Origin of the sequence: Dokdonia sinensis (assembly GCF_003688895.1) — a bacterium.
Lineage (GTDB): Bacteria > Bacteroidota > Bacteroidia > Flavobacteriales > Flavobacteriaceae > Dokdonia > Dokdonia sinensis.
This window is the reverse complement of record NZ_REFV01000002.1, coordinates 1-57,671: the sequence shown is the minus strand read 5'-3', so window position 1 is coordinate 57,671 and position 57,671 is coordinate 1. Positions and strand designations below refer to the sequence as shown.

At 40.1% G+C, this 57,671-nt stretch carries 54 protein-coding genes and 2 tRNA genes (1 of these 56 running past the window's edge); 32 read left to right on the top strand and 24 right to left on the bottom strand.

The window, feature by feature from the left end:
- The 5 genes from EAX61_RS02295 to rnpA form a co-directional block, all read right to left on the bottom strand.
- On the bottom strand, window positions 1-527 hold the beginning of the coding sequence (locus EAX61_RS02295) for a S41 family peptidase (protein ID WP_121916047.1). It extends 1,096 nt beyond the left edge of the window; 527 of the gene's 1,623 nt are visible here — the first part of the coding sequence; its start codon is at window positions 525-527; its stop codon lies beyond the left edge, outside the window.
- A gap of 61 nt (window positions 528-588) precedes the next feature.
- A complete protein-coding gene (locus tag EAX61_RS16735; protein ID WP_121916046.1) occupies window positions 589-882 on the bottom strand; it encodes a type II toxin-antitoxin system RelE/ParE family toxin in 294 nt (97 codons plus the stop codon).
- Window positions 875-1,102, bottom strand: coding sequence for an addiction module protein (locus tag EAX61_RS02285; RefSeq protein ID WP_161555175.1), 228 nt, complete (start codon window positions 1,100-1,102; stop codon window positions 875-877). The genes EAX61_RS16735 and EAX61_RS02285 overlap by 8 nt, the downstream gene beginning before the upstream one ends.
- Window positions 1,099-1,917 (bottom strand): DUF4349 domain-containing protein, encoded by an 819-nt coding sequence (locus tag EAX61_RS02280; RefSeq protein ID WP_121916044.1) that lies wholly within the window; start codon window positions 1,915-1,917, stop codon window positions 1,099-1,101. The genes EAX61_RS02285 and EAX61_RS02280 overlap by 4 nt, the downstream gene beginning before the upstream one ends.
- Window positions 1,898-2,287: a ribonuclease P protein component gene (rnpA, locus tag EAX61_RS02275; RefSeq protein ID WP_121916043.1), complete on the bottom strand. Its 390-nt coding sequence runs from the start codon at window positions 2,285-2,287 to the stop codon at window positions 1,898-1,900. Before rnpA ends, EAX61_RS02280 begins: the two co-directional genes overlap by 20 nt.
- A 116-nt stretch (window positions 2,288-2,403) precedes the next feature.
- Here rnpA and EAX61_RS02270 point away from each other — a divergent pair, with 116 nt between their 5' ends.
- Window positions 2,404-2,769, top strand: a complete 366-nt coding sequence (locus EAX61_RS02270) for a S24 family peptidase (RefSeq protein ID WP_121916042.1) — start codon at window positions 2,404-2,406, stop codon at window positions 2,767-2,769.
- The gene (locus tag EAX61_RS02265; protein WP_121916041.1) at window positions 2,766-4,037 is read left to right on the top strand and encodes a Y-family DNA polymerase; all 1,272 of its coding nucleotides are present in this window, start codon (window positions 2,766-2,768) and stop codon (window positions 4,035-4,037) included. The genes EAX61_RS02270 and EAX61_RS02265 overlap by 4 nt, the downstream gene beginning before the upstream one ends.
- 73 nt (window positions 4,038-4,110) lie before the next feature.
- Here EAX61_RS02265 and EAX61_RS02260 read toward each other — a convergent pair whose 3' ends face one another.
- From EAX61_RS02260 to EAX61_RS02250, 3 genes are read right to left on the bottom strand one after another with little or no spacing between them, the layout of a single operon-like run.
- Entirely contained in the window at window positions 4,111-5,955 is a 1,845-nt protein-coding gene (locus EAX61_RS02260; RefSeq protein ID WP_121916040.1) for a M1 family metallopeptidase, read from the bottom strand.
- Window positions 5,956-5,958: 3 nt separating this feature from the next.
- A complete protein-coding gene (locus EAX61_RS02255; protein ID WP_121916039.1) occupies window positions 5,959-7,632 on the bottom strand; it encodes a S8 family peptidase in 1,674 nt (557 codons plus the stop codon).
- A 9-nt stretch (window positions 7,633-7,641) separates the two neighbouring features.
- Window positions 7,642-8,499, bottom strand: a complete 858-nt coding sequence (locus EAX61_RS02250) for an MBL fold metallo-hydrolase (RefSeq protein ID WP_121916038.1) — start codon at window positions 8,497-8,499, stop codon at window positions 7,642-7,644.
- 244 nt (window positions 8,500-8,743) lie between these two features.
- Between EAX61_RS02250 and EAX61_RS02245 the strand changes: the two genes are divergently transcribed.
- On the top strand, window positions 8,744-10,627 hold the full coding sequence (locus tag EAX61_RS02245; RefSeq protein ID WP_121916037.1) for a cation:proton antiporter: 1,884 nt from the start codon (window positions 8,744-8,746) through the stop codon (window positions 10,625-10,627).
- Window positions 10,628-10,701: 74 nt separating this feature from the next.
- A complete protein-coding gene (locus EAX61_RS02240) occupies window positions 10,702-11,064 on the top strand; it encodes a hypothetical protein (protein WP_147448318.1) in 363 nt (120 codons plus the stop codon).
- Between the two features lie 11 nt (window positions 11,065-11,075).
- Here EAX61_RS02240 and EAX61_RS02235 read toward each other — a convergent pair whose 3' ends face one another.
- Window positions 11,076-12,422 (bottom strand): MATE family efflux transporter, encoded by a 1,347-nt coding sequence (locus EAX61_RS02235; protein WP_121916035.1) that lies wholly within the window; start codon window positions 12,420-12,422, stop codon window positions 11,076-11,078.
- Between the two features lie 188 nt (window positions 12,423-12,610).
- Entirely contained in the window at window positions 12,611-13,114 is a 504-nt protein-coding gene (locus tag EAX61_RS02230) for a GNAT family N-acetyltransferase (RefSeq protein ID WP_121916034.1), read from the bottom strand.
- Between the two features lie 46 nt (window positions 13,115-13,160).
- Between EAX61_RS02230 and EAX61_RS02225 the strand changes: the two genes are divergently transcribed.
- From EAX61_RS02225 to EAX61_RS02215, 3 genes are all read left to right on the top strand, one after another.
- Window positions 13,161-13,955: a universal stress protein gene (locus EAX61_RS02225; RefSeq protein WP_121916033.1), complete on the top strand. Its 795-nt coding sequence runs from the start codon at window positions 13,161-13,163 to the stop codon at window positions 13,953-13,955.
- A gap of 37 nt (window positions 13,956-13,992) precedes the next feature.
- Window positions 13,993-14,066: transfer RNA gene (locus EAX61_RS02220), tRNA-Ala, on the top strand.
- A 205-nt stretch (window positions 14,067-14,271) separates the two neighbouring features.
- A complete protein-coding gene (locus EAX61_RS02215) occupies window positions 14,272-14,457 on the top strand; it encodes a CsbD family protein (protein ID WP_121916032.1) in 186 nt (61 codons plus the stop codon).
- Window positions 14,458-14,506: 49 nt separating this feature from the next.
- Here EAX61_RS02215 and EAX61_RS02210 read toward each other — a convergent pair whose 3' ends face one another.
- The 4 genes from EAX61_RS02210 to EAX61_RS02195 all read right to left on the bottom strand — a co-directional run bounded on the left by EAX61_RS02210 (window position 14,507) and on the right by EAX61_RS02195 (window position 19,084).
- Complete coding sequence (locus EAX61_RS02210) at window positions 14,507-15,019, bottom strand: acyl-CoA thioesterase (protein ID WP_121916031.1); 513 nt, start codon at window positions 15,017-15,019, stop codon at window positions 14,507-14,509.
- 210 nt (window positions 15,020-15,229) lie between these two features.
- Entirely contained in the window at window positions 15,230-17,014 is a 1,785-nt protein-coding gene (locus EAX61_RS02205) for a ribonucleoside-diphosphate reductase subunit alpha (protein ID WP_121916030.1), read from the bottom strand.
- A 3-nt stretch (window positions 17,015-17,017) separates the two neighbouring features.
- Window positions 17,018-18,292, bottom strand: coding sequence for a ribonucleotide-diphosphate reductase subunit beta (locus tag EAX61_RS02200; RefSeq protein ID WP_121916029.1), 1,275 nt, complete (start codon window positions 18,290-18,292; stop codon window positions 17,018-17,020).
- A 276-nt stretch (window positions 18,293-18,568) separates the two neighbouring features.
- On the bottom strand, window positions 18,569-19,084 hold the full coding sequence (locus tag EAX61_RS02195; protein WP_121916028.1) for a GNAT family N-acetyltransferase: 516 nt from the start codon (window positions 19,082-19,084) through the stop codon (window positions 18,569-18,571).
- Window positions 19,085-19,502: 418 nt separating this feature from the next.
- On the opposite strand from EAX61_RS02195, the gene EAX61_RS02190 reads away from it, so the two are divergent.
- Window positions 19,503-20,345 carry a sterol desaturase family protein gene (locus tag EAX61_RS02190; RefSeq protein ID WP_121916027.1) on the top strand — a complete coding sequence of 281 codons (843 nt, stop codon included), beginning with the start codon at window positions 19,503-19,505 and terminating at the stop codon, window positions 20,343-20,345.
- Here EAX61_RS02190 and EAX61_RS02185 read toward each other — a convergent pair.
- From EAX61_RS02185 to rpiB, 3 genes are all read right to left on the bottom strand, one after another.
- On the bottom strand, window positions 20,342-20,716 hold the full coding sequence (locus EAX61_RS02185; protein WP_121916026.1) for a hypothetical protein: 375 nt from the start codon (window positions 20,714-20,716) through the stop codon (window positions 20,342-20,344). The genes EAX61_RS02190 and EAX61_RS02185 overlap by 4 nt on opposite strands.
- Window positions 20,713-21,171: a GNAT family N-acetyltransferase gene (locus EAX61_RS02180; protein WP_121916025.1), complete on the bottom strand. Its 459-nt coding sequence runs from the start codon at window positions 21,169-21,171 to the stop codon at window positions 20,713-20,715. The genes EAX61_RS02185 and EAX61_RS02180 overlap by 4 nt, the downstream gene beginning before the upstream one ends.
- A 357-nt stretch (window positions 21,172-21,528) precedes the next feature.
- Entirely contained in the window at window positions 21,529-21,960 is a 432-nt protein-coding gene (gene rpiB / locus EAX61_RS02175) for a ribose 5-phosphate isomerase B (RefSeq protein ID WP_121916024.1), read from the bottom strand.
- A 1,112-nt stretch (window positions 21,961-23,072) separates the two neighbouring features.
- Between rpiB and rnr the strand changes: the two genes are divergently transcribed.
- The 12 genes from rnr (at window position 23,073) to EAX61_RS02120 (ending at window position 32,461) form a co-directional block, all read left to right on the top strand.
- On the top strand, window positions 23,073-25,292 hold the full coding sequence (gene rnr, locus EAX61_RS02170) for a ribonuclease R (protein WP_121916023.1): 2,220 nt from the start codon (window positions 23,073-23,075) through the stop codon (window positions 25,290-25,292).
- Window positions 25,293-25,423: 131 nt separating this feature from the next.
- Complete coding sequence (locus tag EAX61_RS02165) at window positions 25,424-26,956, top strand: carbon-nitrogen hydrolase family protein (protein ID WP_121916022.1); 1,533 nt, start codon at window positions 25,424-25,426, stop codon at window positions 26,954-26,956.
- A gap of 48 nt (window positions 26,957-27,004) precedes the next feature.
- A complete protein-coding gene (locus EAX61_RS02160) occupies window positions 27,005-27,484 on the top strand; it encodes a hypothetical protein (RefSeq protein ID WP_121916021.1) in 480 nt (159 codons plus the stop codon).
- A 6-nt stretch (window positions 27,485-27,490) separates the two neighbouring features.
- Window positions 27,491-27,658, top strand: coding sequence for a hypothetical protein (locus tag EAX61_RS16765; protein WP_161555171.1), 168 nt, complete (start codon window positions 27,491-27,493; stop codon window positions 27,656-27,658).
- A 2-nt stretch (window positions 27,659-27,660) separates the two neighbouring features.
- On the top strand, window positions 27,661-28,074 hold the full coding sequence (locus EAX61_RS02155) for a hypothetical protein (RefSeq protein WP_121916020.1): 414 nt from the start codon (window positions 27,661-27,663) through the stop codon (window positions 28,072-28,074).
- 131 nt (window positions 28,075-28,205) lie between these two features.
- A complete protein-coding gene (locus EAX61_RS02150) occupies window positions 28,206-28,877 on the top strand; it encodes a head GIN domain-containing protein (RefSeq protein WP_201739404.1) in 672 nt (223 codons plus the stop codon).
- A 105-nt stretch (window positions 28,878-28,982) separates the two neighbouring features.
- On the top strand, window positions 28,983-29,690 hold the full coding sequence (locus EAX61_RS02145; protein ID WP_121916019.1) for a LysE family translocator: 708 nt from the start codon (window positions 28,983-28,985) through the stop codon (window positions 29,688-29,690).
- Between the two features lie 301 nt (window positions 29,691-29,991).
- Window positions 29,992-30,546 (top strand): hypothetical protein, encoded by a 555-nt coding sequence (locus tag EAX61_RS02140; RefSeq protein ID WP_121916018.1) that lies wholly within the window; start codon window positions 29,992-29,994, stop codon window positions 30,544-30,546.
- Between the two features lie 408 nt (window positions 30,547-30,954).
- A complete protein-coding gene (locus EAX61_RS02135) occupies window positions 30,955-31,251 on the top strand; it encodes a type II toxin-antitoxin system HigB family toxin (protein WP_121916017.1) in 297 nt (98 codons plus the stop codon).
- Between the two features lie 8 nt (window positions 31,252-31,259).
- Window positions 31,260-31,631 (top strand): helix-turn-helix domain-containing protein, encoded by a 372-nt coding sequence (locus tag EAX61_RS02130; protein ID WP_121916016.1) that lies wholly within the window; start codon window positions 31,260-31,262, stop codon window positions 31,629-31,631.
- 291 nt (window positions 31,632-31,922) lie between these two features.
- Window positions 31,923-32,165, top strand: coding sequence for a hypothetical protein (locus tag EAX61_RS02125; RefSeq protein ID WP_121916015.1), 243 nt, complete (start codon window positions 31,923-31,925; stop codon window positions 32,163-32,165).
- Window positions 32,147-32,461, top strand: a complete 315-nt coding sequence (locus EAX61_RS02120) for a type II toxin-antitoxin system RelE/ParE family toxin (RefSeq protein ID WP_121916014.1) — start codon at window positions 32,147-32,149, stop codon at window positions 32,459-32,461. The genes EAX61_RS02125 and EAX61_RS02120 overlap by 19 nt, the downstream gene beginning before the upstream one ends.
- A gap of 46 nt (window positions 32,462-32,507) precedes the next feature.
- Here the strand turns inward: EAX61_RS02120 and EAX61_RS02115 are convergent.
- Both EAX61_RS02115 and folB read right to left on the bottom strand, forming a co-directional pair.
- Window positions 32,508-32,578 (bottom strand) — tRNA-Cys (locus EAX61_RS02115).
- 105 nt (window positions 32,579-32,683) lie between these two features.
- Window positions 32,684-33,043, bottom strand: coding sequence for a dihydroneopterin aldolase (gene folB / locus EAX61_RS02110; protein ID WP_121916013.1), 360 nt, complete (start codon window positions 33,041-33,043; stop codon window positions 32,684-32,686).
- 312 nt (window positions 33,044-33,355) lie between these two features.
- On the opposite strand from folB, the gene EAX61_RS02105 reads away from it, so the two are divergent.
- The 4 genes from EAX61_RS02105 to EAX61_RS02090 all read left to right on the top strand — a co-directional run bounded on the left by EAX61_RS02105 (window position 33,356) and on the right by EAX61_RS02090 (window position 36,628).
- The gene (locus EAX61_RS02105; RefSeq protein WP_121916329.1) at window positions 33,356-35,386 is read left to right on the top strand and encodes a glutamine--tRNA ligase/YqeY domain fusion protein; all 2,031 of its coding nucleotides are present in this window, start codon (window positions 33,356-33,358) and stop codon (window positions 35,384-35,386) included.
- Between the two features lie 181 nt (window positions 35,387-35,567).
- The gene (locus EAX61_RS02100; RefSeq protein WP_121916012.1) at window positions 35,568-35,942 is read left to right on the top strand and encodes a YtxH domain-containing protein; all 375 of its coding nucleotides are present in this window, start codon (window positions 35,568-35,570) and stop codon (window positions 35,940-35,942) included.
- Window positions 35,943-35,964: 22 nt separating this feature from the next.
- Window positions 35,965-36,384: a phage holin family protein gene (locus tag EAX61_RS02095; RefSeq protein WP_121916011.1), complete on the top strand. Its 420-nt coding sequence runs from the start codon at window positions 35,965-35,967 to the stop codon at window positions 36,382-36,384.
- A complete protein-coding gene (locus EAX61_RS02090; RefSeq protein WP_121916010.1) occupies window positions 36,368-36,628 on the top strand; it encodes a DUF6327 family protein in 261 nt (86 codons plus the stop codon). Before EAX61_RS02095 ends, EAX61_RS02090 begins: the two co-directional genes overlap by 17 nt.
- Before the next feature lie 74 nt (window positions 36,629-36,702).
- Here the strand turns inward: EAX61_RS02090 and EAX61_RS02085 are convergent, their stop codons facing one another.
- Window positions 36,703-37,659, bottom strand: coding sequence for an SPFH domain-containing protein (locus tag EAX61_RS02085; protein ID WP_121916009.1), 957 nt, complete (start codon window positions 37,657-37,659; stop codon window positions 36,703-36,705).
- A gap of 178 nt (window positions 37,660-37,837) precedes the next feature.
- On the opposite strand from EAX61_RS02085, the gene EAX61_RS02080 reads away from it, so the two are divergent.
- A complete protein-coding gene (locus EAX61_RS02080) occupies window positions 37,838-38,512 on the top strand; it encodes a hypothetical protein (protein ID WP_121916008.1) in 675 nt (224 codons plus the stop codon).
- A 96-nt stretch (window positions 38,513-38,608) separates the two neighbouring features.
- Here EAX61_RS02080 and gltX read toward each other — a convergent pair whose 3' ends face one another.
- Together gltX and EAX61_RS02070 are read right to left on the bottom strand one after the other, a co-directional pair.
- Complete coding sequence (gene gltX, locus EAX61_RS02075; RefSeq protein ID WP_121916007.1) at window positions 38,609-40,126, bottom strand: glutamate--tRNA ligase; 1,518 nt, start codon at window positions 40,124-40,126, stop codon at window positions 38,609-38,611.
- Between the two features lie 245 nt (window positions 40,127-40,371).
- The gene (locus EAX61_RS02070; protein ID WP_121916328.1) at window positions 40,372-41,415 is read right to left on the bottom strand and encodes an alkane 1-monooxygenase; all 1,044 of its coding nucleotides are present in this window, start codon (window positions 41,413-41,415) and stop codon (window positions 40,372-40,374) included.
- 90 nt (window positions 41,416-41,505) lie between these two features.
- Between EAX61_RS02070 and EAX61_RS16400 the strand changes: the two genes are divergently transcribed.
- The gene (locus EAX61_RS16400) at window positions 41,506-45,003 is read left to right on the top strand and encodes a DUF4175 family protein (protein WP_161555169.1); all 3,498 of its coding nucleotides are present in this window, start codon (window positions 41,506-41,508) and stop codon (window positions 45,001-45,003) included.
- On the top strand, window positions 44,996-45,406 hold the full coding sequence (ybeY, locus tag EAX61_RS02060) for an rRNA maturation RNase YbeY (protein WP_121916006.1): 411 nt from the start codon (window positions 44,996-44,998) through the stop codon (window positions 45,404-45,406). Before EAX61_RS16400 ends, ybeY begins: the two co-directional genes overlap by 8 nt.
- A gap of 86 nt (window positions 45,407-45,492) precedes the next feature.
- Here ybeY and EAX61_RS02055 read toward each other — a convergent pair whose 3' ends face one another.
- Window positions 45,493-48,459: a GEVED domain-containing protein gene (locus EAX61_RS02055; RefSeq protein ID WP_121916005.1), complete on the bottom strand. Its 2,967-nt coding sequence runs from the start codon at window positions 48,457-48,459 to the stop codon at window positions 45,493-45,495.
- Window positions 48,460-48,567: 108 nt separating this feature from the next.
- Here EAX61_RS02055 and mnmG point away from each other — a divergent pair, with 108 nt between their 5' ends.
- The 3 genes from mnmG (at window position 48,568) to EAX61_RS02040 (ending at window position 52,086) form a co-directional block, all read left to right on the top strand.
- Window positions 48,568-50,445: a tRNA uridine-5-carboxymethylaminomethyl(34) synthesis enzyme MnmG gene (mnmG, locus tag EAX61_RS02050; protein ID WP_121916004.1), complete on the top strand. Its 1,878-nt coding sequence runs from the start codon at window positions 48,568-48,570 to the stop codon at window positions 50,443-50,445.
- Between the two features lie 29 nt (window positions 50,446-50,474).
- Complete coding sequence (locus EAX61_RS02045) at window positions 50,475-51,311, top strand: class I SAM-dependent methyltransferase (RefSeq protein ID WP_121916327.1); 837 nt, start codon at window positions 50,475-50,477, stop codon at window positions 51,309-51,311.
- 232 nt (window positions 51,312-51,543) lie between these two features.
- Window positions 51,544-52,086, top strand: coding sequence for an OmpH/Skp family outer membrane protein (locus EAX61_RS02040; protein WP_121916003.1), 543 nt, complete (start codon window positions 51,544-51,546; stop codon window positions 52,084-52,086).
- A 362-nt stretch (window positions 52,087-52,448) separates the two neighbouring features.
- Here EAX61_RS02040 and EAX61_RS02035 read toward each other — a convergent pair whose 3' ends face one another.
- Window positions 52,449-53,600: a DNA polymerase III subunit gene (locus tag EAX61_RS02035; RefSeq protein ID WP_121916002.1), complete on the bottom strand. Its 1,152-nt coding sequence runs from the start codon at window positions 53,598-53,600 to the stop codon at window positions 52,449-52,451.
- Window positions 53,601-53,674: 74 nt separating this feature from the next.
- On the opposite strand from EAX61_RS02035, the gene EAX61_RS02030 reads away from it, so the two are divergent.
- Complete coding sequence (locus EAX61_RS02030) at window positions 53,675-54,865, top strand: phosphoglycerate kinase (RefSeq protein WP_121916001.1); 1,191 nt, start codon at window positions 53,675-53,677, stop codon at window positions 54,863-54,865.
- A 648-nt stretch (window positions 54,866-55,513) separates the two neighbouring features.
- Window positions 55,514-57,671: DUF8202 domain-containing protein (locus tag EAX61_RS02025; protein ID WP_201739403.1), on the top strand; the 2,158-nt coding region annotated here is incomplete at its 3' end.

The window sequence follows — 57,671 nt, the reverse complement described above, 5'->3', positions numbered from 1 at the left end:
TCTACCTCGACACCTGCTCTCTTTATAGTGGTTGTTGCCACTTTACCTTGTCGCTCATAAGCTACATCTACGGAGCTTCCAGAGCTTCCTTTGAGCAGATCTCCTGCGTCGCCCTCGTAACCTTCGACCGTGACGTCGCCTATTTTTACGATTTTGTCGCCAGCTTTGAGTCCGGCTTTATCTGCTGGATATCCTTTTCTGGGCTCGACTATGGTGAGGATGCCGTCTTTGTTGCGTACGGTAGCGCCTATACCGGAGTAATTCCCGCTTCGGTTGATTTTTGCATCCTCTACTTCCTGTTCGGTCCAGTATTTTGTGTACGGGTCTAGTCCTTCCAGCATTCCCTCGATGGCGTTGTCCATCAATTCGGCCGGATTTGTTTCGTCCACGTAATTCATATTGAGCTCCTTGAACAGCTCTGTGAAAATTTCGATTTGCTTTGCAATTTCAAAAAAATCGTTCTGGAAACTCACCGTTCCGAAGAACGTTGCAATGGCGAGAATGGGGATGATAATTTTCTTTTTCATTTGATTCTTTATTAAATATCTGCGAAGGCGGATATCTCATTTACTTTATAAACTTATTCTTTCATCTAGGTTTCTCGTCTGGATTCATCCTTGTTGCGAACACAGAAAAAACGATAACATCGCTAGCCTTAACTATATATATTATAACGTACGGGAATTTTTTTAGTACTGCTTGTCTGTAAGACTTATACCTCTTTTGATAGTGTAGAGGATACGCCTTTATATAGTGCAAATACTCATCTAGTTCTTCTAAAAAAGCATCCCCCAGACCAAATTTTCTGCCGTTTAACCAATCCACGTGGTCTTTAATTTCTAGCTTTGCTTCATCTCGAACAACAAGTTCATATTTAGGCATCTTTACTAATGCTTTTCTTTACATCTTCCCAAGAATGCGACATTCCTTCTCCTGCCTCGTAGCGCTCCATACGCTGGTCAAGTTCGCGCTTTTGTGCATCTGACAAATTATAAGGTTCCTGTTCTTCTCTGAGATGGTTCACAAAGTTGTCCAGCCCTTCGAGTAAAGAGTCATCTGCCTCTTGGACAATTCTCGATAGTTTTTCTTTTAACTTACTCATTTCTTCTTCTTTTTCTTCATCCAGCGTCTCGTAAAGAAAACGCCTAAGGCCACTAAGATAAGGAAAGGCCACACGTGTAGCAAACCAAGGAAAAAGGTAGAAATACCGTTCCATCCACTTTTGAGCGCGTTTACGATTTTTGAACCGTAGGACTGGCTGGTCTTGGTCTCCACGCTGTTCTTGTAAAACGCAATGTTTATCGTGCTCATCGAGACCTTATTCTGCAAATATTTTAATCTACCCTGTGCGCTTTCTATTTCCTCGCGTATTTGTGCGAGTTCGCGCTCTATCTCGAGCATTTCTTTTACGTTTTTGGCTTTCGCCAAAAGAGCCAAATACCGATCTTCAAGCGCATTCTTAGCCTTGAGCCTCGCCGTGACATCCACAAACTCTTCAGTAACATCTTGTTGTTTTATGGTCTTTTCGTCAAAATAATCTACCCCTTGCGCAATCGCATCTATCGTACGCTGAAAGTTTTCGGTTGGGACTCTTACGGTGATGTTCTGGTAGACTTGATTGTAGTTTTTTCCGCTTTGGTCATTCTGTACATAGCCGTTTGAGACTTGGATGGCCTGCATAATTCTTGCGTATGTCTTTTGTAAATCTTGGGTTTCAAAACGGAGGTTTCCCGTCTTGATGATTTTAAGGTTTTCTTGCTGGGGTCGCACCACTTCATTAACAGGAGGTGGTGGAGAATTGAGGTCGGAAGCAGATGCTTCGGCTGTCTCATAATCTTCGGAATATAATCTGGACTCGTTTGTGTTTTCGCACGAAAGTGCTAGGAATAGCAGGCAACTAAGAAGGAGTAATCGCATCGTTAAATCGTTTTAAGAGTTTTACCATCGCCTTAGAAACTTCGTGTTGTGTAAGTTCCTCACGGCCCGTATAGATAATAAGCATAACAAATGTCGTGCCTTTTGTGTCTATCACTCCTTTATTTAAACGATATGCCTCTCGCATCAAGCGTTTTATACGGTTTCGGTGCACAGCGAGTTTAAAATTGCGCTTAGATATGGAAACGCCCACTTGCGCCTGTAATCTCAAATCCTGAGTTTCTGGCGAAAGCTCCTCGGGCAAATACACCATCCTGAGCGGATACGATTTTACAGACCTTCCCTCTTCAAAAAGTCGCTCGATACGTTTTTTTGATTTTAATTTTTCTCGTTTTGGGTAGGTGTTGCGCATTAAGGGCAAAGATAGTTTTAAATCTTAAGGACGAGAATTGTTCTTATGAGTGAAAACAGCGCATCAAATGTTGGAAAAAACGCAATTATTCGGAATATTTCCTATAATTTTGAACTATGGAAGAACTCGAAATCGTTAAGATTAAACGCGCCAAAGCAAATTATGGCGGGAACATCTCTATGCAAACGGGTTTTCCCAGTCCTGCCACGCATTATCTGGAGCCCACCATAGACCTTAACCGCGCGCTGAGCAATTGTGCAGATGCTACGTTCTTTATTAGAGTCAAAGGGGAAGCTTGGAAAGATTTCAATATTCACAAAAACGATGTACTCATCGTAGACCGTTCTATAACCCCTACGGCAAATGCGCTCGTGCTGGCTATTATTGAAAAGGAATTTCAAGTGAAGCGATACAGCGAGCTCATTGACATTGAGTTTGAACTATGGGGTGTCATTAACTATATCATACACAAACCGCAATGATAGCAATGGTAGATTGTAATAGCTTTTATGCTTCTTGTGAGCAGGTCTTCCGGCCTGACCTCAAAGGGAGGCCTATTGCTGTTTTGAGCAACAATGACGGCTGTATCATTGCCAAAAATGCCGAGGCCAAAGCCCTAACCCACATCAATTATAAAGAACCACTTTTTAAGATTAAACATATTCTTAAGGCCAATGATGTGACAACCTTTTCTTCCAATTACACGCTGTATGGAGATTTGTCTAAACGTGTGATGAATGTCCTGCGGGAATTTTCGCCAGATGTAGAAGTCTATAGTATTGATGAATCTTTTCTTAATCTGGAAGGGTTCACACATCTGGACTTGGAAGACTATGGAAAGCAAATTAAAGAGCGCGTATATCGCCTCACGGGAATTCCTGTAGGTGTGGGTATTGCGCCGTCCAAAGTGCTGGCAAAATTGGCTAACAGAATGTCCAAAAAAATCCCTAGATACAATCACGTATGTGTCCTGCAAACCGAAGAAGACCGCATCGAGGCGTTGCAATGGGCAGAAGTGAAAGATATTTGGGGACTAGGTAAAAAACACCAACAGCGCCTTCAATCCATAGGGGTTTATAATGCTTATCAGTTTAGCAAGCTTCCGGTTACGTGGGTACGCAAGGAAATGACTGTGGTGGGAGAACGATTATGGCGCGAACTCAATGGAAAATCTTGTATTGCTTTTGAAACGCTTCCGCGAAAGAAAAAGGGGATAGGGACGGCAAAGTCCTTTGGTAAGAAACTATCCGACCTCAGCACCATAGAAGAAGCCTGCGCCTACTACATCGCCGAGGTCACCGAAGTCCTGCGTGCGCAACGTTGCGCCACTTCTTGCTTGCAAATATTTCTTACGACCAACTATCACAGCGCTTACGACAGCCAGTACGCAGATAAGGTCACCATAAACCTTCCCATTCCCACAAACAATACGTTTACTTTAATCAAAGAAGGGAAAAGCGCCTTAAAAAAGATATACAAGGAAGGATATCGCTATAAGAAAGTAGGTGTAAATCTGCTTGGCATCGTCCCCGAAGATGAGATTCAAGGTAATCTCTTTATGCCTTGTACTTCTAAAAGTGATGCGCTGGTCAAAACCGTAGATTCCATAAATAACCGCTACGGAAAAGCCACCATAAGCTCCGGCCGAAGTGGCACAAAAGTTAGTAAAAAGCAATGGGAGCTCATTAAAGAGGAGCGCAGTCCGAGGTTTACTACGCAGTGGGATGAATTGCTGGAAATTGGTGGTTAATTGAATTCAAATAAAAACCTCAGCACTTATGTACTGAGGTTTCTTAAAATTTCGCGAAAGCGTTATCCTAAAATTACTTCTTCCACATATTATTCTCGCGATTAATATCTGCCATTAATCCTGTAGGATCAATCATCAGGGCATCAATTTTGCTCAAAGGAGCGTCTATTGTAAAAGTGTACGTAGGATTTGTCCACGGCCAATCTTCCAGTTGTGTTCTCGGTACGTTTGGCGTAGGGTTTTCCTTTTCGGCGCGCATCATTCTTAATGGGATGTAATACGACTCGTCCTTGTTGCCCATTTTTACGTATAAATCTATAGGCATAGGCATAAGTCCAATACGCTCTAAGGTAATTTCGGTTTTTCCGTCTTTCTCCTCTACTCCTTTTATGGCGTAGTCTATGGTATTTGTAGTTTGCGTCCAATCTTGTAAGTACCAATCTAATTGCATTCCTGAAACTTTCTCAGCTGTACGTTTGATGTCGTTTGGCGTAGGATGTTTGAAAGCAAAATCATCAAAATATTTTTTCAAAGTCTTGTCCAGATTCTCCTTCCCGATAATGTATCCTAGTTGGCTCAAGAAAATTGATCCTTTGCTATATGCGGCTACGCCATAGGCAAAGTTGCGCTCGTAACGGTCTGCGTGAGTGGTTTGTGGTTGTTCAAAACCGCTGGCGACTAATCTATAATATCCGTTATAAGAACCTGCAACCGGATTATTTGCATTTTTATTCATTATCTCATCTTCGGCCATAGAGGATATGTATGAAGTAAATCCTTCGTCCATCCACTCGTGCTTTGCCTCGTTAGAGGCTAGCAAAAACTGAAACCAAGTATGCGCCATCTCGTGAGCAGTTACTCCAAAGAGGCTGTCAAAATTACGCTCGCCTGTTATCAGAGTACACATCGCATACTCCATACCGCCGTCTCCGCCCTGTATCACGGAGTATTGCTTGTACGGATATTCTCCTACGTGCTCATTAAAGTACGTTAAAAGCTCCGCCGTTTTGGGCTGAAGTTTTTTCCAATTTTCGGCAATTTCTGGATTACGCTTGTAGAGGAAATGCAATTCAACACCATTGTCTGCAGTAAGTCTATCGTGTATGTAATCTGGGTCTGCAGCCCACGTAAAATCGTGCACATTAGGCGCAAGAAAGTGCCAAGTGAGCTTTCCTTTTTTCATTTTTCCAGGTTTTACCCCTTCATTTTGATAGCCGTGACCTATTTCATTGTTATTCTGCAAGTATCCTGTCCCACCTATAGTATAATCCCCGTCAATGGTGATTTTTACGTCAAAATCTCCCCAAACGCTGTGAAACTCGCGAGCGATATAAGGATGTGCGTGCCAGCCTTCAAAATCATACTCGGCCATTTTAGGATACCACTGTGTCATTGAGAGCGCTACGCCTTCGGCATTGTTACGGCCACTGCGACGGATCTGCACAGGAACCTGTCCTTTGAAATCCATATCAAAAGTAACGCTCTGTCCAGGCGCAATAGGTGTCGCAAGTTTAACTTCAAGTACGGTTCCGGCAACTTCATATTGCAACGGTTTGCCGTCTTGCTTTAAACTGTTTACTCTCATAAAACCGATTTCATCTGGCTTGAGCTTGCTTATGCGATCCTTTACTCTTCCGTCAGGATCTGCAATGTTTCTAGAACGCACGTCCATCTCACTTCCAGGCTGAAAAGCGTTGAAGTAAAGGTGATAAAATACCTTGTCCAGCGTGTCCGGTGAGTTGTTTGTGTATACCAATTTCTGAATTCCGTCGTACTGGTAATTATTCACATCCATGTCGATTTCCATCTTGTAATCGACGTGTTGTTGCCAGTATGCGGTATTGTTTTGTGCGTATGAGTCCGCTTTCGCGAAAGCGAAAAAAACCACCACCGCAACTACTTTAATTAGATTATTCATTTTTTATTTCTGTAAAGATGCCAGTTTAAAGGCGTTATACATATTTACCATCGTTCCCGATTTAGACAACGCGCTGAACTTTGCGCTATTTGCAGGATCACCCCCTACAACAACCGAAGTTCCCGTTGTTAAACCACTCTTCATAATGATTTCTTTGATTCTATTTGCCTTGATGTTAGGGTAATAACTGCGCAACATTGCTGCCACACCAGCCGTGTTAGGTGACGCCATAGACGTTCCTTGTAAGAAAGAATAGGTATTATTAGGTGTCGTTGCCCAAATTTTTACTCCTGGTGCAAAAACGTCTACATTAGACTTCCCGTAGTTTGAAAAAGAGGCAACGACATCACTTCCGTATTTAGGCCCTATTGCACCTACCGTGAGGAACGTGTCTGCCATTTCGGTTACGTTATCAAGCTGATCGTTAGGATAAACTCTGTTTGTAGGATCGTCTAGTGAAAGCCCTTCATTACCTGCTGCGTTTACGATGAGTACATCATTTTTTGCAGCATACTCAATCGCTTCATAAACCCACTCCGGGTTTTGAGCATAGTATTTTCCGAACGAAGTGTTGATCACTTTTGCTCCATTATCCACTGCATATCGTATGGCGAGTGCAATATCCTTATCATACTCATCTCCGTCTGGCACAGCACGCAGTACCATCAAACGAATGTTATCATTTGCAACACCATTCATCCCGATACCGTTATCACGTTGTGCTCCAATGATACCAGCCACGTGCGTCCCGTGACGGGCGCCTTCAGGGTCTGGGCCTATGACATTGTTGTTTCCGTAACCGCGAGTGTTCCAATTGTAAGGATCGTCACCTAATACCGTTCTGTAATCCTTATCTAAGAAAAAGTTATTGCTTAGCTGATCGCTGAATTTATCTATCTCCTTTTGTAAAACATCAATAAATTTAGGAATGGTCTCCTCGTAGTTGAGCATTTGAGATAGAAAGCCTATGTGGTTTTGCATCTCAGCATCTGGGTTTTTGATTCCCTTAAGCTCCTCTGCGCTATAATCTTCTTTTCCTAGTTCTTTAACAACGGCAGGGTGTGACCTGTTAAGTTGCGCCATAATCTGATCATAACGCTGCTTTGTTTGTTGCACCTCCGTCACTTTTTCTTCGTGCTCTGCAAGTGCTTTTTTATACGTTTGGAAGATTTCTTTTTGATTTGCAGGAACATCTGCAATTGTCTTTCCTTTAAACTGCGCATCGTAGCGACGGATGATACGTCTAAATTCTAGGTGCTCTTCCTCGATATCTCCTAAGAAGTTCCAACCGTGGATGTCATCTACATATCCATTGTTATCATCATCTTTCCCGTTGCCCGCAATCTCTTTTGGGTTTGTCCAGATTTTATTTTTGAGATCTGGGTGGTTAATATCAACCCCACTGTCAATTACCGCAACAATTACTTTTGATCCAGATTTTCCTGGAAGTAACTCTGCGTAGGTCTTCTCTACACTCATTCCTGGAATGGTATCTGACACGAGATCTTTATAACTCCAGGCTTTTTCTTCGGCTTCGGAGAGTGATCCTATCTTAAGCGGATTTGTGTCCACATTTTCCACAGGAACTGTTACCAGAGGAGCTGCAGAGTCACAAGCGGTAAACAGCGCTGTGGCTGCCGCGAGTATCATCAATGATTTTGCTGTATGTAATTTCATAAGTTAAGTTTAAAATATTTCGTTTATAGTAAAAGTATCTTTAAGACGTACACCTTTTTCTGTTTGTTGTACGGTAATGATTTCATTGTGTGCGTCGTGTTCAAGCCAGAGATAGTAGCCTTGATCTGCCGCTGTATTTAGGAAAATCTCTTTTTCATCTAGTGTGAGCAGAGGTCTCGTATCATACCCCATCACAAATGGTAATGGTAAGTGTCCCGCTGTAGGCAGTAAATCTGCCATAAAAACGATAGTTTTATCTTGGTATGTGATATGCGGAATCATTTGCTTTTCGGTATGCCCATCGGCAAAAAAGATGCCGAAATCCAACTCCGATCTTTTTTGAAACTGACCCCCCTCTCTTGATATGAATTTAAGCTGCCCACTTTCTTCCATAGGCAACAGATTTTCTTTTAAGAAAGATGCTTTCTCGCGACGGTTAGGCTGTGTGGCCCATTTCCAGTGATTTTCATTTGTCCAGAACGTTGCATTTTTAAATGCTGGTTCATATCCCGTGTGGTCCTTATTCCATTGCACTGAACCACCACAATGATCAAAATGGAGGTGCGTCATAAACACATCTGTAATCTGATCGCGATGGAAACCGTACTTTTTTAAAGAAGCGTCTATGGAATGATTTCCCCACAGATGATAATATCCAAAAAACTTTTCAGATTGTTTGTTTCCCATCCCCGTATCAATTAGAATCAACCTGTCACCGTCCTCTATGAGCATACACCTTGCGGCGATATCGATCATATTATGAGCGTCTGCGGGATTCGTTCTGGTCCATAAAGATTTAGGCACCACGCCAAACATCGCGCCGCCATCAAGCTTAAAATTTCCTGCTTCTATCGGGTAAATCGTCATAGGCTTTATGGACTTAAAGGGAGCGTTTTTGAGCGTGTGGTTTTATTCTTTTTTAATACGCTTTCGCGAAAGCGTAAAAAACATCCAAAAAAAAGGCTTTGTTTTCTCCCGTAAAAATCCCTGCAAAATAACGAAAATGCGCTTTTTAGCAGGGCAGTGCGCTTCCTTTTTAACAAAGATTTGTAACTTCACGAATTACCGAAATAGCAGAAAAAGACTAATATCGCAACCAAACTAAAGACCAATGTTAGAACTCGCCGGAATTATCATCTTGGGAATTATTGCACAATGGGCCGCCTGGAGACTCAAGCTCCCTGCTATTTTGCCCCTCTTGCTCATCGGACTTTTTGTAGGGCCTATTTCAACGTTAATTTCTGAGGATGGTACGAAGTGGATACAGCCTATCTGGAATGGCGAGGAAGGTCTTTTTCCTGGTGAAAGTTTGTATTGGTTTGTGTCACTAGCGATTTCCATCATTCTTTTTGAGGGTGGACTTACGCTCAAACGTGATGAAATAAGAAATGTAGGTCCCGTAATCACAAAGCTTATCTCTATAGGGAGTCTTGTAACCTTTGTGGGAGCAGGTCTAGCCGCGTATTGGATTTTTGGATTAAGCCTTCAGATTTCTTTGTTATTTTCTGGACTTATAATTGTTACGGGGCCCACGGTAATCTCGCCTATTCTCAGGAATGTGCCGTTAAAAAAAGATATTTCTACGGTATTAAAATGGGAGGGGATTTTAATTGATCCCATAGGGGCGCTCGTTGCCGTATTAGTATACGAATTTATAAGCGTAGGAGAAGGTGCGGCCTTTACGAAGACTGCGCTTATTGAGTTTGGGAAGATTGTACTTTTCGGGAGTACTTTTGGGTTTACTTTTGCCCACGCGCTCGCTTTTATTGTTAAGAAAAAACTTGTTCCTCACTACCTGCTCAACGTATTTACTCTAGCCGCTGTGCTAGGCGTTTTTGTGATGTCAGACCAGTTTGCACACGAGTCAGGACTTCTTGCTGTTGTGGTAATGGGAATGGTGCTCGGTAACACAAACCTTCCTAACATCAAAGAGCTTCTCTACTTTAAAGAATCTCTTTCTGTGTTACTTATTTCAGTATTATTTATACTGCTGTCTGCAAATATGAATCTAGAAGATCTTGAACTGTTGTACCGCTGGGAAACGGCCGTTCTCTTTCTAGTGGTAGTATTTGTCATTAGACCCATCGGTGTGTTCTTAAGTACATACGGGTCTGACTTACAGCTCAACGCAAAGCTTTTTATAAGTTGGGTCGGGCCTCGTGGTATCGTGGCGGCAGGTATTGCCTCGCTTTTTGGGTCTAAGCTTCTTCTAAAAGGAGAACCTGGCGCAGAATATATTACGCCTCTTGTTTTTATGATTGTATTAGGCACCGTATTACTCAATGCAACCACGGCGCGGATTTTTGCCAAAATGGTAGGCGTATTCCTCACTAAATCTGAAGGCATCCTAATCATAGGCGCATCAGAAATGCCTCGTCTTATCGCAAAGTATTTACAAAAAAATGGACGTCACGTGGTACTGCTGGATAGTAACACAAATAATGTGAGTACTGCAAAAGAAGCTGGTCTTACCTCTATGGAAGCCAATATTTACTCCGACGATCTCACGGCAGATATAGAACTCAACGATATAGGCTATTTAATGTCTCTTACTGGAAATAGCGAAATCAACAAATACTCCATCAACCGATTTAGACAACAGTTTGGAGAAAACGGAGCATATCGCTTGATTTCAAAACGAGAAATGGATAATGCAGCACAGGTTCCTAAAGAAGGATTATTCTCTGCCACAGATGATTTTATCAGTATGACAGAAGTTACTCGTAATTATCCTTCAATTAATGAAATAGAGATCAACTCGGCAGACGATTATCGTAAGATCTCTGAGGTTATCGCCAAAGACGAGGATATGGTGCCTCTGTTTGTAAAGGAAAAAGATGGTACCATCGATATTATAAGCTCTTTTGTACAGGAACTTGAACTAAAGTCCTTTGAAAAGTGTAAAATTGTTTACCTGGGAAAAATCCTAGAAGATAAGCAATTACAGGAGCTTAGTTTAGGGGAGGAAAAGGTTGTTGAAAAGATGGAGGAGTAATTTGTTTCAATTTTATGAGTTTTAAAATCAAGTATCTTTTATCCTCTCTAATGCTTATTTGGTGCTTTTCATGTGTGCCGGATCTGACTTGCAAAGATTTTAAAACAGGAGAGTTTTACATTCCGAGCCTTGAACCTAATGTTGAGCAATACATTGTTTATCGCGAGTTAGGAAGTCAAACAGAGTGGAAAAACAAAGCCAATAATGGTAATGCTATCTACGAAAATATCTCTTGGATAGACGAATGTTCATATAATCTGACTTTTGATACGACTCGAATGAAATTAAACGAAACCCAGCAAATCATTAATAATGCTGGTGGCATCGTTGTTGAAAATAAAAGTATAAATGGAAACTGTATGCTTTATGTTGCTAGGATGACCGTAAAGGACAATAAGGATATTATACAAGAGGGAACTATTTGTAAAAAGAAATAAAAACCATTCCTTCAACTATCTGAGCAATTCATCGCCAGCCTATAATACTTCTTACGATAGAAGTATATAAGCGCCAGTGCTCTAAAAAGCATCCAGACCACAAAGGCAATCCAAATCCCTATAATTCCCCAACTAAAATAATCTCCTAAGTATAAGGTGGGGACAAAACCTATAAAAGTTGCAATGAGCAACGTATTTCTAAGCCATCCCATTTCTCCTAATCCCTTAAAAATAGCATCCAGTGTAAAAGCAAGTGCGTTTATAGGTTGCATCAAGATGACTACAAAGAAAACGCTGTAAAACACGTGCAAAACTTCTTGCTCGTTGCTAAAAATTCTCCCCAGGGGATAATATAACAGCCCACAGATTATCATTAATCCTAGTGCCACAATAAAGTTGTAACCCACCACTTTTTTTGTGAGTTCCCAGAGCGTTGTATAATCCCTTGCGCCTAAGAGGCGACCGCTTAATAGGTTTCCGGCGGCACCATAGCCGTCCAGAAAGAATGCGGTAAATAACCAAATGTTAGCCGCAATGGTGTGTGCGGCAACCGTTGCGTTTCCTATGTCAGTAGCTTCTCTTACAGCGAGAACTAGCGCAACATTAAGTGCAAAGGAGCGCACAAAAAGGTTTGCGCTCATAGAAACTAATCGTTTTATCTCTGGATGCAACGGAAAGCGTAAATGTAGTGAAATATCAGTTTTCACAAGCAGGAGTATCATCGCTAGCAAAGCCATAACGCCCTGAGAAATTAAACTCGCCCAGGCAGCACCTTTTACGGCCATTGCTGGTACAAACCCTTCCACTCCATAGACGAGCAGGAAGTCCAGTCCGATGTTTAGACCAGCCCCTATGATGGCAACGATCATAGGCCAAAACGTATTTTGTAACCCTCTAAATATCCCAAATACGGCAAATGTGAACAAGGTGAGTGGAAATCCCCAAACTCGAATGTTGTAGTAGTCTATGCTCAGATCTAAGACCATTCCTGAGGCATTGAGCAAAATAAAGATTTCCTCAACAACAAAGTAAGTTCCGCCCAACACAATAAGACTCAAGAGAATATTAAAGTAAATTGCCTGTGCTGGGAGGACTTTAATGTCTTCTATTTTTCCCGCACCTAGATTCTGAGATACGATTGCCGAAATCGCACTACGTGTCTGTCCTAAAATCCAAATAAGCATCGAAAGAAACGATCCCACAATCCCTACTGCTGCCAAAGATTCTGTACTAAAGTTTTCCATATTCCCGACCACCGCGGCATCTGTACTCGACAAGATAGGCTCTGCTATTCCTGCAATTATTGCTGGTATCGCCAGTTGCTGGATACGTTTAAAGGAAATATCTATTTTAGACAAAGGTTGTGGTTTTTTAGAAGGTGCAAAGGTAGGGTTTTAAGGGACGTAGGAACGACCTGCGCTGCGCTAGGTTGACATAGGACGTAGGACTAAGCTCAATGCAAAAATCAAAGCTTTTCATTATTTCCTTAGTCTTATGTCATACGTCAGATTGCGCTAGGAATCAAGATCTACATCATACCCGCAAACTAACTCAAGACGTGCTCATAACAATAAAATGGATGCTCACTCTGCTTAGGAAAATAGATGTTTCCCAGCTTTTGGAAGCCTAACCCTTCATAAAATTTTTGGTTGCGTTTGTTCTGGGAGAAAGTGTCCAGACGTATGGAGGTTGCTTTTTTTGCTTTCGCGAAAGCGTAAACATACTCCATTAATATATGTGCGTTTCCCTGTCCCTGATGCTGGGGATGTACCGCTAGCCTGTGAATGTAGAGGTTTTTTCCATCTGGAGTGAGCCACTGGATATCATCATACTCGGCATCCTTAAATGTTGAGATTACGAGTGTTCCTATGATACTTTCTTGTTCTTTAAGCACATAGAGTTCTTTGCGTGCGATATCATTTTCAAAGGCCTCTTGGGTGGGGTAATGCTCGTTCCATTGATAAATGTTGCGGGCTATCATTTCTCTTGCGCACGCTCTTGTAAGAGATAGAATTTCAGGGATTTCAGACATTTGTGCGGGTACAATCACAGATATAAAGTATTTTTGCTGTCGAAAGTAACATAATCTTTTCCAGATGAAAAATATTCTCGTTCCTATAGGTTCTTCAAAAGGTGCTGTAAACACACTACAATATGCTATAGATCTCGCACAGCTAGTAGATGCAAATGTGTATGTCATTTCTGTTTTCCAAGAATTCTCAAAAGCGGGTAGTGCCACAAAACTCAACACTATCCTAAAGGAAGACTCAGAAAACCGATTAGACGAGGTGGTAAGCAAAGTAGACCACAAAGGCGTTTCTGTAGTCGCACACCCCATAAAAGGCGGTGTTGTAGATGGTGTAGAGCGTTTTAATAAGCACGTTCCTGTGGACCTGATGGTGTTGTCGCCACGCAGTAATTCTATACGAGAGGAAGTTTACTTGGGAAATACAACAGGAAAACTTGTAAAAGGAACTAATATTCCCGTGCTTATAGTCCCTGACAACGAGGCGTTTTCCGAGCCCTCTCAAATCCTAATGGCTTTTAAGAACGGAAATTTTGATAAGAAAAAACAGCTGGAGCCTTTGCGCAAAATCCAAAAACATTTTGGTACAGAGGTACATCTCCTTCACGTAGATACTCCAGAGAGTACTGAAGAGATGCAAGGTTTAAGTGAAGATCTAAAAGCGATGAGTAGTTCTTATACAACGACCTCTAATGCAACCACCTATCAGGGTGTTCTTGAGCATTTTCAGAACATCAATCCTGATATGGTTTGTGTGGTGCGAAGAAAACGTGGTTTTTTCAAAAAGCTTTGGGAAAAAAATGTAGTTTTGAAAAAGGAATTCTTTACTTCAAAACCGCTTTTAATATTGAGAGTTCAAGAATAGGTTTTTTCGCTTTCGCGAAAGCGAAATTACTTTAAATGGGGGATTAGCTCAGTTGGCTAGAGCGTTTGACTGGCAGTCAAGAGGCCACCGGTTCGAATCCGGTATTCTCCACAATCACTCACAGCTGTGAGATGGATTGAAGCTTTAAAAATTCGTTGAGGTTTCTTAACGGATTTTTTTTGTTTTATGAAGTGAGTGAAACTCTAAATTCTTTATTGTGAAAATTATAACATCAAACTCAGATTCTTTAATATTTCTTTAAACCATTTCAATAGTTCTTTATGGTATCTTTAGATATAACTAAAAAACAGATATTATGAACAGCACAGAGCTAGAAGGAAAATGGAATCAGATTAAAGGAGATTTCAAACAGAAATATGGAAAAGTAACTGATGATGACACCAAATTTGCAGACGGAAAATTTGACGAAATGCTAGGTCGTCTTCAAGAGAAAACAGGAAAAGCCAAAGAAGATCTCAAGAATGAGATCGAAAAATGGTAAAACCTTTATACACTTAACATTAAAATGCCGACATTTCTGTCGGCATTTTTTATTCTGTAAATAGAGCTTTGAGCTCTGTAGCATCTGCTGGCTTCATTTTTCCTGCAATCACGAGACTCAGTTGCTTTCTTCTTAGTGCTCCTTCAAATCGTTCTTTTTCCAAATCTGTTTCTGGAACTACTTGAGGTACTGGTACAGGTAGTCCTTGCTCATCTACCGCAACAAAAGTATATATTGCTTCATTTGCTTGTGATTTTAAGCCGCTTTCACGGTCCTCTATCCAAACGTCTATAACTACCTCCATAGATGTTTTAAAAGCTCTAGAAATCTTAGCCTCTACAGTGACTACACTTCCTAAAGCAATCATCCTATTAAAGGCTACGTGATTTACAGAAGCAGTTACGACTATGCGTCTAGAATGCCGTCTTGCAGCAATACTAGCCGCTCGATCCATACGAGCTAGTAATTCTCCTCCAAAAAGGTTTCCCAATGGGTTTGTCTCACTAGGTAGCACAAGGTCAGTAAGTATCGTTTTTGAATCGCTTGGTACGCGAGGTTCCATAAGTTTTATTTTTGCTGCAAAGGTATGGAAAAGGGCGTGTTTTTTTCTTTATGAAACACTTTGCCTAAGCAATTCTATCTTAATAGGTGAATCTGTTTGCGATTGTTTGGGGGTCAACTTGAATTGTCAAACCATCCAATATAGCTTAAAAAAGAACCCCATTAAATCATAAAAATCTAACGGGGTTACCTTAACACTTAAAAAAACTTTTTATGCCTCACAGCTCGCGCAATCTTTCTTTTGCTTGAACTTCTGAGCGGCGTTCATACTGTGTTGATAGTACAGTGATTTTAATCCCAGTTTCCAGGCGGTAACGTGAAGCTTGTTCACCTCTTTTGTAGGCATATCTGGATGGACAATGATATTTACAGACTGCCCTTGGTCAATGTGGTTTTGACGGTTTGCAGCTTGATAGATAATATCCATCTGATCAATCTCTGAGTACGTTTTAAACACTGCTTTTTCTTCTTCTGTTAAGAAGTCTACGTGCTGTACTGAACCATCGCGGTCACGTATATCGCGCCACACATCTGGTGTATCCATTCCTTTTTCTTGCAACAACTCTACAAGATATGGATTCTTTATTGTGGTCTTGATTTTTGCAATATCCTTTACGTAAATGTTAGACCAGATAGGTTCAATTCCTTGCGAAACCTGACCCAAAATAAATGCAGATGACGTTGTAGGAGCAACTGCGTTAAGCGTTGTATTTCTTCTTCCGTAACCCTTGAGCACTTCTGGTTCTCCAAACATTCCTGCAAGCTCCTCAGAAGCTTTATAAGAGCGTTCTTTAATCTCTCTAAAGATTTCACTATTCAAGTCATAAGACTGCTGACTGTTGAAAGCAAGTTTTTTAGATTGTAAAAGAGAATGCCATCCCAAAGCACCTAATCCTAAGGCTCTATTTTCTTTAGCAAAGTTATAAGCACGCTCCATAAAGAGGAACGTCTGGCGGTCTTCTCTACTTTCTGATTCTTTATATGATTCTAGTTTTTCCAAAAACTCAGTAATTACCGCGTCTAAAAAGAAGATCATCGTCTCCACGGCATCTGTATCCTTCCACTTATCATAGTGAAGTACATTTATACTAGAAAGTACACAAACAAATGACCAATCATCATTAGACGGAAGCATAATCTCTGTACAGAGGTTACTTGCGTATATAGGGTGATTTTTGTCTTGATATACATCTGCAGCGCCATTGTTTGCATTGTCCGTAAAGAATACATACGGGTATCCCATCTCACCACGAGACTGGAGTACTTTTGCCCAAACGGTTCTTTTTTGCACATCGCCAGCAATCATTTCATCCATCCACGCATTTGTCACGGTAACTCCGTGTGTGAGCTCTTGGATAGGGTTTCCTTCGCTTCCTATTTCTAAGAATTCCATAATATCCGGGTGATCTATAGGTAAATATGGTGAGAAACGACCACGACGTACAGATCCTTGACTCACGACATCTACCATAGATTCAAAAAGGCGCATTACGTGTACTGCACCAGAAGCTTCTCCATTATTACGGATAGGCGCTCCCCTGTGGCGTATTTTACCAAAGTAACCAGAAGTTCCTCCCCCTAACTTAGACATCATCCCCACCTCAGACTGGGTGAAAAGAATATTTCCTATGTCATCACTTATGTGTGAACCAAAACAACTGATAGGCAACCCACGCTTTTTCCCAAAGTTAGACCATACTGGAGATGCCAGCGAGTAGTAACCCTCAGACATATAGTGGTAAAACTTATCTGCATATCCAGGAATTTTCAGAATTTCTTCAGCACGCTCTGCCACCTCACGTATGCGCTGCTCTGGAGAAACACCTTCGGTAAGGTATCCTGCTTCTAAAAACTTGCGACTGTTCTCATTGAGCCACTCAAAGCTGTTTGAGCCTGACTCATTTGCTTGTGATAACGCCTCTTTTCTTGCGGTTACTAAATCCTGGTTAGGAGTTGTTTTTTGCTGGTCTTGTAATGTGGTTTTTTCTTTTTGCATGGTCTAAAAAAGGTCGTCGCTGGTTATACTTTGTGTTCTTTTGCTATAATTTACAGAGCGCTTTACAAAGAAGTCGCCGTGCTTAGTTCCTATAATCTCATCATCAAACCACTCTGTCTCGTTTACAAGTGCTTCGTCTACTTCGAAAACTTTCTCGATACCGATACTCTCAAGAGACTTGTTGAAGCGATTCTTTAAAAATTCGTTTACAACTGCTTTCGGTAAGAAATCTAGTTCTCCCTCTTCAAAAATCCAGTCTACAAGATCTCCCTCTGCCTCAAAAGCGTCTTTACATAATTGCTTAATGTTCTCGTGATACTCTGGTGTGAACCATTCTGGATGTTCGGTTTGTAGTATTTTAATAAGGTCTATCCCAAAATCTCCGTGTATTTGCTCTTCCTTAGAAGTAGCCTCTACCACGTTTGAAATTCCTTTAAGCATATTCTTATGCTTGTTAAATGCCATGATAATTAAGAACTGAGAAAATAGAGACACGTGCTCTATGAATAGAGAGAACAGTAATACCGCCTCAGCATATTCTTTATTATCATCACTTTTTGAGTTGCGCAGGGCTGTCTCTAGATACTGCACACGTTTCATAATCACAGGCTTTTTCTTGAGCGCCTTAAATTCTGAATTAAGACCTAAAACCTCAAGAAGGTGCGAATATGCATCTGCGTGACGCACTTCACTCTCTGCAAAGGTTGATCCTACCGCTCCTATTTCTGGCTTAGGCATACGGTGGTACAAATCTCCCCAGAAAGACTTAACCGCAACCTCAATTTGAGAAATGGCAAGCATCGTGTTTTTTATCGCACTACGCTCAGTCGTCGTAAGTCTAGATTTAAAATCTTGTATATCGCTAGTAAAGTTAAATTCTGTATGGATCCAATACGAGTGACGAATTGCAGGAACGTATTCATACAACTGAGGATACTCATAAGGTTTAAGACTGATACGCTTTTCAAAAATATCTGTCTTGCGCTCCTGCGCTCTCTTGTTACGGTAAAGGATGTAAGCTTTTGCGGTTTCTGGGAAATTACCCTCCATAAGCTTCGTCTCAACAATATCCTGCACCTCTTCGATGGTAGGAATATAGTCTGCATCTCTCTCCTTGCGTTGCAGAAGTACTTTATATACTTCTATAGCAATGTTTTGAGCATCCTCGTGAGATCCGCGGTTTACGGCGGTCATTGCTTTAAGAATTGCTTCAGTGATTTTGTCTAGGTGAAAAGATTTTGTCTTGAAATTTCGCTTTACGATGTGAGTAATTTCCATAGTGCCCCAATTATGTTTTATTCTTATGCAAGAGTAAAGATCATATTTATTAAGAGGGATTTTTGGAATTTCTGTTAGAGGTTCTCAACAATTTAATTAACATTAATTTTACATTACGTCGCAAGTAGGTTTTATGCGCTTTCGCGAAAATGTTAAACTTTTTTACCCTTTCGGAAGCCCTATTTTTAGGCTGAAAGTTTAAGACGCTGAAAGGGATTTTTTTAGTTTTCAACAGCTTGAAAAGTGCTTTTGCTATTGTCTATCTGCGTAAAAAATCTATCTCGTGATTTCATAATACATCAATTCTGTATCATCGGTTTCGAGAGTAATCATTTTTACAAATTTTAGCTCAAGTTTTTCGAGCAAGCGACGTGAGCTGGTGTTTTCTTCTAAGGTGATGGCTCCTACTCTATCCAAATCAAATTTCGCGAAAGCGCCATCCAGCAAACACCTCGAGGCCTCATAAGCGTATCCTTTTTTCTCATACTGTGGCAGGAACGAAAATCCAATATCCACACCCTCAAGACCTTCACGATTATATAAACCACAACACCCCATAAGTGCTCCATCCTCCTTGCGTACGACGGTGTAATTTCCGTAACCCAATCGCTCAAGTTGTGGCATCATACGCTCTTTAATGTAATTTTCTGCATCTGTTATGCTGTGTACGTTCCGGTCTCCTATATATTGTATCCATTTAGGCATATTAAGGAGTTCTAAGATGAACGAAGCGTCATTGAGGGTTGCTGGACGGAGGTGTAGGCGTTCTGTGTTGAAGGTGGTGTAGTTCATTTAAAAAATTCTTTCAAGTCTATCTTATAATTCTTTTTGAAGATTTCTCGTTTGATTAAACTTGTTCATTTTTTTCATATACTTTCCTCTCGTCGTGCCTCCTCGTCGGAAGTAAGTAAAAACGAACCAAAAAAGTCTAGGCTTAACCAAATTTTATTAAAAATTTCCCTCACTACGGCGCAAACTAAAGGTATCTTCCTATCAAATTTATTTCTCTAATATCATAAATTTGGATTGTTCATAAAATCTGTGAGGCTGGCGCTAGTTTGCTTAACCCTACGTTCACATCATTTTTTACGTAAAATTCGCTTAGGCCATTTGAAGCCTCATAGTTTTATTCTCAGTTTAAAAGTTATACTAAAAATTACTAAACTAGATGTTTAACCACTAATTATAAAACTTCACTATCTTTAAAGCTATGCAATCGTTTCTAGATTTTTTTGAGTTTATGCCGGTGTGGCAAAAGGCGCTCTGGATTTTTGGGGTGCTTACGTTTTTCTGGATTTTAGAAGGGTACTATGCTTTCCGTGAAACGAGTTCAGAACAAGTCGCTCAAGTGGAATACAACAAATGGAAACACGCCAAAACAAATTTTGCCTTTCTAGCCTTTGTGATGATTATTAATGTAGTCTTTGGGCTAGCAACGGCAGGAGTTTTTATTTGGCTAGAAACTTCGCAGTTTGGACTTTTGCATCTTTTAGAAGGGCCTGTTTGGGTTGAAATATTATTGTCAATTCTCGTACTGGATCTCATCGCGCAATATGGTGTTCATTATTTACTGCATAAGGTGAAATGGATGTGGCGCCTGCACCTTATTCATCATAGTGACACGCATCTGGACGCTACTTCTGGGACTAGGCATCACCCGCTGGATTTTGTGATACGCGAACTTTTTGCCCTAGGCGCCGTGGTGATTATGGGAATGCCTCTCTCCTACTATTTCTTTTACCGTATACTCACCGTAGCTTTTACCTACTGGACGCATGCAAACATTAGAATTCCGGATAAAATTGACCGTGCCCTGAGCTGGATTATCGTTACTCCAACGATGCATAAATTTCACCATCATCACGAGATGCCGTGGACAGATACTAATTACGGAAATATGCTATCAATATGGGATAGAATGTTTGGTACCTTTTTATATGACGATCCTGATAAAATCGTTTACGGTCTGGACCTTGTTGATAATAAGCGGAGTGATGATTTGAAGTATCAACTGGGGTTGCCGTTTGATAAACGGGTGGAGTATAAGGACTAGTTGCTAAACAAATATTTCCAAGGGATTACAAACGGAAGTACGATAACCCAAACCAAAAAGAAAGTCGCCATACCACGAGGGTATTCTAAACCCTTTTGAATTGCTGGTACAGCCACCACTACAAGCCAAGAACCCTTATATATTAGTTGAAAAAGTAATACTAAACTCATTTTTTGAGGAAAGAACAATCCTATTATGGATAGGACAAAAATGGCAAACCATAAAGCTCCAATAAGTCTTATTCCTTCTGAATAAGCAATTGCATTTTCAAATACCGTAGCTACACCCTTAGTAGGATTAAATAAACAAGTAATACTAATCCATCCAGCGACTAAAATATTTGCAATATAAATTACTTTCAGACCTATCATTTCTTTTCTCTAATCATCCTTATATGAGGAATCCCATCCTCAAGATACCCCTCGCCTACGGGTTTAAAACCTAAATTTCTATAAAATATATCTAGATATGTTTGCGCAGAAATTTCGATAGATTTTTCCTCTAATGTCTCCTCAATATAATCTATAGAAGCTTGCATCACGTCATATCCATATTTATGCTTGCGCTCACTTTCCTTAACCACTACCCTACCGATGCTGGCTTTATCAAAATAATCACCTGCATTAAAAATGCGCGTATACGCCACAAGTTCGCTTTCTTTAAAACCGAGTACGTGTATGGCTTTTTGGTCCTTTCCATCCACATCTTGATAGACGCAATCTTGTTCTACCACAAAAACTTCGGCGCGTAGCTGGAGTAATGCGTAGAGTTCGCTGGTGAGTAATGCGTTAAAGGGCTTTATTTTAAAATTTAGGTTGGTTTTCATTTTTTGGTTTAATAAACTAGTTTTAGTAATAATTTATCTAACATCCATAAATTGTAACTTTTCATACAATTGTTCATTTTTTTCATTGCCAAAAAAACGAACCAAAAAAGGCTAGGCTTAACCAAATTTTACTAAAAATTTCCCTCACTACGGCGCAAACTAAAGGTGTCTTCTAGTAAAATCAAATTATCTAAAATCTAAAATTTTAATAATTCATAAAAAATGTGAGGCTAGCGCTAGTTTGCTTAACCCTACGTTCAAATCATTTTTTACGTAAAATTCGCTTAGGCCATTATAACCATCAAGAATAGAAAGATATCAACCTATTCTTTCTATTTATCTTATTAAGAAGATATCTTAAGAACAAGCTATCTTATCCACCCGTCTCTGATGACGTCCACCTTCGAATTCTGTATTTAAAAATGCCTTTACCATATCTACGGCTTGATTTTCTGAGGTGTATCTTGCTGGGATAGCGATGACGTTTGCATTGTTGTGCTCTCTGGCGAGTACTGCGATTTCTTTTATCCAGCACAGAGCACCGCGTACGCCCTGGTGTTTGTTTACGCTCATTGCGATGCCGTTTCCGCTCCCACAGATGACGATGCCAAAATCTGCCGTTCCATTTTCAACTTGGGTGGCAACAGGATGTCCAAAATCTGGATAATCCACACTCCCATCATCATCGGTACCGTAATTTGTAACATTGTGACCTTCGGCTTCCAGATAGGCTACAATTTTTTGTTTGTATGACGTTCCTGCGTGGTCGTTTCCTATGGCGATTTTCATAAGGGTTGTTTTAGAGGTGTAAAGTTAGGGAATTACGGGGTATGTGTAGGATTGCACGTGAAACAAGTTCAGAGTAAACTTTCGCGAAAGCGTAATTAGTACCATCACAACACACATTGTTCATATCTCCTGTCAAGCTGTGAATAGCGACAGGGGATAACTTCTCACGAGTTCTCATAACTTTATTTGCACAGTCCAAATAAAATAACAATACAGCGTAGGGAAGGACATACACAAATTAATCTGTCGCAAATTGCTTACATTTTTATGAGCCAAAATTGGAGTGATTTTTAATAACATTGCCCACTCATTTATGAGCAATTTATAGTCAACTGTCGTTATGAACAATTGTTAACAGCATATCATAAATCGTTTATTTTACGGACACTTACTTAAAATAGCAATGCTCATATCCCGTGAATAAGTATCAGTAAGTCACATTACCAACTTTCTCCCTATAAAGTTATACCGCTATTCACACGCTATAATAACCATCATTGTTTTTTAAAATTTATAAAAGAAAAAAATGGAATATATAATATGTGTTGATAACATAAATTGAAAAGAGGAATCTGAAGATAATTTTAAAAGGTGTGAGATTAGTATTTTGCTTTCGCGACTTGTTCTGAGCTTGTTTCAGGAAAAGCGTAAAAAATCTGATTGTGTTTGAGCAAACTAGTGTTTTCTGGCTCAGAAAATATCTAGGGGAAAGGAAAATCTTAACTCAAACTAGAAATCTCTTCCTGTTGAGATTTGTGCGTTTGTGGGGTAGAAGTTGAGTCAAAGGATTTATTGATATACAACGCTATTCCTATGATTCCAACTAGGAAAATAAGGATAAAAATAAGGGTCGATATGTTCAATCTCGGTGTAGTACGCATAGTCCTAAAGACTTAAAGACGTAGTAAAAGTATAAACGTTACATTAAATTTAAGATTTTTTTAAGATTTAACACTATTATTGTTAAAGAAATTGTGATTAAACCGTTGTTTTTGAGTTAAATAATTAAACAGACGCACTCTTGCACTACCTTTGTAAAAGTTCCTGATGAATTAAAAGGCCATCGCCATTGCGAGAATAGCCTTACTTTAGGGCGATAGAAAAATGAATGAATGAGTAATAAGAAAAGAAGGAGAGGAAATTCTAAAATTTCAAACCTCTCAGAAAGAATCATCCGGATCTTAAGGGATGACAAGAATAAAACCTTTAACCACAAGCAAATAGCGTCAAAAATAGGAGTAGACGACGCCTCCAGTCGCAACGATATTGTAAAAATGTTGCAACAGCTTAAAGCAAAAGAGCAAATCGTCGAGACAGAACGTGGCAAGTTCCAGATAGCGCCAAACAAGAATTACCACACGGGAATCGTAGATATTTCTAGTAAAGGTGGAGGATACGTAATGGTAGACGATCTGGAGGAAGACATTTACGTACCACCGCATCACCTTAACAAAGCCTTTAACGGCGATGAAGTAGAGGTATACATTTACCGCCAGCGTCGTAGCAAAAAGCACGAGGGAGAAATAACCAAAATCCTAAAACGCAAGACTGAAGAATTTGTGGGTGTGATCAAAATACACGACAAATTTGCTTTTGTACATACCTCAGACGAGAACAAGATGTATACAGATGTTTTTGTTCCGCTCAAGAAAATAGGCGATGCACAAGATGGAGATAAAGTTGTCGTAACCCTAGAAGACTGGCCCGAGAAGGCAGACAGTCCCTTTGGCCGAGTGACAAACGTACTGGGAAAACCAGGAGAACATAATACAGAAATTCACTCAATACTAGCTCAGTATGGCTTACCCTATGAATTTCCGCCAGAGGTGGAGGAGTTTGCAAACAAGATTGACACTTCTATAAAACCAGAAGAGATTGCAAAGCGTCGCGATATGCGCGATATATTGACCTTTACAATCGACCCGAAGGATGCAAAGGATTTTGACGATGCGTTGAGTTTCCAAAAGTTAGAAAATGGCAATTACGAGATAGGAATCCACATTGCAGATGTGAGTCACTACCTCACTCCAGGAACCATTCTGGACGATGAAGCTTATGAACGCGCAACGTCAGTATACCTTGTAGACCGCGTCGTGCCTATGTTACCAGAGATTTTGAGTAATGGAGCCTGTTCATTGCGACCACACGAGGAGAAATATACGTTCTCTGCAGTGTTTGAAATGAATCCCGCTTCCGCGAAAATTACCAATCAATGGTTCGGACGTACCGTGACGTATAGCGATGCTCGATTTGCCTACGAAGAAGCGCAGGCCATTATCGAAAGTAAATCTACCACCATCCCAGCCGAAGTATCTTTAACAGGAAAGGAATATCAAGTTTCTGAAGCGTTGAAAGAAGCCACCTTAGAACTCGATAGACTAGCCAAAATAATGCGCAACCAGCGTATGCGAGATGGTGCTATCTCTTTTGATAAAGTCGAAGTAAAATTCGAACTAGATGATGAAGCAAACCCAACAGGCGTTTTCTTTAAAACCTCAAAAGATGCAAACAAGCTCATCGAGGAGTTTATGCTTCTTGCAAACCGAAAAGTATCTGAATTTATAGGAAAACAAGATGTCAAAAAGACGTTTGTATACCGAATTCACGATGAACCGGATGATGAAAAACTTGCTGCTCTGGAGAAGGTTATCGGGAAATTTGGGTATAAACTTAATCTCAAGGATAGAAAAAGTACAACAGCATCACTCAATAAATTATTGTCAGACGTAAACGGTCGTAAAGAGCAAAATCTAGTAGACACACTTGCCATCCGTACAATGAGTAAAGCGGTGTATTCTACAGATAACATAGGGCATTACGGACTTGCTTTTGATTACTATTCGCATTTCACTTCACCTATACGTCGTTATCCAGATGTAATGGTACACAGACTCTTACAACATTATCTAGATGGTGGTAAAAGTGCTAGTGATGATAAGTATGAAGAACGTTGTAAGCATACTTCAAATATGGAAATGTTTGCCACAAAAGCAGAACGTGACAGCATAAAATATATGCAAGTCAAGTTTATGCAGGACCATAAAGACGAGGAATTCCTCGGAGTAATTTCTGGAGTAACCGAGTGGGGAATCTATGTAGAAATAATTTCAAACAAATGTGAAGGAATGGTACGACTGCGCGATATTAAAGGTGACCATTACGAATTTGATCAAGATAGCTACTCCATCGTAGGTCAAAAATCTGGAAGAACCATTACCCTAGGTGATGAGGTTTATGTTAAGGTAAAAGAAGCAGATTTAGTAAAGAAGCATCTTGATTTTACATTGATTGGGACGAAGGATGAGGTGGAATTAAAATCGAATAAGAAGTAAAAAATTGAACTAACACATTTTAAAAGAGCCCGAAGTGGCTCTTTTTTTACACCCTATTTTTTACCAAAATATTAAGAGAAACCCACCTTAATTTTGCGTTTTTTATTAAGGCTAAATTTAACAACCATAAGATGATATCATCCATAGAAAACATAGAATTAAAATACCTCACACTCGCAGACTACGAGGAACTTAAAAGTGCAATGATACAGGCATATTCTAATATGCCAGATATGTACTGGAACGAGCAACAAATCACTGCACTTATAAAGAAGTTTCCAGAAGGTCAGGTAGTAATAAAAATAGATGGTAAGTTGGCGGGTTGTGCCCTCAGTATAAAACTGAATGAAGCGACTTTTGACAATGTTCATACGTATCAAGACGTCACAGGGAATTACACGTTCAATACCCACAAACCAGATGGAGACATTCTGTATGGTATCGATGTATTTATAAAAACAGAATATCGTGGTCTCCGTTTAGGACGTAGATTATATGATTACCGTAAAGAACTTGCAGAACAGCAAAATTTAAAGGGAATCCTCTTCGGAGGGCGCATTCCTAACTATCACAAACACGCAGATTCCCTTACACCAAAGGAATACATAGACAAAGTTCGTCGCAAGGAAATACACGACCCAGTCTTAAATTTTCAGATTTCAAACGATTTTCATCCTGCCAAAATCCTAAAAGGATACCTTCCAGGCGATGGAGATTCGGGCGAATTTGCAGTACTCCTCGAGTGGAATAACATTTACTACGAGAAGAAGTCAAAAGTTGCAACGACTAAAAAGAAAGTCGTACGCCTAGGACTTATTCAGTGGCAAATGCGTTTGTACAAAGACCTGGAAGAACTGATGCAACAAGCAGAATATTTTGTAGATGCTGTTTCTGGTTATCGCTCAGATTTTGCCTTGTTCCCAGAGTTTTTCAACGCGCCACTTATGGCAGAAAATAACCATCTTCCCGTTTCTCAAGCGATACGTGAGCTTGCAAAACATACCGAAGAAATTGTGCAACGTTTTTCACAGCTAGCGATTTCTTATAACATCAATATCATCACAGGGAGTATGCCAGAAATTAAGGATGATTTGCTGTATAATGTAGGCTATTTGTGCAGACGTGATGGCTCTACAGAGCGTTATGAAAAACTTCACGTTACTCCAGATGAAGCCAAAGTCTGGGGAATGCAAGGCGGTCACGAGCTCAAATCTTTTGACACCGATTGTGGGAAGATTGGCATCCTGATATGCTATGATTCTGAGTTCCCAGAACTGAGCCGTCTCCTAGCTGACGAAGGAATGGACATCCTATTTGTTCCCTTCTTAACAGATACGCAAAACGGTTATTCCAGAGTACGTAACTGTGCCCAAGCAAGAGCGATTGAAAATGAGTGCTATGTTGCTATTGCCGGAAGCGTAGGAAACCTGCCAAAAGTGCACAATATGGACATCCAGTACGCACAGTCTATGGTGTTTACACCCTGCGATTTCTCCTTCCCCGCAAACGGAATCAAGGCAGAAGCCACCCCTAACACCGAGATGATCCTCATTGCCGACTGCGATATAGACTTATTGCGTAACTTGAATCAGTTTGGCGCCGTAAAGAACCTCAGAGATCGTCGTAAGGATCTATTTGAATTGAGGAAGAAAGAGATTAAATAGAAGTACGCTTTCGCGAAAGCGTAAACACAAACCTTAAAACCACGAACTATGTATCTTGAAAAAGCAAAACAGTATTTTCAGTCTGCAGGAATTTTACACTCAGAAGAGCAGTTTATAGATTACCCAGCAGTAATCGCTTACGAGAAAGAATTCCGCTGGTCGTGGATGGCGACACAACTCAATACGTTTATTGTGGTTTCAGATTTTGGAGACAAAGAGGTTGGTGTACAAGAAATAGAATACCATCTCAAGAATGCTTTTGAATACACAAAAACGCACTATAAAGGTTGGCCCAGAGGTCTGCAATCGGGGATAGGAGTCATTTCGATTATCACGTCAAGCAACATCACACCAGAGGCCAAAGCCTACTGCCACGGATTAAAATCTGGTAAAAAATGGGCAGGATTTACAGTTCCTGTGGTTGTAGATACCACAACAAACGAAGTCTTTAAATTTAAAAGCAACCCGATGTGGGGAAGAATATACTATCCACATTTTACAAAGCTCATTCAGAATACGGTGGGATAGTATTTTATGAAAACTAAGATTTGCCATTCTTGCAATAGAGGAATCACAGTTGCATACCGCGTTCGGTTAGGAAGTGGCAAACCTTGGGTTTTTGTATGTAAATCCTGTTGTGAGGAAAGTCAGCCCAAGGCTGGGTATACCTATGGTGGTACTTGGAAAGGGGCGAGGCATTAAAGATGAAATTAGTATCTACAACATATAAAGTCATCGCTCTAAGATATTTTGAAATTGCAGAGCACAAAGTGTACTCAGATTGGGCTACTGAAATGTTGATAGCTGGTTTTGATTCTGAGAATTTAGGTAGACTGGCGGGTGTTGAAAAAACATTTAATGAAGATGCTTTAAGTGAATTAGTTCGTAAAGTATTATCTGAATTCAAGGTTGAATTAGATGATGAATCTTTAGCAATTCAATGCTTTATTCGGTTAAGGATTCAACAATTGCTAGACAATATGATAGAATTAGAAACTGGCTTATTTAGTTTTAACAAGGCTTGTTTAAAAACTGATTATGATGAGGAATTGATGCCATTTTATCTTCTGTATCACGCATATATTTCATTAAAAGAAGAAGAAATACAGTTTTATTAGCCTAGCGCAAACAGATCAAACATTGATGCTATATGCGTTGAATACTTCAAAAATTGGCTAGTGGAAAATCCCTTACAACTGTAACAATCCAAAACCTTCTTTGTCTTTACCCCAAACAAAAGAAAATAACTATGAAATTCACACATACCCTCATTGCACTTGTTATAACCGCAATGGCTTACGCACAAAGCTCAATCAACAAAGACGTTGGCGATTTTACAGAGGTAAAAGTATACGACCGTATTGTCGTAAACCTCGTAAAGTCTGACGAAAATAAAGTCGTCATCACAGGAGCAGATGCAGACCAGCTGGTGGTGGTAAACAAAGATGGCGTACTTAAAATCAAAATGGAAATTGACCTCATTTTTGATGGAGACGAGACTTTTGTTCACGTGCATTACAACAACTTAAAAACCATTGATGGGAACGAAGGAGCGGTAATATCATCCAACGAGCTTATAGAGCAGGACAACATCGAGATCAAGATGCAAGAAGGCGCTAGGGCTAAAGTTGGCTTAAAAGTAAAAAACGCTAAAATGCGCGCCGTAACCGGAGGCATCATAGAAGCCAGCGGACTCGCACAATCCCAAGATGTTACCGTTAACACTGGAGGAATCTATGAAGGAAGAGACCTTGAAACCGAGAACTCAGAAGTATTTGTACAAGCAGGAGGAGAAGTAGAAGTTTATGCGTCCAAACTGGCAGATGTCACCATAAGAGCCGGTGGCGATGTAGATGTGTACGGGAAACCAGAAAATGTAAAACGTCGTCGCACCTTTGGCGGTCGTATTCGGATTATGTAAGAGTCGAGTGTCGTTCGAGCGGAGTCGAGAACACACTACATTGATACGTCTAAATTGACAAGTCTTAAGGGAATGGTTAACTTTGTGTAAAACCATTCCCTTTTTATGTTTCAAGACCTTCCGTTTGCGCTTACTTCTGGCTTTGTAATGGCGTTTATGATAGGTCCTGTTTTTTTTGTACTTATCGAAACGGCCGCGACCAAAGGTTTTAGAGCAGCAGTAGCCCTAGACACTGGAGTCATCCTAGCGGATATTTGCTTCATCGGGATTGCGTATCTCAGTAGTTATCAGCTTTTAGAAAATCTTAGTAATCAGCCAGGGCTGTTTGTGTTTGGAGGGGCGATTCTCATTGTATATGGACTTACCATTTATTTAAAAAGGCCGACACTAGCGGCCTTAGACCCTAATCGGACTAAAATCAAAAAGAAAGGATATTTACAGCTCTTTGTAAAAGGATTTCTGCTCAATTTTATCAATATAGGCGTACTTATCTTTTGGTTGGGAATCATCATTATCGTAGGACCATCAGTAGATGGGGATCCTAACCGGATAATGATATTCTTTACAGGACTCATCGGTGCTTTTATCATTACAGACCTCTGTAAAATCGTCCTCGCCAAACAACTCAAACGCTTCCTCACCCCACGTCGCATCTTTAAAACAAAAAAGGTACTTGGCTTATTACTTATTGTTTGTGGACTGGTACTCGTCGTAAAAGGCTTTATTCCAAAAGACCGTCTGGACATACAAAGCGGTTTTGAGAAATATATGGAAGAACAACCCACGATGAAGGAGATTCCTGAAGGGGAGTAGTGATGGTGGGTTCGCTTTTTATAAATACGTCTTTAGCGTATCGCGAAAGGGTTTATGCTTAAATCGTATACATTAAGTTTATCGACTATAAAGCTTATCATACAGTATGTTTTAAGCAAAACTTAATATTAAATTGTAAACTTAAGATTATGGCTTATTGTAAAAATAATTGAATATGCTTATGTAAATTATAGCTCCTACAATGAAAATCTTTGTAGAAGTGATAAATGTGAATTTCTTCTTGTGCTTATCCAACTAAAAACAAGGAATTTGAAAAGTTGTAATATATTTTCGTTTAATTATGGATTATTATAAAGCAGGATACTATTTAATGAAGACTCGACCAGTTAGATTCGGGACTTTTAAAGACAAGCACGTTTTGACTTGCAGTAGTTGCATAAATGTTAGTCTATTAGATACGTTTTCAAGACCTTGGACCATACATAAAAATGAGAAAGAAGAAGCAATCAATAGCTTAGGTATAAGTTATAAAATAATTGAATCAATTCATACTTGGACTAACCAAATGGACAGGGTAAATAAAATTGGATACCCCAATTTGTTTAATTGCATTAATTCAGCCCAGGAATATAGAGATAGATTTTTTCAGCACCTTAATGATATAAAGATTTTAGGCGTTTATTTACCAACAGTAGAGAAAAATGATTTTATTGAACATTTTGAACCGCAAAGTAAAGAAATGGGAGAAATAGGTTTGAGATATAATTTACGAAAACAGGAGTTAGATAATGATGAAGGGAATCTGCTCGGATTCGATATGATTGGTATAGAGATAGGTGGGGATTTTCATTCTTTTCATTGCCACGATTTATTTAAGGATTTGAAGAGTAATTGAGATATTGAACTTAACGAGTATGGATTAATTAGGAATGACAAAAATTGGAAAGATCTTGTTGAGTATATGAACGACAAAGACAAAGATTATGAACCTGTTCCTTGGTATTTTGCAAAAATTTAACTGATAAATAAATAGGATGTAACAGTAATTGAAAAGCGATAAACAAAGGAGGCGGATAGAGGGTAGTCTCCTCTTTGGAGAATCGAGCGTACCAAATCTAGGAGAAATCGCTATAATTCTCTATAAAAAAAGGAACCCCAGTGAAGAAGTTCCTTTTCTCTGAGGTATCGAGCGGATTCGAACCGCTGTAGATGGTGTTGCAGACCACTGCCTAGCTATAATTTAGAATAATAGTTATGTTCACTATTTGAGAACTTGTTGTATATTTGTTCTATAATTGGGTGAATGAAAAGAATAATTGCCAAAAGTACGCTTCGAGATTATTGGGTAAAACACGGCGATGCTGAGCAGTATTTAAAGACTTGGTATGACACGGCAAAAAGTGCTAAATGGTTTTCACCCAATGATGTAAAACAAACATATATTAACGCGAGTATTTTAAAAAATGGTCGCGTAGTTTTTAATATAAAAGGAAACTCATACCGACTTATTGTGAAATTCAATTATGAGAAACAATGGGCATTTATACGTTTTATAGGTACGCACGCCGAATATGACAAAATTGATGCTGATACGATTTAAAAACTATTATGGAATTAAAACCTATTAAATCCGAAAAAGATTATCGAAGCGCACTTGAGCGTTTAGAAGTAATTTTTGATGCCCCAGTCGATACTAAAGACGGCGATGAAGCTGAAATACTATCATTGCTCATTGAAAATTATGAAAATGAACATTATCCCATTGAAGCACCAGATCCAATTGAAGCTATAAAAATTCGAATGGAAGAATTAAATATGCGCCAAAAAGATTTGGTCGGAATAATAGGAGGGAAAAGTAGAGTATCGGAAATCCTTAATCGAAAAAAAAGATTGACCGTTGATATGATACGAGAGTTAGAACAAATACTTCAGATTTCGGCTTCGGTTTTAGTCAATAATTATAAACTCGCGCAGAAGTAATAAAAATTACCAAGTCAAATAATATAAAGCGTGCACAGAATAAAAAATATAAAGAGAGCCAACTTGAGCTCTCTTTTTTTTTAGATATTAAGCGTCCCGAGATTTTGGGGTAACCGCTGTAGTTTTTATAAATTAAAAAAGGCTCCCAATAAGGAGCCTTCTCTCTGAGGTATCGAGCGGATTCGAACCGCTGTAGATGGTGTTGCAGACTACTGCCTAGCTATTTTAAGATTAATATTCTATGCCCGTTCAATTATATTTCCGAAATTGTATATCTAATTACATTAGAAAATGGCAACTGTAGAGAAAATAAGAAGCAGTCTTATTGATAAAATTCTGACCATAAGAAACAAAGATTTTCTTATGGCACTCGATAATCTTGTAGCGTCAAGCGCTACAAATGATGATATTGTAACTATTACTCCTGAGCAGAGGCAAATGCTTGAAATGAGTGAAGCGGATATTGAGAACGGAAGATTGATTTCTCAAGATGAAATGGATAAAAGAAATCTAAAATGGCTCGACGAGTTGTAAAGTGGACAAAGACTGCCGATACTCAATATCTCAACATCCTCGACTATTGGACGAAGCGAAATAAATCGAACTCCTATTCTAAAAAGCTAATAAAAATTGTTGCTGAGCGCACAAAACAAATTTCCGAAACCCCGCTCATCTACAAAGTTGCAGATTTTAAGCATACACGGGTAGCTTCATTGGGTCACTTTAGCATGTTTTATAAATGGAATGATAGTGAAATTATCATTACTGCATTTTGGGATAATCGTCAGGATCCTAAGAAGTTGTTGGATCTTTTAAAAAGCAAAAAATAGTTTAAAACAAAACAAAAAAGGCTCCCAATAAGGAGCCTTTTCTCTGAGGTATCGAGCGGATTCGAACCGCTGTAGATGGTGTTGCAGACCACTGCCTAGCCACTCGGCCACGATACCAGTTTGTGGGTGCAAAGATATATAGATATTAGATATTAGGTGTGAGATTTTAGAAAATTTCTTACTTCACCTCTTTGAATAGGTCTCAAATTGAAAAACTACCGTCTAAAGTCTACCCTTAGACCGCTCCACCGTCACCATCTCCACATCTCCACCTATGGGCGGATTGAGCTTAGAAACCGCGACAGTAGCTAGGTTTATCAGCGCATCTTCCTCTAGAAAGCGCACAAGAATGCGCTCACAAACAGTTTCTAGTAAATGTGAGGGTTTTGCCATTTCTTCTTTGACAATGCGGTTGAGCAATACATAGTCCACCGTATCGCCCAGCTGGTCTGTGGTGGCACTTTTAGTTAAATCTGCCTCAATCTCCACATCTACACGGTAGTCCGAGCCTATTTTGGTTTCTTCCGTAAGGCAACCGTGGTAGGCGTACACTCTAATATTTGTAACTCGTATTTTTCCCATCAAAAGCCTTTTTTTGTCATTCCCGCGAACCTGCCTGCCTGCCGGCAGGGGCGGATATATTATTGATTAATGCGCAAAGTTAAATCAATTCCGGCTCTTTTCGACATAGGACGTATCTCGCTTCGCTCGATTGACGTAAGACGTACGGCTAAAAAAGGTTTGGGCATTAGTCCTACGCCCCACGTCAGGACGAAGTCCTAGTCTTATGTCCTCCCGCGCAATCCACTTTTGCGAAAGCGTAATAAAACAACAGGCAAATACCCCACACATCCAAAACTCAAATTGTGTAATTTTACACCTCAACCAGATACAATGACAGAAGAACATAAACCGCTCAATTTTCTTGAGCAGATTGTAGAGCAGGATTTAGCACAGGACTACTCGCGGGAGGACTTGCGTTTTCGGTTTCCGCCAGAGCCTAACGGGTATTTGCACATCGGGCATTGTAAGGCGATATGCATCAGTTTTGGGCTAGGGGAGAAGTATGGGGCGCCGGTGAACCTGCGTTTTGACGATACAAACCCCGCCAAAGAGGAACAGGAATACGTAGATGCTATCAAGGAAGATGTTTCTTGGTTAGGATACGAGTGGGATAAGGTGTGTTTTTCAAGCGATTATTTCCAGCAATTGTATGACTGGACAATACAGCTTATCAAAAATGGAAAAGCCTACGTAGATTCTCAATCTAGCGAGGCGATGGCGGAGCAAAAGGGAACGCCTACAGAGCCTGGCGTTGCAGGACCATACCGTGACCGCAGTGTGGAAGAGAATCTGGATTTATTTGAGCGTATGAAGGCTGGCGAATTTGAAGCTGGCGAACACGTATTACGTGCCAAAATTGATATGCAACACGTAAATATGTTAATGCGCGACCCGCTTATGTACCGTGTGCTTCACAAGTCGCACCACCGTACGGGGGATAACTGGTGCATCTACCCGATGTATGACTGGACCCACGGTGAGAGTGATTACATAGAGCAGATATCGCATAGTTTATGTTCGCTCGAATTTAAGCCCCACAGGGAGCTTTACGACTGGTTTTTGGACCAAGTGTACTCAGGTGAAGATTTGCGCCCTAAGCAACGAGAATTTGCCCGTTTAAACTTGAATTACACCATAATGAGCAAGCGCAAGTTGCTTACGCTCGTAGAGAAAGGTGTGGTTTCTGGTTGGGATGACCCGCGTATGCCTACGATTTCTGGACTGCGCAGGAGAGGATATACGCCTGCTTCCATCCGTAATTTTATAGATGCGGTGGGTGTGGCAAAACGTGAGAATGTGATTGATGTTGCGCTTTTAGAATTTCACATACGGGAAGATTTAAACAAGATTGCACCGCGTGTAATGGCTGTGTTGGATCCGGTCAAACTGGTCATTACAAATTATCCTGAAGGAAAAGAAGAGTGGCTCGATGCCGAAAATAATCCCGAAGATGAAAGTGCAGGCGAACGCCAAGTACCATTCTCACGAGAATTATACATAGAGCGCGAGGACTTTAAAGAAAACGCAGGAAGCAAATACTTCCGACTCACGACAGGAAAGGAAGTACGCTTAAAGAACGCTTATATCATTGAGGGTGGCGAAGCCATAAAAGATGAAAACGGAAACATTACAGAAATCCATTGTACTTATGACCCAGACAGCAAGTCGGGTAGTGGGACGGAGGCTTCTAAGAGCAATGTGAAGGGAACGTTGCACTGGGTATCTATCCCGCACGCCATTCCGGCTGAGGTGCGATTGTACGACCGCTTGTTTAGCGATGAGAATCCAGACGGGCACAAGGACAAAGATTTTATGGAGTTTGTGAATCCTAATTCGCTCCAGAAAATAACAGGATATCTTGAACCATCCTTAAAAACTGCAGGTGTGGGAGATGTATTTCAGTTTCAGCGCAAGGGGTATTTTAATGTGGATAAGGACAGTACTCCAACTAAATTGGTTTTTAATCGCACGGTTGGGCTGCGTGATTCTTGGGCAAAGATTAAACCGAAGCCACAGCAGAATAAACCACAACAAAAACCGCAACAACAGCAACAAGCCTCGCCGTTGAGCGTGATAAATAAACTAGGGAAAAAACTTGCAAATCTTCCTGATGAGAAGCGCATCAACACCCTTTCAGACATTCATAATCATGCGGTAAAGTTGACTGAAGAAGAGGTGAAAGGATTCTTTAATACTTCGGCAAAGAAAATCGGGACTCGACTGGCGGGGATGGAGAGTTTGTACGCTTTCGCGAAAGCGAACTCAAAAGAAATCTCATCTATAGAAGGCGCTGAAGAATTTGTTCAAAAAGCTAGAGAAGATAGTAATGAATTATTGCAGGAAGCGGCACGTAAATTTTAAGAAACGAACGCTTTCATTTTAACATATTTTAGCACAATACCCCGCTTCTCAATGGAAGCGGGGTTTTTGTTAACAAACTTTGGCAGTTCGACTTAAGGATATTAACCGGTTATTAACTGCAATCAGTGTGATGTTGGGCTATTTTTACAGCATCACAAATCAATAAAACAAAACAACTATTATGAGCAAGTCAAGCAATACATTATTAGCACTAGTCTTAGGGGGAGCAATAGGCGCAGTAGCCGGAATTCTTTATGCTCCTGACAAAGGAACTAAAACAAGAAAAGATTTATCTAAAAAAGCAAAGAAGCAACAAGATAAACTGGCAAAGCAACTTAAGGAAACAAGAGCGTCGCTAGCAGATAATGCTCAGAAAGCTAAGCTAACTTTTGAAGAGCGTTTAAATGATACAATCTCAACAGCAAGTTACAAGGCAGATGATATTATAGGAAGTCTTGAAAGTAAGCTTGCAGATTTACGTAAGCAAAATGCTAAACTCCAAAAAGACGCGACGGTAAACGAAATCAAAGCAAGGGCAGAAAAAACATTATCTTAAGCCTAAACCAAACCAACCATTTATGGCTTTTGAAAAACTAACGGACAACATTAAAGAACTCACAAGTAATACTGAGCAGTACATAAAAACTTCTGCAGAATATTACAAGTTGAGTATATTTAGAAATTCAATGAAAGGGCTCATAGGATTTGCAAATGTGGCGATACGCGCTACGTTTGCCCTAATAGCCCTTTTATTCATTTCCGTAGGTGTAGCCATTATTATAGGCGAGTCTATGGAGAATGCTAGTGCAGGATATTTTATAGTTGGTGCTTTTTACGTCGTGGTTTTTCTTTTGATTTTCGCTTTCGCGAAAAAGCCAATAGAGAAGATGCTCCTTATGAAATATAGTAAAATGGCCTTTAATGAAAAGATGTCCGAAACGACTGTTACAACAGCAGTAACGCAACCAAAATCTACGATTCATGAGAGTGTACACTAATTTTGACCAAATAGACCAAGATTTAAAAATCCTCAAACTTAAAAAGCAAATAGGGGAGGAAGAGTTACGATTGAATATTAATGGCGCAAAGAGCGGACTAAGTATGGGCTTTTCGCCCGTGAGTACTATTGCTAGTATGATTGGGTCAATCTTGCAAAAAGCGGTTGTAGCAAAACTTGTTAGTGCTATTTTTGGTTACAAGCGTGTTAAGGACGTAGATACCGGCGAGCAACATAAAGGATAATTCATATTGCTATGAAAATTAAAAACCTCGAAGCAGTTGAGCTTCGAGGTTTTTTCTTGTAGAAAAGTTAGGATTTATTCTTCAGACCCATCTTTTCTCTTATTTGTAATGCCCTTTTTCTCATTTGCCTTTCTCATCTCTTCTCCTATTTGGTTAGATGCCACAAAAGAAGCAATCATCTCGTTAAGCATATTACTTCCTGCTTGAGGTGAATTAGGCAATAGGATAAGGTTAGAATTAGTTTCTTCCCCAATGGATTGAAGCGTATCATAATGTTGAGTCACTACAATAAGCGCAGATGCTTCTTGAGAGTTGATCCCAACGTTATTTAATACATCTACAGACTCCTCTAGTCCACGCGCAATCTCGCGACGCTGGTCTGCAATACCTTGTCCCTGGAGACGTTTAGACTCTGCTTCTGCACGAGCTTTAGCTACAATCTTGATACGGTCTGCTTCGGCTTCAAACTCTGCAGCCACTTTCTCACGCTCTGCAGCGTTAATTCTGTTCATAGCTGCCTTTACCTGCATATCTGGATCAATATCTGTAACCAGCGTTTTAATGATGTCAAAACCATAGCTAGACATTGCCTCGTTAAGTTCTCTCTTCACAGCGATGGCAATATCATCTTTACGCTCAAAAACATCATCCAGTTTCATTTTAGGAACCTCTGCTCGCACTACATCAAATACATAAGAAGTAATTTGATCGTGCGGATTTTCTAGCTTATAAAAAGCATCGTAAACTTTGTCCTTCACTACTTGAAATTGAACAGAAATTTTTAATCGGACGAATACATCATCCTTGGTCTTAGTTTCCACAACAACATCCAGTTGCTGGATTTTAAGATTGATTCGCCCAGCAATTTTATCAAAAACAGGAATTTTAAATTGGAGTCCTGAATTACGGACACCTATAAATTTTCCGAAACGTTCCACAATAGCGGCGGTTTGCTGTTTAACCATAAATATTCCCGAGAGCAGGATGATAATCCCCAGAAATATAACTACAGGTATAATAACTTGTGACATAAATAAGTTTTTAAGGTTAGAATATGACTTTTTAAAGCCTCTTGAGCATCAATATACAGTTTATAAGTATCTCTTATCGATAAAAAGTAACAGTTGGGCTAAAAAATCTTTTAGGGAACAAATGTTAGTATATATTCGAAGCGCCTAAGGACAAGATTCCCAAATCTAAAACAACACAATGAAATTTTTCTTAACGGTTACCTTTACTTTCTTACTCACCACAGTGGTCTCAGGACAATCTTATATGGGTTCTGGGAATTACAATCGTGTGGGAATACAAGCAAAGTATGCGACCTTAGATTTAAATACCACAAGTTTTGAATCTGAAGGCGACGGAGGATTTCAGGCAGGTCTTACAACGAGGGGACGTTTATATAATAACTTTGGAATGGTTTATGGGATTGACCTCGTAAGCCTGAAGACAAACGTTCAAGGAAGAGCACTAGGAACTAGAACGTTTGAAGATATGCCCTATGAAATCATAGGAGCACAACTTAATATATTACTTAGCTATAACATCATAGGTCAGTATTTAGCCATAGATGCTGGGCCGGCATTACTCGTAAACAGTAAGATGAAGCTTAAGCAAAATGGTCAAGCAGATAATATTGTAAAAGGCTACGCCAGTTTAAAAGCAACGGATCTGGAGGAAATCTCTAGAATAAACGGGTTTGCGATAGTTGCACTCACAGGTGGTTTTGAGCGTTTCCGCTTTAAAGTGCAATATCAATATGGTTTTACAAACATGTTGAATAATCTCAATGAACAAAACTTACTTGATGTAGATAGCTCTGCAGAGGAGTTTAGCGGGAATCCTTCAGTTATTGCTGCTGGAGTTGTATTCTATTTCTAAAAGAACGTAATTACTGTAAAATAACAATGGCGAGAACTTAATTCTCGCCATTGTTATTTAGATATTTCTTGACTGCGCCAAAATGGACACCACACTTTATCCTAACGTAGCGATAGCATACTCCAAGCGCTTCAAGGTTTCTTCTTTACCAATAGTCGTAGCAATTTCAAAAACATCAGGCCCTTGCATAGCTCCTACAAGACTTAATCTAAACGGTTGCATCACTTTACCAAAACTGAGCTCTTGAGCTACAATCCACTCCTTAACTGCAGTCTGGATGTTAATCGTAGTAAAATTAGAAACGTTTTTCAGGATAATAGTAACCTCTTCCATAATACGCGCCGTATCTTCTTTCCAAGCCTTTTTTGAAGCTTTTTCATCAAAGGTAACTGGAGCCACAAAGAAAAAGCTCCCGAGGGTCCACAGGTCTTCTACAAATACAGCACGTTCTTTAATCATTTTTACGACTGTTGTGGCAAGCTCTGTAGTAGTATCTACATCTTTTTCTGTAAGCAAGGCGATAAAATCATCGGCAATAATGGCATCATCCGTATGTTGCATATACTGTTGCTGGAACCACTTTGTCTTTTCTGGGTCAAATTTGGCTCCGCCTTTGTTCACTCTTGAAAGCTCAAAGGCTTCAGTAAGCTCCTCTAGTGAGAAAATCTCTTGTTCCGTTCCTGGATTCCAACCTAAAAAGGCAAGCATATTAACCACTGCTTCGGCAAAATATCCATCTTCTCGGTAGCCTGCGGAAACTTCATTTGTCTTTGGGTCATTCCATTGTAATGGGAAAACAGGAAACCCCATTTTATCTCCGTCACGCTTGCTCAACTTTCCTTTCCCTACGGGTTTTAAGATAAGTGGGAGGTGAGCAAACTTAGGAGCTTCCCAGTTAAAAGCGCGGTACAGCAATTCGTGTAAGGCCAGTGAAGGCAACCACTCCTCACCACGTATGACGTGTGTGATTTTCATTAAATGGTCGTCTACAATATTTGCCAAATGATAGGTAGGCATTCCGTCAGATTTGAAAAGGACCTTATCGTCTAGAATGTTTGTGTCTATATAAATATCGCCACGTATCTCATCTTTAAGGTGTAGTTTTTCATCCTGAGGCATCTTAAATCTAACGACATAATCGTCTCCCGCATCAAGTCGTTTCTGTGTCTCTTCGGCAGAGAGTACTAGTGAGTTGTCTAACTTTAGACGGTTATGCCAGTTGTAAATAAAGGTTTTCCCTTTTGCCTCGTGGTCTTTTCGGTGAAAGTCAAGTTTTTCGGCTGTGTCAAAAGCGTAGTAGGCGTGACCTGAATCTAGTAACGCTTTCGCGAAAGCGTAATACTTCTCCTTGCGCTCACTCTGTCTATATGGTCCAAAACCACCATCTTTTCCTGGCCCTTCATCGTAGGGAATCCCGCACCATTCCAGACTTTCGGCGATGTAATCTTCGGCGCCAGGGACGTAGCGTTTCTGGTCTGTATCTTCTATTCTAAGGACAAAAGTTCCTCCGTGCTTCTTTGCATACAGGTAATTAAATAGCGCTGTACGCACACCACCTATGTGCAATGGACCCGTAGGAGAAGGTGCAAACCGCACCCGAACATTTTGAGACATATCGTTGAGTTTTGCACAAAGATACTGGGAAGGGCGGGAACGGTTAAAAGATTAGGGTTTAAAGTTTTTATAAAGGTAGTTCCGCTTTTCTGAAACAAGTTGAGAACAAGTCGGGAAAGCAAGAAAAGCAACCAATAGCGATAAGTTAAGCGCTGCTCGAAAACTCCTTGCGCCATAGCGCCTTTGCGAGAGGATAACGAGCGCAATATTACTTTGTGCCTTAGTGTCTCCGTGAGAGAAAAGCTTTACTCCGGCACTTGGTCCTTAGGCACCCTTTTATTCATAATCTTAAACCACAACGGCGGAAATAGTGAAATCACCATACTTGTAGGATAGCCATATGGCAGTTGCGGACTCACATCGTGATAATCCAGCAGTTGGTATTTCTTATTTGCGCGATAGTGGTGATCGCTGTGTCGTGTAAGTTCATAAAGCATTATCCTGCCAAAAACGTGGTTGCTGTTCCACGAATGTACCTCGCGTACACGCTCGTAACGTCCACTCGCAGTCTTCTTTCGGCGTAAGCCATAATGTTCAATATAATTTATGGTTTCAAGCAATAGAAATCCAGAAACTGCAGCAAAGAACACAATCGCCAGGCCAAATCCTCCAAAGATTAAAAATGCTGTTAGTAAATAGCCTGCCTGTATGAGATGGTACCACAGCATATCATTTTTATAAGAGAGAAAGCTTCGGTTTTCACGTTTGAGCAAACCCATTTGTATACTCCACGCACTTGTATATTGTCTGTAAATAGAGGATATCCAAAATGCGTAGAGCGATTGGTTGTATTTGGCTGTCGCTGGATCTTCTGGGGTCGCTGCTTTTAGGTGATGGCCAAAGTTATGCTCCACAAAAAAGTGCATATATAAAGCGGGAAGAAGCAGTAGTTTTCCCATTAATTGTTCAACCTTGGTCTTGCGATGTCCTAGCTCGTGAGCAACATTAATACCATTTGACCCTATGACAATACCACAAGAGAAGATGAGACCCACGATTTCTGAGGTCGTAAAAGTTCCCGAAGTAAGTGTGGTCAGAGTCAGGAAGACAATACCAAAAACGATAGGAATGTTAAGGTATAACAGGAAGTCTGTCCAATGTAGCGTCTTCTTTTCCTCCTTTTCCTCTTCGGCGATATTGTGGTCATTTACAGGAAAAATACTTTCTAGAATAGGGACGGCAACAAAGGCATAAATAGGAGTGAGCCACGCCCAAAACCCATTGATTTGTAGTGCAATAAGCGCACATAGAGGCACGGCATAAGCGGTAAGGTATTTGATATCTTTCATAGGGTAAAGTAAAACCGTAAAGTATAACATTTATAAAACATAATAAAACAGTATTTTAGAGGTTGCTATAAAAGGAAATAGAGAAGGAAGATGAATAGATTTGAAATCATAGAAAAGAAGCTCGAGGGCTTCATTAGAAAATACTATACAAATGAACTGCTGCGGGGAATTATCTTGTTCTTTGCTTTTGGTGTGATGTACTTCCTAGTTACCCTGCTCATTGAGTATTTTTTCTGGCTCAGTCCAGCGGGAAGAACGGTCTTGTTTTGGGCATTTATTGCTGTGGAAATAGGACTTTTGGCCAAGTTTGTTGTGTTACCATTAACACGACTTTTCAAACTTTCTAAAGGTATCGACTACAAAGATGCCGCCACAATGATAGGCAATCACTTTCCAGAAGTGAGCGACAAACTTGTCAACACCTTACAATTGAGGAGCACCTCTCACGACTCAGAATTAATGCTGGCGAGTATAGAACAAAAAAGTGCTGCACTCGAACCCATTCCTTTTAGCCTGGCTATTGATTTTAAAAAGAACAAAAAGTATTTAAAGTATGCCGCCATTCCCGTGGTGGTTTTCCTTGTTGCAAATTATGCTGGAAAAGACAAGGTGTTTTCTTCTAGTTATGAACGCGTAGTGAATTATAATGAGGCTTATGAACCGCCTGCACCGTTTAGTTTTTTCGTTGTAAATGAGTCCCTGCAGGCTATCGAGAATAAAGATTTTAAAGTTAAAATAAGAACCGTAGGAGACGTCGTTCCAGAGGATGCGACTATCCATTTTAATGACGAAGTATACTTTTTACAGCAGGAAGCAGTAGGGGAATACAGTTTTGTTTTCGAACAGCCCAATCAGGATATTTCATTCTTTTTGCAGGCAAATAAAGTGGTTTCAAAACCCTATACCATTGACGTTCTTGAAGTCCCAGTGCTGGTCAATTTCAATATGGAGTTGAATTACCCCAACCACACCCGTAAGGCGACTGAAGTGGTAAAGAACACAGGTAATGCAGTAATTCCAGAAGGAACAAACGTGACTTGGGTAATGGACACGAGACAAACGACAGCGGTAGATTTAGTGCTCAAGGATACGGTGTTCGATTTCGCTTTGCGCGAAAGCGGAGACACTCCAAGTTTCAGTTTGTCAAAAAGAATCTACAACACAACGACCTATGAGGTAAGCACTAGCAATGAAAACTTAAAAAACTACGAAAACCTTGCCTATAACTTGCAGGTAATCAAGGACGAGTATCCTCAAATGGATCTTGATGTCAAAGTAGATTCTGTCACAAGACAACAAAACTATTTCTATGGAAAAATAAGTGACGACTACGGGCTTTCTAAATTACAACTCGTGTATTATCCGTCAGAATCTAAAGAGCGTATTAATAAGCGCATCCCAATAAGCGGGGGGAATGTAGACCAGTTTACCTACGCCTTTCCTGACACCTTAAAGTTGGAAGAAGGTGTAAATTACGAGTATTACTTTGAGGTTTTTGACAACGATGCAATTCATAATTATAAGAGCACAAAGAGTACGGTATTTAGCTTCGTGAGTTTAACCGAAACCGAACTCGAGCGTCAGCAGTTAGAACAGCAAGAAAAATCCATAAATGAGCTAGACAAGTCTCTTCAAAAAATGAAGGATAGGGAAAAGGAGCTTGAGGAGCTTTCCCGCCTCCAGAAAGAGAAGAAGGAGCTCAACTTTAACGACCAGAAAAAGCTTGAGAATTTCCTAAAACGTCAAGAACAACAAGAGGAGATGATGAAGGATTTCTCAAAACAGCTCAAAGAGAATTTGGACGAATTCCAGAAGAATGAGCCTAAAACTGATGAGGAAAAGGAGCTTCTCAAGGAACGTCTTGAGCGTATGGAGAAGAAGGCTAAGGAGGATGAGAAATTGCTTAAAGAACTGGAAGAACTCCGTGAGAAAATAAGCAAAGAGGAACTCTCAGAAAAGTTAGAGAAACTAGCAAAGCAAAACAAGAATAACAAGCGCAACCTTGAGCAAATGCTTGAGCTCACAAAACGATATTACGTACAGAAAAAAGCCGAAAAGATTGCCAGAGATCTCCAGAAACTCGCCGAAAAGCAAGAAAAGTTAAGTGAGAAAGACGGCAAGGAGAATACAAAGGAGGAACAAGAAAAACTTAACGAGGAGTTTAAAAAGCTGGAAGAGGATATGAAATCCTTAGAGGAGGAGAATCAGGACCTAAAAAAGCCAATGGAACTTCCTTCTGACGAGAAGAAACAGGACGAAATTAATAAGGAACAGAAAGAAGCAACAGAGGAACTAGAAAAGCAGGAACAAAAAGAAAAGGAATCCGGTAAGCCGCAAGATAAAAGTGCCGCAAAGAAGAGTCAGAAAAAAGCGGCCGAGAAGATGAAGCAAATGGGTCAGAAAATGCAATCTGGAATGCAATCTTCTGGAGGAGAATCTATGAAGGAGGATGCAGAAATGCTACGCAAGATTTTGGACAACTTATTAGTCTTTTCGTTTGAAGAGGAAGCATTAATGGGAGACTTTAAGGTGATGGATGATAAGAATCCAAATTTTGCAAAGAAACTTCGCCGTCAAAATGTTTTAAAACAGAATTTCAAACACGTGGATGATAGTCTTTACGCGTTATCGTTGCGCCAAGTGAAACTCTCAGAGGTTATAAACGAGTCGCTTACCGAAATAGACTACAACCTAGACAAATCCCTAGAACGACTTGCTGAAAACCAAGTCATACAAGGAGTCAGCAGTCAGCAATATGTAGTTTCAGGAGCAAACACGCTCGCAGACCTTTTAAGTCAAATGTTAAATAGTATGCAAAACCAGATGATGTCTGGACAGGGTGAAGGAGAGGGAGAAGGTCAAGGAATGCAGTTGCCAGACATAATTCAAAGCCAGGAAGAACTTAATAAAAAAATGCAACAAGGCAAGAAGCCCGGTGAGAAGCCTGGAGAAGGAGAAAAACCTGGAGAGGGGGAAGGAGAGAAGCCAGGAGAAGGTAAAAAACCTGGACAAGGAGAAAAGCCTGGCGAGGGCGAAGGAGAGGGACAAGGTGAAGGCGAAGGTCAGGGAGAGGGAGAAGGACAAGGAGAGGGAGACGGTCGAGGAAAGGATGGAAAAGGGAATCAACCAGGTAAGGATGGCCGTGGAGAAGGAGAAGGACAGGAAGGAGATGAGTATGAGCAAGGTCTCCTTTATGAAATTTACAAAGAACAGCAAAAGCTTCGCAAGCAGTTAGAGGATGAGATACAACGTCAGGGACTGGGCGAGGATGCTCAAAAGCTAGCTCGAGATATGGAAGAGGTTGAGCAACAGTTGCTAGATAAAGGATTCAGCAACGAGACGATGGAGCGTATGACGCAATTACAGCACGAACTTTTAAAGTTAAAGGAGGCTGCATTTCAGCAAGGCGAGGAGGAGAAAAGAGAGTCAAACACGAACCTGAAGCAGTATGCAAATCCTGTAAATTCGGCTCAGGAAAAAGCAAAGAAGTATTTCAATACGACTGAGATTTTGAACAGAAAAACCCTTCCGCTTAAGGACGAATACAAAAAAAGGGTACAGGACTATTTTAAGAAAGATAATGATTGAGTTTCATAGTGAGAATAATTTTGAGTTTGAGGAGTCCGCTTTCGCGAAAGCGTGGTTAGAAAAAGTGATCGCCGCAGAAGAAAAAGAGTTGGGCGAAATCAACTATATTTTCTGTGACGATGAGTACTTACACAAAATAAATATGGACTTTCTTAATCACGACACCTATACGGACATCATAAGCTTTGATTACTCGCAAGGAGCCGTTTTAAGCGGGGATATTTACGTGAGCACACAAAGAGTCGAAGAAAACGCAAAAACCTTTAAGGCGGCTTTTAAAGAAGAATTTTTTCGCGTACTCGTGCACGGAATTTTACATTATTGTGGTTACAAAGATAAAACGGAAGATCAAGCTAAGGAGATGCGTGACAAGGAAGACTATTATTTGAATAAAGCTTTCTAAATCGTTTTAAAGTATGGTAAATAAAAAATGGCTTCGCTATCAGTGCGAAGCCATTTTTGATATAATCTACGTGGAGTTTAAAATAATTATCTAACTACAAATTTTTTCGAAGTATTAATTTGTGTGTTTCCTACAATTGCAAGATACACACCAGTAGCGGTGTTTAAATTTAACTGAGTAGCGTAAGCACCATTTTTATATTCAATTTTTTGGCTAGCGATACGTTGCCCTGCAATATTATGAATGTCTAAGGTAAGTTCCTCATTAAGCTCAAAGGCAAGATCTAAAACTACCTCATAAGTCTTATTGCCCAAAGGAATGACTCTAAATTGATCTGCCGTAATTGCAAAATCACCTAGACCTAAAGTTTGGTCTACGATATTTACAGTATAATCTTCTGTTTCTCCCCATTGCACGTTACCACAAGGATCATTTATATCAGTACCCGTTCCGTCTGGGTCAATGGCTTTAACACGAAGTGTATGTACCCCTATTGCTGCATCGGTCGGGATGGTTAGTGCGAATACTTGGTCGACATTTGCCTGTGTTATAGTTTCATCAGATAACAACTGTTCTGAAACCTCAAAGACGCCGTTGTCGTTAAAATCTATCCATAAAGAGAGGGCTTCTGGTGCAAATCCAGAGCGAGCCGTTACATCATAAGTACTTATAGAACGATCGAGATCCGTACTTATAAATGTGAAGTCTGCATAGCCTACTCCAGGGCCATCATTATTACAACCAGAAATATTCTTAATGGTACCGAGTTCAAAGTTTTTTAGGCCATCTGCTGCACACCCATTATTATCATTAGTTCCTGTCGAAGTAGGAATACAATCTTGGTGTATAATGCGTTTTGTTTGAGAATCATTGCTTGAGTCTTGGTCAGATGCAAGTGCTGTAAACACCTCTAAATCATAAGGGCCTTCGTTAGAAAAATCTCCTGCGACAGAAAATGTAAAGGGAGCTGTCTCTTCGGAGTTAAGTGTTCCTGGAAAGGATTGCGTAGTAACAGATCCTCCATTAATACGGTAACTTATATTAAATGCTGTTTGTGGGTCGCTTCCATTATTAGTAAGAATGACCTGTATATTCTCTTGGTTCAGATCATCATCATTTCTGGGCCCCACGATGCGCAATACGCCAACATCATCAGAGAATAAGTTGCGAACTACTGGTGTTATTGCATCGTTAAAGGGAGCCTCATCTGTCACTAAGCCTGTGCTCAATTCTAAATCAAAGTCTGCTCCCGCTCCAGAAAAATCTGCTGGTGCAGTAAAAGTAAAGGTTGCATCGTCCCCACCAGAAATGGTTCCTGTAAATACCTCAGTAATGGGAGTGCCTCCATTTATACTATATGATACTGGAATTCCAGTTTGGTCAGAAGTTCCGTAATTTCTTAAAGTAACAGAGATCGTTTCAGTTGCGCTAAGGTTCCCGTTTTGAGGGGTAATGAGTTCAGCGACGCCTACATCATTTGTAAATTCTTCATTTATCTTAAATGAAGCAACGCGCGTTCTCCATAGCCCTCCAGCAAAGTATTCTCCTGTAAACCAAAATGTTAAGTCGTCTGTAGGGTCTATGGTAAGTTGCGAGTAATCTCCAAATCTAGTGGCTCCATTTTGTGATCTAGTACCATCTATAATGGTTTGTTCTGCAACGGTCATTTGTCCTAAAGGATCCCCTTCAAAGCGGCCAGTATACCTTAAAGACGGAAATACAGAGGAACCAGAAACAGAATAAGCTAGTCCTATAGCACCATCTCCATCTATAGCAATGCTACCCATAAATCTACTTTGGTCATCTGGAGAAAAAGTACCCTGTTGGAAAATACTCCAAGGCGATCCTACCTCATTTTGTCTTAATTCGTACCAACGTATGCCTCCTAAAAGAGTGTCGTCTACGTCTACGGTGTGATTAAGAACAATGGAGTTGTGGTCGCTGAATTGTCTATATTGAACTTGATACATTAAAGCTCCCCATACAGCATCTATTCTACTAGATGTGTTTGGTTGTTCTATGTCTCCTTCGCCAAATGCCGCAAAGAAAGTATCAAAAGGTTCCGTCGGTAATTCTATAGGAGCTGAGATAGTGGAGTTTCCTGTTTGATTCCAATCGACATCGATTTCCCAAATTTTGAGATGATCTTCTTCGATGCCGGCAAAATTATCATCCTGAAAGTATGTAATCATTCCTGGTGCAGATGCTGGTGGTAATTCTGGTCCCATAGCATTTATCGGCCCAGGTGCAAAAATACTTTGATTAGATGTGCCAATAGAAGGAACATCAAATCCAATAAGCTGTGCGCTAGGGTCGCCTATGAGCAGCATATCTCTGTTGATCACAAATACTGCATCTCCTTGTCTCTTGTTAGCTGTAAAGTAGTAACCGTCATGCCATATCCCGATTTTGAAATAATCTGGAAAACTATCAAACTGGTACTCATATATAAAGTAAGATCCCGTAGGGTCAGGAGTTTCAGATATCGCAATTTTGATAGTGTTTATGATAGGTCTATTTTGCGCATCGCGGTCTACCCGAAACTCGCTTAGGAGCCACCTATCAGCAAAGCGATCATACAAGACTATGGGATCTCCATTTCCTATTGTAAAAAGAGCGTTGAGGGATGTGGGTGGTACAAGAGTGTTCCCTTCCTTATCTGTAATAAGATACTGACGGTTTACCATTTGTACATAATGATTAGGTCCTACTGCTCCCGAAGGATCTGGCGGAAAAATCCCTCCGTTTGATCCAACACCAGCAAAGTTTTGAATAGGTTCTCTGGTGTTGATTCTTCCTCCCTCGGTCTGTAGAGCTGGATCTAGACCTAATGGAAGCGCATTAGGGTTTACGGGTTCCGTTGTCTTAAAATTATTTGGAACAGTTTGTGGCTTTTTTGAAATTGCAGACTTGTCCGTATTTTCTGACAACAGCTTGAGTGGTAGCGATTTTTTAAATGACATTGGGCTTGTGACAAAGCTGGGTCCGTCTTGAGCCTTAACAAGTGATATGCCTAAACAGCACACCACTAGGAGTAGCATTATCTTTTTCATAAGGTGTAGTTTTTAATAAGAATCGCTAAGTTAAGGAAATATGCGCTAAGACCTTATCTTTGTAAATTACTAACGCTTTCGCGAAAGCATAATGTTCCACGTGAAACAATGAGCCTTTTTAGAGATACTTATGATGTAATTGTGGTTGGTGCTGGCCACGCTGGTTGTGAAGCTGCAGCGGCGGCTGCCAACCTGGGAAGTAAAACACTTCTTATAACGATGAATCTTCAGACTATAGCACAAATGTCCTGTAATCCTGCAATGGGGGGTATTGCTAAGGGACAAATAGTGCGTGAGATAGATGCGCTCGGTGGATACAGTGGTATTGTTTCTGACGAGACAGCGATTCAGTTTAAAATGCTTAACAAGTCTAAGGGTCCTGCAATGTGGTCGCCTAGAGTGCAGAGTGATAGAATGCGTTTTGCGGAAACGTGGAGGTTAAAATTGGAGGGCACAAAAAACCTGGATTTTTATCAAGAGATGGTGAGTAGCCTTATCGTTGAAGGTGATGAGGTTGTTGGTGTCAGAACTTCATTAGGAATTGAAGTTAGAGCGAGATCTGTTGTGTTAACTAATGGTACTTTTCTTAATGGTTTAATCCATATAGGTGAGAAACAGTTTGGCGGAGGTAGGGCAGGTGAGAGAGCTGCAACTGGTATCACAGAGCAACTACTCGATTTTGGTTTTGATTCCGGCAGAATGAAAACTGGAACTCCACCAAGGGTAGACGGAAGATCTTTAGACTTTAGCAAGATGGTTGTTCAGCCTGGAGATGAGGTGCCTGAGAAATTTAGTTATAGTGATAGTACAAAACCGCTCACTCAACAGAGGGATTGTCATATGAGTTATACCTCCCCTGAGGTTCACGATTTGTTGCGTGAGGGATTTGATCGTTCTCCTATGTTTAATGGAAGAATTCAAAGCACGGGCCCACGATACTGTCCGTCTATAGAAGATAAAATTAATCGCTTTGCAGATAAGGATAGGCATCAGCTTTTTGTTGAGCCCGAAGGATGGGATACAGTAGAGTATTACATAAATGGTTTCTCTACATCACTACCAGAGGATGTACAATTTAAAGCATTGAGCTCAGTAGCAGGTTTTGAGAATGTAAAGTTTTTTAGACCTGGATACGCTATAGAATACGATTATTTTCCACCCACGCAATTACGACATACATTAGAAACTAAGTTAGTAAGTGGGCTCTACTTCGCTGGTCAGATTAATGGTACTACAGGATACGAGGAAGCCGCTTCTCAGGGTCTTATGGCTGGAATAAATGCACACTTAAAAGTGCACGAGAAAGATCCATTTATGCTTCAGCGTGATGAAGCTTACATAGGGGTATTGATAGACGATTTGATTACAAAAGGAACGGAAGAACCTTACAGAATGTTCACCTCTCGAGCCGAGTATAGAACACTGCTTCGTCAGGATAATGCAGACGAAAGGTTAACACCTCGCTCTAACAGCATAGGTCTGGCATCTGATGAGCGCCTCAAGCGTATGGAGATAAAATATGAAGAGGCAGATAAATTAGTAAAGTATTTTGAAGACACCAGCATCCTTCCAGAAGAGGTAAATGACCTTTTAGAAGAACGAGGATCCTCACCTATGCGACAGTCTGACAAAATGATAAAAGTGTTTTCTAGACCGCAAATCAATTTGGAAGACATAAAGAAGTTTGACAAAGTAGCAGCGTACATCGATGAGCACAAGCTAGATAAAGATGTGCTTGAGCAAGCAGAAATACGTGTAAAATACGCTGGATATATAGCAAAGGAAAAAGCAAATGCTGACAAACTTCAACGGTTAGAAAATATAAAAATTCCTGAGAATTTTGACTATTCCAAGTTAAAATCACTTTCATATGAAGCAAGGGAAAAACTCTCAAAAATTAAACCCGCAACCATTTCTCAAGCATCAAGGGTGAGCGGTGTTTCTCCTTCTGATATTAGCGTTATGCTAGTTTATATGGGGAGATAATTTTTTACGTTTCACGTGGAACAATGCTTATGCGTAAAGATTTTAAAGTAAAAGACCATTCCGTTTCAGGAGAAAGATTCTTGCTTCGATATGATGAAAGCAAGAATATGTTTGTAACAGAACCTAAGCCTTCTAAAGAAAAGTTGCCGTCTTATTACGCTAGCGAAGATTATATATCACATACCGATAACAAGCGAAATCTTACAGAATGGATGTATCAAATCGTGAAACGATATACGCTTTCGCAAAAGCGTAAGCTCATAAACTCTTATCTAAAAAATAAGAATTCTCTTATTGATATAGGAGCAGGTACTGGAGATTTTGCTTTTTACATGTCTAAAGATAAGTGGGAAGTGCTAGGCATCGAACCAGACAAAAACGCTCGAGCATTAGCCGAAAAAAAAGGTGTGATTACTCAACCAGATCTTCCAACTGCAAATACAAAATACGACTGTATCACATTGTGGCATGTTTTGGAGCACGTCTATGACTTAGAAAAACAGATAGAATGGATAAAAAAGCACCTGACTAATTCAGGATATTGTTTTGTCGCAGTTCCAAATTTTGAATCACACGATGCAAACCATTACGGAGAGTATTGGGCAGCTTATGATGTACCTCGACACTTGTATCATTTTTCAAACAAAGCAATAGCGTCTCTTTTCAAAGAACATCACCTAGAGGTTGTAAGAGAACACCCTATGAAATTTGACGCTTTCTATGTTGCACTACTATCAGAAAAGTACAAGAATGGAAAGATGAATTTTTTGAGCGCTTTTAGACGTGGCTGGCGCTCTAATCGTTTAGCAAATAAATCTGGAGCGTATTCTTCTCTTATTTATGCGATAAAACACGAGGAATCATAAAAAGAGCCGTTTTAAGCGCATAATTAGCACCCAGTCGTAAAAGTACCCTTCACTTTTTAGAACCACCACCTGTGCAGCTCCTACGAGGCAAATTGTAATAGCTAGTAGTTATGTGGTGCTTTTTTAGGAATAGTTTTTACTTATAGTGATTAATTATTCTATTTTCTTCGGATACACGGAACAATCGAAGTATTTTTGCGCCTTGTTATACAATTCATATAAAAACAAACAAATGAAAAAAATATTTTTATTAGGTCTAGTGGCCATTGTATCCTTTTCTTGTCAGACAGAAAAGACAGGATTTGTAGATACTGAGGAGTTACTTATGGAGTACAACGTTCTAAAGGACGCAAAAGAACGCTTCACAGCTCAAAATGATCAAATTCTCGCAGATTTACAGCTTAAAATGGATGCTTTTGAAATAAAAGGCAAACAATTTCAGACAAATGCCGCATCAATGTCTAGGGCAAAGCAAGAGGAGCTTTACAATCAGTTAAGCGCTGAGAGCCAGCAATTACAACAAGAGCGACAAATGAAAATGGGACAGCTCCAGATGGAAAGCCAGCGCGTAATAGACAGCCTCATTACAAAGGTAAAAGAGAAAGTTAAGAGCTACGGAAAAGAAAATGGCTACACATATATCTATGGTTCTAACGATGCCGGAAGCGTTCTTTATGGAAAAGAAGAAATGAATCTTACAAGTAAAATCCTAGCCGAAATGAACGGTGCCGCTCCTATAAAAAAGGAGGAAAAAGACACAGAAGATAAGGAGTAACCTAGGTAAATCTCAGAGTAAAAAGCGTGGTATAAGCCACGCTTTTTTTATTCGTGATTTTAAGTTAATATCTATTTAATCAGAGTCTAATATTTGGTAGATAATAGATATAAAAATGAATTTCTTTTTGCCAATTTGAAGTATTAAAAATTTTTAAAACAGCGATGTGAATTTGGCAAATAAATAGAAGCCCAAGGCTTGTTTAAAAGTCCAGATTTTTTCAAAGTGTATGATAAACAATGGACTATAAAATTTTGAGTTTTATGGAGGTATAAAAGTACCGGATAGCGGGTAAGAAAAACGTAAGTCTTGGGTAATGTTTTTTTTAGCCAAAACTAAAAAAACTTCTAATCAATTGAATTTCAAATAGATTTCTTGTGAAGAAGTCTTGTAAGTTTAATGGAGAGATCGGCTAAAATAATTTTTGCATTACCGTTTCTTTCGATGTGATAAGATGCATCCTGAAGCTCTTTTACGATGTCCAGGATATTATTTCCGTGAACGAATGGAGCAAATTTTGAGAGATCAAATTGTGTTTTGGGTTCTAAAAAAACGAGGTCGTCTATCTTGTAATTTAAGAGCATCGCTTGGCGGAAAAATTGAACACAATATTCTAGAAAATTCTTCTGTGTTTCACGTCCTGTTTTTGCAATCAGTTCGCTCCATTTTAGGAGGTCCAGAACACTTTCTTTTCTTCCCTTAGCTCGGAAGGCTGCTCGCACCCAAGTCACAAACCATTCTTCAAACTGAATATCGTCGCCATCACGATGTAAAATATGCTGCGCCTTATTAAAATCTCCTTGTGCTTGGTGTGCAATTTTATGTGCGGTAGCTGGATCAACATTTTCAGCCGCAATTAATTTTTGTGCGATTTGTGCGCTGCTTAGTTTTGGGAAATGGAGGACTTGACATCTCGATTTTATGGTGTCTATGATATTGTCCTCATTTTCGGCAATGAGGATAAAAAGAGTTTTTGCAGGAGGCTCTTCTATAAGTTTAAGCAACTTGTTAGACGCAGCGGTATTCATTTTTTCCACCATCCAGAGAATCATCACTTTGTAGCCACCTTCATAGGCCTTAAGGGAGAGTGCCTTATTAATATCTGCCGCCTCGTCTACACCTATTTGTCCTTGTTTTTTCTCAATACCTATATGCTGGTGCCACTCAAAAAGGTCTCCGTAGGGATTTTGGAGCACAAATTCTCGCCACTCTTGCGCAAAATGCTTAGAAACCGGATGACTTTTTATTGAAGTAGTAGTTGCTACGGGATATACAAAGTGCAAATCCGGGTGCGCTAGCTGGTCAAATTTTAAGTTACAGCTACCGTTTCCGGTATTGTTTTCGCCTTGAGCGTTGCCACACAGAATATATTGTGCATAAGCAATCGCCATAGGTAAAACCCCAGACCCAGCAGCGCCTACAAAAAGTTGAGCGTGCGCAACACGGCCCGCATCTACACTAGTGGTAAGATGATTTTTAAGAAAATCCTGTCCTATAACGTTTGAGAAAAGCATTAGGGCAAATATAACAGAACGGCAACGTTTTTAATGAACCACTTCTTTTATATTTGCGAGTAAACACAGCAGTTATGAAAACAATCCACGATATCAATTTTGAGAATAAGAAGGCTTTAATCCGTGTAGATTTTAATGTTCCTCTGGACGAAAACGGGAAGATTACAGATACTACACGTATCGTTGCGGCAAAACCGACGATCATAAAAATCCTAGAAGATGGGGGTGCAGCAATATTGATGTCCCACTTGGGTAGGCCTAAAGCGCAAGAGGATGAGTTTTCACTAGTTCAGATATGTTCGGCGATTTCTGAGATTATTGGGGTAGAGGTTAATTTTGTAGATAATTGTGTGGGCGAGCGGGTAGAACAGGCAGCTGCAGATCTTGAAATGGGAAAAATCTTGTTGCTGGAAAACCTAAGATTTCATAAAGAGGAGACTGCGGGGGATTCCGCTTTCGCGAAAGCGTTATCACAACTAGGCGACATTTATGTAAACGATGCCTTCGGGACAGCACACCGTGCACACGCCTCTACCACGGTAGTAGCACAATATTTTAATGCCGAAAGTAAATGCTTTGGGGCATTACTGGCTAAGGAAATCGAAAGTTTAGATCGTGTCCTCAACAATAGTGAGAAACCTGTACTTGCCATTTTAGGAGGCTCAAAGGTGTCTTCTAAGATTACGGTGATAGAAAATATTCTGGATAAAGTGGATGAGATGATCATAGGCGGCGGGATGTCCTTTACGTTTATAAAAGCGCAGGGCGGAAAAGTAGGAGATTCTATATGCGAAGACGATAAACAAGAACTTGCCTTAGAAATTCTTAAAAAAGCCGAAGAAAAAGGAGTAAAAATTCATATCCCAGTAGATGTAGTTGCAGCAGACGATTTTGCAAACGATGCAAATACAAAGGTGATGGATATTACAGCAATAGAAGATGGCTGGCAAGGACTGGACGCAGGACCAAAATCACGCGAAAATTTTGACACCGTTGTGCAACGTGCAAAAACGATCCTCTGGAACGGCCCCCTAGGTGTGTTTGAAATGGAAACTTTTTCAAAAGGAACTATTGCACTAGGCAACAGTATTGCCGCCGCGACTAAAAATGGTGCCTTTTCTCTGGTAGGAGGAGGCGATAGCGTGGCTGCGGTAAAGCAGTTTGGCTTTGAGCATAAAGTAAGTTATGTCTCTACTGGCGGTGGCGCGATGCTGGAAATGCTGGAAGGAAAGACATTGCCAGGGATAGCCGCGATTAAGGAATAATTAGAATTAAATAATAATTAAATCCCGCAATGCGCAAGTGTTGCGGGATTTTTGTGCGCTTTTTCGAAAAAGCTAGACGCATTTTTATTTGGAAGTTTAACTACCATGCAATAAACCATTTAAAGAAAACCTATGCCATTTTTATGTTGTCAAGAAAACGCTTTTTATCGACAAAAACAGCGTTTCACCGATAGCTCTACGAATTATAGGGGCGAGTAATATTGTGTCGTTTGTGTTAAAAAAATGTTAAAAAAATAAGCATTTCGTCGGTGTTTTGAAGGTCAGCGTCTTACAAAATTGTTGATATTTAGAAAAAATGTAAGGTGTTAAATATAAGCTCGTTGCTGCTCTACATTGACTTTATTCACTTTTTAGAAGAATACTTTTTTAAGTCATTGACTCTTTGATTACCGTTTGCTTATTTTTAGGAGATAAGGTTCTGCTATGCAGCTGCATAAAAAAACAACCTAAATATTTTTTAACTTCACAAGTCCTAAGAGGAATGTAATCTTACCCCTAAAAACATTCTAATTTTAGATGTTCAAAATTATAATTAGTTGTAGCGCATTACGTACGTAGTGTGATATTACATATTTAGGTTTTGAGCATAATGACATTTACTTACTTATTTAACTTAATGAATTGATTATGAGAAAAATTACTTTAATGAAAATGCTCATTGTCCTGATTTCCATTTTCGGAGTTCAGGCAATGCAGGGACAATCCCCTGGGGGCGTCGGGACAGGTCTTGAAATGTGGCTAGACGCAGGTCAGGGTGGAGCTGCCTGGACAGATCAATCTGGAAATGTTACCTTAACTACAGTTGGCACACCTATTACGGTGGCAAATGCCATTAACGGCAATAATGCTGTGGAGTTTAGTGGTAGTTCACAATATTACAACCTTGATTCTAATTTAGGATTTGATGGAGTGGCTCAAGATCACGCTATCTATGTAGTTTTAGAGCCAGATAATACTACTACCTTTAGAAGTATTATAGGAGGTCAGAATGGGGGTTTTGGTTCTATTCAATACCTCTTGCAGACAGGAGGGAGTATTTATTTGGATCAAGATGGTACAGGGACCACAGCAAATAGTAATCCTGGTCTGCCAGTAAATTCGCCTACTTTAGTCTCTACTACTTTTCAGCAAAGTACTGTAAACACGGCTAACGTAAATGTCGAATACTTTTTTAATGGGACAGCTGCAGGAGGAAATACTAATTGGCCTCTTACAGCCGCAGCGAGCCCCATGAATGTACATCGCTTAGGAGCAAGAGAAACTACCGGAGCGGTTGATTTTTTTGACGGTCGTATTGCTGAGGTTATCATATATTCACAAAACACGGTAGCCGAAAGAGCACAAATAGAATCTTATTTATCTATAAAATATGGAATCCTGAAAGATGGAGATTATCTCAATGGTACGGGAGCTACAGTATTTACTCCTACAGCACCCTACATAAATAGTGTTGCGGGTATTGCTTTAGATACTGGTGCAGAGCTTGACCAACAGACATCAACACCGCCAGGCGGTATTGTAACAATGTCTGATGCACTTACAGATGGTTCATACCTTTTCTGGGCGGCAGATGCTGGGACACTCACGTATGGTGCCTTAGGAGCAGGAGCACCTTTAAATTACCAAAGACTCAATAGAGGATGGAGAACCACAGAACTAGCTGTCGATGCAAACAACACTACTGTTTCTGTAGACGCTGCAGACTTACCTGCTTTCCCAGCAGGATCTGATGGAAACTTATACTTATTACAAGGAGCAGACCTTGCAACGGCAACCCCGGTCTTAATGACTTTAAGCGCAGGGACATACTCTGCTACGGGAAGAGATTTTGTAAATGGCGAGTTTTTTAGTTTTGCATCGTTTACGATGCCTCCTTGTCCTCCAGTAGATTCTCCTATGGCAACTCCTACAACAGGTCAAGAGGCAAGTTCTTTTGATGTAAGCTGGACATTACCTACTCCTAATATCGAGATGGGTGATCGCTTTATTGTAAAAATATATCCTGCCTCAACGACAATTACAGAGGCTGATGTAATTGCAGATATGCCAGCACCAGAAGCTGGAGCGGCTACGAATGGGGTTAACCCAACAAACCCAGAAACGGTAACTTCTTTGACTGTAGATGGTTTACGACCAGGTATTGAATATCAAATTTGGGTGCAGACAGATTGTGGTAGCACGGGAGCAAATACAGGAGGTGCTGCCATACAAGTACCAGGAACTTTTACTACGGAAAACTATGAATTTGAAATAGTTGCAGACGGAATGACTACAAATGATGAAAGCGTCCAGCCTACAGCATCTGTAAATATAACAAATGGACAAAATAACACAGGAGCTGCTGTAACGGTACCATTAACTTTTACAGATGTATCCACTACCGCCGGAGACGACTATGTAGTAACTGCAAGTGTAGATATAGGAAATGGAACAAACACACAAAGCTTCACAGTTTCTGTAACGAATGATATGGTTGTAGAGGCCGATGAAGATTTTACTATTGCAGTAACAGATGCTGATGGAGCAGGGCCAGGAACGGCTGCCTCTGCAGCGATAACGTATACTATTACTGATAATGATATGGCAATGGTTACGATCGAGAATGTATCTGGTAACGAGGACGACGGTGATCTAACTTTTACTGCTACGCTCGACAACGCTGTTGACGGCGGGTTCACGGTAGATGTGAATACAGCCGATGGTACTGCGACAACTGCAGATATGGACTACACGGCGATTGTATCTGAAACACTTACGTTTGCGGGTACAGCTGGTGAGACACAGA

Coding starts and splice junctions, on each gene's coding strand:
- EAX61_RS16735 (WP_121916046.1), bottom strand. CDS start 882: ATGCCTAAATATGAACTTGTTGTTCGAGATGAAGCAAAGCTAGAAATT.
- EAX61_RS02285 (WP_161555175.1), bottom strand. CDS start 1,102: ATGAGTAAGTTAAAAGAAAAACTATCGAGAATTGTCCAAGAGGCAGAT.
- EAX61_RS02280 (WP_121916044.1), bottom strand. CDS start 1,917: ATGCGATTACTCCTTCTTAGTTGCCTGCTATTCCTAGCACTTTCGTGC.
- rnpA (WP_121916043.1), bottom strand. CDS start 2,287: ATGCGCAACACCTACCCAAAACGAGAAAAATTAAAATCAAAAAAACGT.
- EAX61_RS02270 (WP_121916042.1), top strand. CDS start 2,404: ATGGAAGAACTCGAAATCGTTAAGATTAAACGCGCCAAAGCAAATTAT.
- EAX61_RS02265 (WP_121916041.1), top strand. CDS start 2,766: ATGATAGCAATGGTAGATTGTAATAGCTTTTATGCTTCTTGTGAGCAG.
- EAX61_RS02260 (WP_121916040.1), bottom strand. CDS start 5,955: ATGAATAATCTAATTAAAGTAGTTGCGGTGGTGGTTTTTTTCGCTTTC.
- EAX61_RS02255 (WP_121916039.1), bottom strand. CDS start 7,632: ATGAAATTACATACAGCAAAATCATTGATGATACTCGCGGCAGCCACA.
- EAX61_RS02250 (WP_121916038.1), bottom strand. CDS start 8,499: ATGACGATTTACCCGATAGAAGCAGGAAATTTTAAGCTTGATGGCGGC.
- EAX61_RS02245 (WP_121916037.1), top strand. CDS start 8,744: ATGTTAGAACTCGCCGGAATTATCATCTTGGGAATTATTGCACAATGG.
- EAX61_RS02225 (WP_121916033.1), top strand. CDS start 13,161: ATGAAAAATATTCTCGTTCCTATAGGTTCTTCAAAAGGTGCTGTAAAC.
- EAX61_RS02215 (WP_121916032.1), top strand. CDS start 14,272: ATGAACAGCACAGAGCTAGAAGGAAAATGGAATCAGATTAAAGGAGAT.
- EAX61_RS02210 (WP_121916031.1), bottom strand. CDS start 15,019: ATGGAACCTCGCGTACCAAGCGATTCAAAAACGATACTTACTGACCTT.
- EAX61_RS02205 (WP_121916030.1), bottom strand. CDS start 17,014: ATGCAAAAAGAAAAAACCACATTACAAGACCAGCAAAAAACAACTCCT.
- EAX61_RS02200 (WP_121916029.1), bottom strand. CDS start 18,292: ATGGAAATTACTCACATCGTAAAGCGAAATTTCAAGACAAAATCTTTT.
- EAX61_RS02195 (WP_121916028.1), bottom strand. CDS start 19,084: ATGAACTACACCACCTTCAACACAGAACGCCTACACCTCCGTCCAGCA.
- EAX61_RS02190 (WP_121916027.1), top strand. CDS start 19,503: ATGCAATCGTTTCTAGATTTTTTTGAGTTTATGCCGGTGTGGCAAAAG.
- EAX61_RS02185 (WP_121916026.1), bottom strand. CDS start 20,716: ATGATAGGTCTGAAAGTAATTTATATTGCAAATATTTTAGTCGCTGGA.
- EAX61_RS02180 (WP_121916025.1), bottom strand. CDS start 21,171: ATGAAAACCAACCTAAATTTTAAAATAAAGCCCTTTAACGCATTACTC.
- rpiB (WP_121916024.1), bottom strand. CDS start 21,960: ATGAAAATCGCCATAGGAAACGACCACGCAGGAACGTCATACAAACAA.
- rnr (WP_121916023.1), top strand. CDS start 23,073: ATGAGTAATAAGAAAAGAAGGAGAGGAAATTCTAAAATTTCAAACCTC.
- EAX61_RS02165 (WP_121916022.1), top strand. CDS start 25,424: ATGATATCATCCATAGAAAACATAGAATTAAAATACCTCACACTCGCA.
- EAX61_RS02160 (WP_121916021.1), top strand. CDS start 27,005: ATGTATCTTGAAAAAGCAAAACAGTATTTTCAGTCTGCAGGAATTTTA.
- EAX61_RS16765 (WP_161555171.1), top strand. CDS start 27,491: ATGAAAACTAAGATTTGCCATTCTTGCAATAGAGGAATCACAGTTGCA.
- EAX61_RS02155 (WP_121916020.1), top strand. CDS start 27,661: ATGAAATTAGTATCTACAACATATAAAGTCATCGCTCTAAGATATTTT.
- EAX61_RS02150 (WP_201739404.1), top strand. CDS start 28,206: ATGAAATTCACACATACCCTCATTGCACTTGTTATAACCGCAATGGCT.
- EAX61_RS02145 (WP_121916019.1), top strand. CDS start 28,983: ATGTTTCAAGACCTTCCGTTTGCGCTTACTTCTGGCTTTGTAATGGCG.
- EAX61_RS02140 (WP_121916018.1), top strand. CDS start 29,992: ATGGATTATTATAAAGCAGGATACTATTTAATGAAGACTCGACCAGTT.
- EAX61_RS02135 (WP_121916017.1), top strand. CDS start 30,955: ATGAAAAGAATAATTGCCAAAAGTACGCTTCGAGATTATTGGGTAAAA.
- EAX61_RS02130 (WP_121916016.1), top strand. CDS start 31,260: ATGGAATTAAAACCTATTAAATCCGAAAAAGATTATCGAAGCGCACTT.
- EAX61_RS02125 (WP_121916015.1), top strand. CDS start 31,923: ATGGCAACTGTAGAGAAAATAAGAAGCAGTCTTATTGATAAAATTCTG.
- EAX61_RS02120 (WP_121916014.1), top strand. CDS start 32,147: ATGGCTCGACGAGTTGTAAAGTGGACAAAGACTGCCGATACTCAATAT.
- folB (WP_121916013.1), bottom strand. CDS start 33,043: ATGGGAAAAATACGAGTTACAAATATTAGAGTGTACGCCTACCACGGT.
- EAX61_RS02105 (WP_121916329.1), top strand. CDS start 33,356: ATGACAGAAGAACATAAACCGCTCAATTTTCTTGAGCAGATTGTAGAG.
- EAX61_RS02100 (WP_121916012.1), top strand. CDS start 35,568: ATGAGCAAGTCAAGCAATACATTATTAGCACTAGTCTTAGGGGGAGCA.
- EAX61_RS02095 (WP_121916011.1), top strand. CDS start 35,965: ATGGCTTTTGAAAAACTAACGGACAACATTAAAGAACTCACAAGTAAT.
- EAX61_RS02090 (WP_121916010.1), top strand. CDS start 36,368: ATGAGAGTGTACACTAATTTTGACCAAATAGACCAAGATTTAAAAATC.
- EAX61_RS02085 (WP_121916009.1), bottom strand. CDS start 37,659: ATGTCACAAGTTATTATACCTGTAGTTATATTTCTGGGGATTATCATC.
- EAX61_RS02080 (WP_121916008.1), top strand. CDS start 37,838: ATGAAATTTTTCTTAACGGTTACCTTTACTTTCTTACTCACCACAGTG.
- gltX (WP_121916007.1), bottom strand. CDS start 40,126: ATGTCTCAAAATGTTCGGGTGCGGTTTGCACCTTCTCCTACGGGTCCA.
- EAX61_RS02070 (WP_121916328.1), bottom strand. CDS start 41,415: ATGAAAGATATCAAATACCTTACCGCTTATGCCGTGCCTCTATGTGCG.
- EAX61_RS16400 (WP_161555169.1), top strand. CDS start 41,506: ATGAATAGATTTGAAATCATAGAAAAGAAGCTCGAGGGCTTCATTAGA.
- ybeY (WP_121916006.1), top strand. CDS start 44,996: ATGATTGAGTTTCATAGTGAGAATAATTTTGAGTTTGAGGAGTCCGCT.
- EAX61_RS02055 (WP_121916005.1), bottom strand. CDS start 48,459: ATGAAAAAGATAATGCTACTCCTAGTGGTGTGCTGTTTAGGCATATCA.
- mnmG (WP_121916004.1), top strand. CDS start 48,568: ATGAGCCTTTTTAGAGATACTTATGATGTAATTGTGGTTGGTGCTGGC.
- EAX61_RS02045 (WP_121916327.1), top strand. CDS start 50,475: ATGCGTAAAGATTTTAAAGTAAAAGACCATTCCGTTTCAGGAGAAAGA.
- EAX61_RS02040 (WP_121916003.1), top strand. CDS start 51,544: ATGAAAAAAATATTTTTATTAGGTCTAGTGGCCATTGTATCCTTTTCT.
- EAX61_RS02035 (WP_121916002.1), bottom strand. CDS start 53,600: ATGCTTTTCTCAAACGTTATAGGACAGGATTTTCTTAAAAATCATCTT.
- EAX61_RS02030 (WP_121916001.1), top strand. CDS start 53,675: ATGAAAACAATCCACGATATCAATTTTGAGAATAAGAAGGCTTTAATC.